The 57516-nt window shown below is 71.1% G+C and carries 50 protein-coding genes (2 of these 50 cut by a window edge); 31 read left to right on the forward strand and 19 right to left on the reverse strand.

All coding sequences use genetic code 11. The features are described 5' to 3' along the window. On the reverse strand, positions 1–1385 hold the 5' portion of the coding sequence (locus AB0I28_RS11895) for a DASS family sodium-coupled anion symporter (RefSeq protein WP_357492291.1). 214 nt of this gene lie to the left of the window's left edge; the window shows 1385 of its 1599 coding nt (coding positions 1–1385); the start codon lies at positions 1383–1385; its stop codon lies off the left edge, out of view. Positions 1386–1563: 178 nt separating this feature from the next. On the opposite strand from AB0I28_RS11895, the gene AB0I28_RS11900 reads away from it, so the two are divergent. The 3 genes from AB0I28_RS11900 to AB0I28_RS11910 all read left to right on the forward strand — a co-directional run bounded on the left by AB0I28_RS11900 (position 1564) and on the right by AB0I28_RS11910 (position 5165). Further along, positions 1564–2457, forward strand: coding sequence for a LysR family transcriptional regulator (locus tag AB0I28_RS11900; RefSeq protein ID WP_357492293.1), 894 nt, complete (start codon positions 1564–1566; stop codon positions 2455–2457). A gap of 68 nt (positions 2458–2525) precedes the next feature. Then, complete coding sequence (locus tag AB0I28_RS11905; RefSeq protein WP_357492295.1) at positions 2526–3584, forward strand: tartrate dehydrogenase; 1059 nt, start codon at positions 2526–2528, stop codon at positions 3582–3584. A gap of 342 nt (positions 3585–3926) precedes the next feature. Further along, positions 3927–5165 carry a VOC family protein gene (locus tag AB0I28_RS11910; protein ID WP_357492297.1) on the forward strand — a complete coding sequence of 413 codons (1239 nt, stop codon included), beginning with the start codon at positions 3927–3929 and terminating at the stop codon, positions 5163–5165. A 125-nt stretch (positions 5166–5290) separates the two neighbouring features. Here AB0I28_RS11910 and AB0I28_RS11915 read toward each other — a convergent pair whose 3' ends face one another. The 4 genes from AB0I28_RS11915 to AB0I28_RS11930 form a co-directional block, all read right to left on the reverse strand. Then, positions 5291–9406 (reverse strand): WGR domain-containing protein, encoded by a 4116-nt coding sequence (locus AB0I28_RS11915; protein WP_357492299.1) that lies wholly within the window; start codon positions 9404–9406, stop codon positions 5291–5293. 90 nt (positions 9407–9496) lie between these two features. Continuing rightward, a complete protein-coding gene (locus tag AB0I28_RS11920) occupies positions 9497–10132 on the reverse strand; it encodes a maleylpyruvate isomerase N-terminal domain-containing protein (RefSeq protein WP_357492301.1) in 636 nt (211 codons plus the stop codon). Between the two features lie 5 nt (positions 10133–10137). Next, complete coding sequence (locus AB0I28_RS11925; RefSeq protein WP_357492303.1) at positions 10138–10845, reverse strand: RraA family protein; 708 nt, start codon at positions 10843–10845, stop codon at positions 10138–10140. A gap of 56 nt (positions 10846–10901) precedes the next feature. Beyond that, positions 10902–11579 carry a cysteine hydrolase gene (locus AB0I28_RS11930; protein ID WP_357492305.1) on the reverse strand — a complete coding sequence of 226 codons (678 nt, stop codon included), beginning with the start codon at positions 11577–11579 and terminating at the stop codon, positions 10902–10904. 281 nt (positions 11580–11860) lie between these two features. Here AB0I28_RS11930 and AB0I28_RS11935 point away from each other — a divergent pair, with 281 nt between their 5' ends. The 11 genes from AB0I28_RS11935 to AB0I28_RS11985 are packed head-to-tail and all read left to right on the forward strand — an operon-like array spanning position 11861 to position 23773. Then, complete coding sequence (locus AB0I28_RS11935) at positions 11861–12925, forward strand: LacI family DNA-binding transcriptional regulator (RefSeq protein WP_357492307.1); 1065 nt, start codon at positions 11861–11863, stop codon at positions 12923–12925. Then, positions 12922–13152: a hypothetical protein gene (locus AB0I28_RS11940; RefSeq protein WP_357492309.1), complete on the forward strand. Its 231-nt coding sequence runs from the start codon at positions 12922–12924 to the stop codon at positions 13150–13152. Before AB0I28_RS11935 ends, AB0I28_RS11940 begins: the two co-directional genes overlap by 4 nt. Next, complete coding sequence (locus AB0I28_RS11945; protein ID WP_357492311.1) at positions 13149–14063, forward strand: sugar ABC transporter permease; 915 nt, start codon at positions 13149–13151, stop codon at positions 14061–14063. The genes AB0I28_RS11940 and AB0I28_RS11945 overlap by 4 nt, the downstream gene beginning before the upstream one ends. After that, a complete protein-coding gene (locus AB0I28_RS11950) occupies positions 14060–14926 on the forward strand; it encodes a carbohydrate ABC transporter permease (protein ID WP_357492313.1) in 867 nt (288 codons plus the stop codon). Before AB0I28_RS11945 ends, AB0I28_RS11950 begins: the two co-directional genes overlap by 4 nt. A gap of 37 nt (positions 14927–14963) precedes the next feature. Further along, the gene (locus AB0I28_RS11955; protein ID WP_357492315.1) at positions 14964–16253 is read left to right on the forward strand and encodes a sugar ABC transporter substrate-binding protein; all 1290 of its coding nucleotides are present in this window, start codon (positions 14964–14966) and stop codon (positions 16251–16253) included. Between the two features lie 58 nt (positions 16254–16311). After that, positions 16312–17469, forward strand: a complete 1158-nt coding sequence (locus tag AB0I28_RS11960; protein ID WP_357492317.1) for an ADP-ribosylglycohydrolase family protein — start codon at positions 16312–16314, stop codon at positions 17467–17469. 11 nt (positions 17470–17480) lie between these two features. Continuing rightward, entirely contained in the window at positions 17481–18827 is a 1347-nt protein-coding gene (locus AB0I28_RS11965; protein WP_357492319.1) for an ADP-ribosylglycohydrolase family protein, read from the forward strand. Positions 18828–18832: 5 nt separating this feature from the next. Further along, positions 18833–19744 carry a ribokinase gene (locus AB0I28_RS11970; RefSeq protein WP_357492321.1) on the forward strand — a complete coding sequence of 304 codons (912 nt, stop codon included), beginning with the start codon at positions 18833–18835 and terminating at the stop codon, positions 19742–19744. Then, positions 19741–21729 carry an SUMF1/EgtB/PvdO family nonheme iron enzyme gene (locus tag AB0I28_RS11975; protein WP_357492323.1) on the forward strand — a complete coding sequence of 663 codons (1989 nt, stop codon included), beginning with the start codon at positions 19741–19743 and terminating at the stop codon, positions 21727–21729. The genes AB0I28_RS11970 and AB0I28_RS11975 overlap by 4 nt, the downstream gene beginning before the upstream one ends. After that, the gene (locus tag AB0I28_RS11980) at positions 21726–22913 is read left to right on the forward strand and encodes a CoA transferase (protein WP_357492325.1); all 1188 of its coding nucleotides are present in this window, start codon (positions 21726–21728) and stop codon (positions 22911–22913) included. Before AB0I28_RS11975 ends, AB0I28_RS11980 begins: the two co-directional genes overlap by 4 nt. Then, positions 22910–23773, forward strand: coding sequence for a CoA ester lyase (locus AB0I28_RS11985; protein ID WP_357492327.1), 864 nt, complete (start codon positions 22910–22912; stop codon positions 23771–23773). Before AB0I28_RS11980 ends, AB0I28_RS11985 begins: the two co-directional genes overlap by 4 nt. 113 nt (positions 23774–23886) lie before the next feature. Here AB0I28_RS11985 and AB0I28_RS11990 read toward each other — a convergent pair whose 3' ends face one another. Further along, complete coding sequence (locus AB0I28_RS11990) at positions 23887–26241, reverse strand: lamin tail domain-containing protein (RefSeq protein ID WP_357492329.1); 2355 nt, start codon at positions 26239–26241, stop codon at positions 23887–23889. A gap of 197 nt (positions 26242–26438) precedes the next feature. On the opposite strand from AB0I28_RS11990, the gene AB0I28_RS11995 reads away from it, so the two are divergent. Further along, positions 26439–26810, forward strand: a complete 372-nt coding sequence (locus AB0I28_RS11995) for a DUF3817 domain-containing protein (RefSeq protein ID WP_357492331.1) — start codon at positions 26439–26441, stop codon at positions 26808–26810. A 7-nt stretch (positions 26811–26817) separates the two neighbouring features. Here AB0I28_RS11995 and AB0I28_RS12000 read toward each other — a convergent pair whose 3' ends face one another. The 3 genes from AB0I28_RS12000 to AB0I28_RS12010 all read right to left on the reverse strand — a co-directional run bounded on the left by AB0I28_RS12000 (position 26818) and on the right by AB0I28_RS12010 (position 28863). Beyond that, positions 26818–27336 (reverse strand): hypothetical protein, encoded by a 519-nt coding sequence (locus tag AB0I28_RS12000; RefSeq protein ID WP_357492333.1) that lies wholly within the window; start codon positions 27334–27336, stop codon positions 26818–26820. Positions 27337–27357: 21 nt separating this feature from the next. Next, entirely contained in the window at positions 27358–27774 is a 417-nt protein-coding gene (locus AB0I28_RS12005; protein WP_357492335.1) for a hypothetical protein, read from the reverse strand. Between the two features lie 114 nt (positions 27775–27888). Beyond that, positions 27889–28863: a winged helix-turn-helix domain-containing protein gene (locus AB0I28_RS12010; RefSeq protein ID WP_357492337.1), complete on the reverse strand. Its 975-nt coding sequence runs from the start codon at positions 28861–28863 to the stop codon at positions 27889–27891. Between the two features lie 59 nt (positions 28864–28922). On the opposite strand from AB0I28_RS12010, the gene AB0I28_RS12015 reads away from it, so the two are divergent. Continuing rightward, positions 28923–29816, forward strand: a complete 894-nt coding sequence (locus tag AB0I28_RS12015; protein WP_357492339.1) for a GNAT family N-acetyltransferase — start codon at positions 28923–28925, stop codon at positions 29814–29816. A gap of 1 nt (position 29817) precedes the next feature. Here the strand turns inward: AB0I28_RS12015 and AB0I28_RS12020 are convergent, their stop codons facing one another. Continuing rightward, the gene (locus tag AB0I28_RS12020) at positions 29818–30855 is read right to left on the reverse strand and encodes a LacI family DNA-binding transcriptional regulator (protein WP_357492341.1); all 1038 of its coding nucleotides are present in this window, start codon (positions 30853–30855) and stop codon (positions 29818–29820) included. 192 nt (positions 30856–31047) lie between these two features. Here AB0I28_RS12020 and AB0I28_RS12025 point away from each other — a divergent pair, with 192 nt between their 5' ends. From AB0I28_RS12025 to AB0I28_RS12055, 7 genes are all read left to right on the forward strand, one after another. Then, a complete protein-coding gene (locus tag AB0I28_RS12025; RefSeq protein WP_357492343.1) occupies positions 31048–33195 on the forward strand; it encodes a discoidin domain-containing protein in 2148 nt (715 codons plus the stop codon). A gap of 8 nt (positions 33196–33203) precedes the next feature. Further along, entirely contained in the window at positions 33204–34100 is an 897-nt protein-coding gene (locus tag AB0I28_RS12030; protein WP_357492345.1) for a DUF1996 domain-containing protein, read from the forward strand. 1409 nt (positions 34101–35509) lie between these two features. After that, positions 35510–37048: an alkaline phosphatase D family protein gene (locus AB0I28_RS12035; RefSeq protein WP_357492347.1), complete on the forward strand. Its 1539-nt coding sequence runs from the start codon at positions 35510–35512 to the stop codon at positions 37046–37048. Next, a complete protein-coding gene (locus AB0I28_RS12040; RefSeq protein ID WP_357492349.1) occupies positions 37045–38598 on the forward strand; it encodes a hypothetical protein in 1554 nt (517 codons plus the stop codon). The genes AB0I28_RS12035 and AB0I28_RS12040 overlap by 4 nt, the downstream gene beginning before the upstream one ends. Before the next feature lie 152 nt (positions 38599–38750). Further along, the gene (locus AB0I28_RS12045) at positions 38751–39011 is read left to right on the forward strand and encodes a hypothetical protein (protein ID WP_357492350.1); all 261 of its coding nucleotides are present in this window, start codon (positions 38751–38753) and stop codon (positions 39009–39011) included. 72 nt (positions 39012–39083) lie between these two features. Beyond that, complete coding sequence (locus AB0I28_RS12050; RefSeq protein WP_357492352.1) at positions 39084–39464, forward strand: EndoU domain-containing protein; 381 nt, start codon at positions 39084–39086, stop codon at positions 39462–39464. Then, a complete protein-coding gene (locus AB0I28_RS12055) occupies positions 39451–39732 on the forward strand; it encodes a MafI family immunity protein (RefSeq protein WP_357492354.1) in 282 nt (93 codons plus the stop codon). The genes AB0I28_RS12050 and AB0I28_RS12055 overlap by 14 nt, the downstream gene beginning before the upstream one ends. 77 nt (positions 39733–39809) lie before the next feature. Here the strand turns inward: AB0I28_RS12055 and AB0I28_RS12060 are convergent, their stop codons facing one another. Both AB0I28_RS12060 and AB0I28_RS12065 read right to left on the reverse strand, forming a co-directional pair. Continuing rightward, positions 39810–42044, reverse strand: a complete 2235-nt coding sequence (locus tag AB0I28_RS12060) for a glycoside hydrolase family 9 protein (RefSeq protein ID WP_357492356.1) — start codon at positions 42042–42044, stop codon at positions 39810–39812. A 99-nt stretch (positions 42045–42143) separates the two neighbouring features. Continuing rightward, a complete protein-coding gene (locus AB0I28_RS12065; RefSeq protein ID WP_357492358.1) occupies positions 42144–42815 on the reverse strand; it encodes an NIPSNAP family protein in 672 nt (223 codons plus the stop codon). Between the two features lie 181 nt (positions 42816–42996). On the opposite strand from AB0I28_RS12065, the gene AB0I28_RS12070 reads away from it, so the two are divergent. The 4 genes from AB0I28_RS12070 (at position 42997) to AB0I28_RS12085 (ending at position 45891) form a co-directional block, all read left to right on the forward strand. Then, positions 42997–43866 (forward strand): peptidoglycan-binding protein, encoded by an 870-nt coding sequence (locus AB0I28_RS12070; RefSeq protein ID WP_357492360.1) that lies wholly within the window; start codon positions 42997–42999, stop codon positions 43864–43866. A 135-nt stretch (positions 43867–44001) separates the two neighbouring features. Next, on the forward strand, positions 44002–44229 hold the full coding sequence (locus AB0I28_RS12075) for a hypothetical protein (RefSeq protein WP_357492362.1): 228 nt from the start codon (positions 44002–44004) through the stop codon (positions 44227–44229). A 2-nt stretch (positions 44230–44231) separates the two neighbouring features. Next, positions 44232–44702: a Clp protease N-terminal domain-containing protein gene (locus AB0I28_RS12080; RefSeq protein WP_357492364.1), complete on the forward strand. Its 471-nt coding sequence runs from the start codon at positions 44232–44234 to the stop codon at positions 44700–44702. Between the two features lie 73 nt (positions 44703–44775). Then, positions 44776–45891 carry a serine hydrolase domain-containing protein gene (locus AB0I28_RS12085; RefSeq protein ID WP_357492366.1) on the forward strand — a complete coding sequence of 372 codons (1116 nt, stop codon included), beginning with the start codon at positions 44776–44778 and terminating at the stop codon, positions 45889–45891. A gap of 217 nt (positions 45892–46108) precedes the next feature. On the opposite strand, the gene AB0I28_RS12090 is transcribed toward AB0I28_RS12085, so the two are convergent. Continuing rightward, positions 46109–47176 carry a hypothetical protein gene (locus AB0I28_RS12090; protein ID WP_357492368.1) on the reverse strand — a complete coding sequence of 356 codons (1068 nt, stop codon included), beginning with the start codon at positions 47174–47176 and terminating at the stop codon, positions 46109–46111. A 641-nt stretch (positions 47177–47817) separates the two neighbouring features. Here AB0I28_RS12090 and AB0I28_RS12095 point away from each other — a divergent pair. The 4 genes from AB0I28_RS12095 (at position 47818) to AB0I28_RS12110 (ending at position 50389) form a co-directional block, all read left to right on the forward strand. Next, on the forward strand, positions 47818–48654 hold the full coding sequence (locus tag AB0I28_RS12095) for a PhzF family phenazine biosynthesis isomerase (RefSeq protein ID WP_357492370.1): 837 nt from the start codon (positions 47818–47820) through the stop codon (positions 48652–48654). A gap of 54 nt (positions 48655–48708) precedes the next feature. After that, positions 48709–49236, forward strand: a complete 528-nt coding sequence (locus AB0I28_RS12100) for a hypothetical protein (RefSeq protein WP_357492372.1) — start codon at positions 48709–48711, stop codon at positions 49234–49236. Positions 49237–49337: 101 nt separating this feature from the next. Further along, the gene (locus AB0I28_RS12105) at positions 49338–50183 is read left to right on the forward strand and encodes a polysaccharide deacetylase family protein (protein ID WP_357492374.1); all 846 of its coding nucleotides are present in this window, start codon (positions 49338–49340) and stop codon (positions 50181–50183) included. Between the two features lie 17 nt (positions 50184–50200). Further along, the gene (locus AB0I28_RS12110) at positions 50201–50389 is read left to right on the forward strand and encodes a hypothetical protein (RefSeq protein ID WP_357492376.1); all 189 of its coding nucleotides are present in this window, start codon (positions 50201–50203) and stop codon (positions 50387–50389) included. A 45-nt stretch (positions 50390–50434) separates the two neighbouring features. On the opposite strand, the gene AB0I28_RS12115 is transcribed toward AB0I28_RS12110, so the two are convergent. From AB0I28_RS12115 to AB0I28_RS12140, 6 genes are all read right to left on the reverse strand, one after another. Beyond that, positions 50435–51679 carry an RICIN domain-containing protein gene (locus tag AB0I28_RS12115; protein ID WP_357492378.1) on the reverse strand — a complete coding sequence of 415 codons (1245 nt, stop codon included), beginning with the start codon at positions 51677–51679 and terminating at the stop codon, positions 50435–50437. Between the two features lie 138 nt (positions 51680–51817). Further along, complete coding sequence (locus AB0I28_RS12120; RefSeq protein WP_357492380.1) at positions 51818–52645, reverse strand: alpha/beta fold hydrolase; 828 nt, start codon at positions 52643–52645, stop codon at positions 51818–51820. A gap of 71 nt (positions 52646–52716) precedes the next feature. Continuing rightward, complete coding sequence (locus tag AB0I28_RS12125) at positions 52717–53088, reverse strand: hypothetical protein (RefSeq protein ID WP_357492382.1); 372 nt, start codon at positions 53086–53088, stop codon at positions 52717–52719. A 78-nt stretch (positions 53089–53166) separates the two neighbouring features. Further along, complete coding sequence (locus AB0I28_RS12130; protein WP_357492384.1) at positions 53167–54300, reverse strand: serine hydrolase domain-containing protein; 1134 nt, start codon at positions 54298–54300, stop codon at positions 53167–53169. Between the two features lie 199 nt (positions 54301–54499). After that, positions 54500–56647 (reverse strand): trehalase family glycosidase, encoded by a 2148-nt coding sequence (locus tag AB0I28_RS12135; protein WP_357492386.1) that lies wholly within the window; start codon positions 56645–56647, stop codon positions 54500–54502. Next, positions 56644–57516, reverse strand: the final stretch of a protein-coding gene (locus AB0I28_RS12140; RefSeq protein ID WP_357492388.1) for a beta-galactosidase. It continues 1152 nt past the right edge of the window; 873 of the gene's 2025 nt are visible here — the last part of the coding sequence; its start codon lies beyond the right edge, outside the window; its stop codon occupies positions 56644–56646. The genes AB0I28_RS12135 and AB0I28_RS12140 overlap by 4 nt, the downstream gene beginning before the upstream one ends.

Raw genomic sequence — 57516 nt, forward strand, 5'->3', positions numbered from 1 at the left:
ACCCCGGCGGCCATCGCGATCGGGATGATGATCGGCACGACAACGGCCGCGGCGGCGGTGTTGCTCGTCGTCTCCGAGACCAGGATCGCCAGGGCCACCGCGAAGGCGGTGATGGTGAAGACGCTCGACAGGCCGAGCGCGTTCGACGCGCTCGCCCCGATCGTCTCGGCCAGGCCGGTCGACTCCAGTAGTGACCCGAAGATGATGCCGGTCCCGAACAGCACGATCGTGCCCCAGTCGATCCGCGCGGCGTCGCTCCAGCGCAGCGTGAACTCCCGCTTGCCCCACTGGGTCGGCAGCAGGAACAGCAGCGAGGCGCCCAGCACCGCGACGACGCCCTCGTTGAGCCGGCCGCTGACGATGTCGTAGAGCGCCGACTCCGTCCCGGCGAACAGGGCGATGATGCCGGGGAAGATCCACAGGACCACGGTGACGCCGAAGGCGAGCAGCGTGTTCTTCTCCGCCCGCGACATCGGCCCCAGCTCGGCGCGCTCGGCGGCCACGTACTCCTCGACACCCTCGATCCGGCGGATCTCGGGCTTGTTGAGCAGCAGCAGCACCACCGCGAGGATCACGAACATGATGGCGCACAGGGGAAGCGCGGTGGCCATCCACTGCGCGAACGAGATGCGCTCGCCGGTCGCCTCCTCGATCAGGCCGCGTCCGATCAGGTTCGGCGGGCTCCCGACCGGCGTGAGCAGCCCGCCGACGCTGGCGCCGTAGGCGAGCATGAGCACCAGGGCCGCGCCGACCCGCAGCCGCAGCGGATCGAAGTTCTGCGCGACCATCCCGCGCTTCTGGAGCATCTTGGCGATCACCGCGAGCAGCCCCAGCGCGGTCGGCAGCAGCATGGCGACCGTGGCGGTGTTCGACACGAAGGCCGACAGCAGGCAGGTGATCACGCCGAAGGCGATGATGACCCGGACGGTGGACTTCCCGATGCCCGGCAGCGACAGGATGAAGAACGCGAAGCGCCGGGCCACACCGTGCTTGAGCATCGCCTGGGCCAGGATGAACGCGCCGATGAAGGTGAAGACCGTCGAGGACCCGAAGGGCTTCAGCGCGTCGGTCGCCGGGGCGACGCCGAACACGACGATCGCGCCGACGCCGATGAGTCCGCCGATGGGGATGGGGACCGGCTCGGTGACCCACATGACGACGACACCGAGCAGGATCGCGGCGAGCGCGTGCTGGCGCGGTGCCAGGTCGAAGGGGATCAGGGCGAAGGCGACGGCGAGCAGCGGCGCGAGCCACAGCCCGGTCGTCCGCCTCGCCTTCTCGAAACGCTCCTCGCCCGGCGAGAGCACCTGCTCGCCGAGACTGCGATAGGTGGCGTGGCCCAGCAGGGCCTTGTCCACGTCGGTGCGCTGCTCCTCGGCGGCCATGACGTCACTCCTTTGTGGACAGCGGCGATGGTGACCCATGCCATAGGCGGCACGTTGGTCCATTCAAGACCCCGGCCGACATTCCGGTCCAATGCGGTTTGACTACCAAACCGCTAGGCTGCGCCTATCGATGGCGCGGGCCGCCGCGCCGGGAACGCCGAGCCCGGGGTTGGCGACCATGGACGTACGGCAGCTCGAATACTTCCTCGCGGTGGTCGACAACGGCGGCTTCAACCGTGCCGCCCGCGCCCTGTTCCTCGCGCAGCCCTCGCTCTCGCAGGCGATCCGCACCCTCGAACGCGACCTCGGCGGGCGCCTCTTCCACCGCATCGGCCGCAGCGTCGTGCTCACCGAGGCAGGGGAGGCCCTTGTCGAACCCGCGCGGCAGGCCGTGCGAGCGCTGGCCGTGGCGCGCGCGAGCGTCGAAGCGGTGCGAGGGCTGCGGTCCGGCGAGGTCGCGGTGGCCTCCATGCCGTCACCGGCCGTGGAACCGCTCAGCACGATGATCCTCGCCTACTCCGACCGCTACCCCGGTGTGCACGTGTCGATCCGCGCCGCGCCGGTGGCCCGCTCGGTGCTCGCCGCCGTCCGCACCGGCGCCACCGAGTTGGGACTGCTCTCGGCGTGGCGACTGCCCGCCGTCGCCGACCTGCTGCTTCATCCGCTGGGGCGGCAGCGTTTCGTGCTCGTCGCACCGCCCGACGGGTCACTGGCCGCCGACGGGCCGCTGCCGCGCACGGCGCTGGAGGGCCGGCGGCTCATCGTCGGCGAGGAGGGCACCGGCATCCGGCGACTCGCCGAGGAGATCCGCGCCGAGGTGCCGGGCGTGACGATCGCCGTCGAGTCGGAGCACCGGGAGGCGGTACTGCCCTTGGTACTCAAGGGAATCGGCGTCGGCATCCTGGCCGAGGCCTGGCGCCCGCTGGCCGAGCGGGCCGGGGCGGTCGTGCTCGACCTGGACCCGCCCGCGTGGCTCGACCTGGCGATGGTGAGTCGCGACGGCCCGCTGACCCCGGCGGCGGCGGAGTTCCTGGCGATCGGGCTCGAAACGTCCGGCGAACGGCATCGATAGGCACCGCCTATCAATCCCATCACGGTCTCGTCTTGGACCCGGCGGGGCCCGGTTGCTTGAATCGGCCCATGAGCAGCCACCGCATCGCCGTCATCCCGGGCGACGGCATCGGGCGCGAAGTCGTCCCCGCCGCCCGCGCGGTCCTCGACGCCGTCACCGCGCGCCACGCCGTGTCCTTCGAGTACGAGGAGTTCGACTGGTCGTGCGGCGGCTATCTGCGCGACGGGACGATGATGCCGCCCGACGGGATCGAGCGCCTGCGTTCCTTCGACGCGATCTTCCTCGGCGCCGTCGGCGATCCGCGCGTCCCCGACCACGTGTCGCTGTGGGGCCTGCTCATCCCGATCCGGCGGGCCTTCCGGCAGTACGTGAACCTGCGGCCCGCGCGGCTGTTCCCCGGCGTGGACGGCCCACTGCGGGCAGGCTCGGCCATCGACCTGGTGGTCGTGCGGGAGAACGTCGAGGGCGAGTACAGCGAGATCGGCGGGCGCCTGTCGCGCGGCTTCCCCGACGAGATGGCCGTGCAGGAGGCGGTGTTCACCCGCCCCGGCGTGACCCGGATCGTCGACTACGCCCTGGAACTGGCCGCCGGTCGCAGCGGGCGGCTGACCTCGGCGACCAAGTCCAACGGGATCGTGCACACCATGCCGTTCTGGGACGAGATCGTCTCCGAGCGGGCCGCCGCGCACTCCACTGTGGAGGTCACCCGCGAGCACATCGACGCCCTGTGCGCCAAGGTGGTGCTCGACCCCGGACGCTTCGACGTGATCGTCGGCTCGAACCTCTTCGGCGACATCCTCAGCGACCTCACCGCGGCGGTCACCGGCAGCATCGGCATGGCGCCCTCGGCGAACCTCAACCCCGAGCGCGACTTCCCCTCGATGTTCGAGCCGGTGCACGGCTCGGCTCCCGACATCGCCGGCCGGGGCGTGGCCAACCCCGTCGGCGCGATCTGGTCGGCGGCGATGATGCTCGACCACCTCGGTCATCGCGAGGCGGGGGCCGAGGTCGTCGACGCCATCGCCGCGACGCTCGCCGACGGCTCGGTACGCACCCCTGACCTCGGCGGGACCGCCACGACCGGGGAGTTCACGGGCGCCGTCGTCGCGGCACTCGGACAGCGGTGATCACGGCAGCAGGATGCCCGTGGTCGGCGAGTGCCCGGCCTCCAGCCGGCGCGAGGGCCGCCGCAGGCGAAGGATCCGGGAGAGACGCACCGCCGGCCGAGCGGCCAACTCGGCGCGTTGCCGTCGGCAAGCCCTGTGAGAGCATCAACACGCACGACCCCTCCTCAACGGTCCACGTTTCAACCACCTGGATCAACGGGTAAGTGCCGCCACCATCCACACAGGACCTCATGGACGGCCTCCGGGTTCTCCTGCTCCCGTCCGGAGGGCAAGAGCCACTACGTTTCGACCGCCACAGTCGTGCGGCCGGGCACCGAAAGGGATCTGATGGACCGAGCCACAGTGACGGAGTTCCAGCAAGCGGACGGTGTCCGGGACTGGCGCGTCCTGGACGCCGGCGCGAGCGCCTGGTTCGAAGCGCCGTCGATGACCGCAGGTGCGGCACTCGTCCGCCGCATCGCCGAACTGAGTGCCGCCACCGGTCTGCCGGACGTGGACCTGCGACCCGGCGGGGTGCGCGTGCGGATCGGCCCGGCGGGGGATCTCACCCGGGGCGACGTCGAGCTTGCGCGTTCGATCTCGGCGGCGGCCCACGAGCTGGGCTTGACCGCGGACCCGGCCGTGCTCCAAGTCGTGCGGCTCGTGATCGATACCGCGGATGAGCAGTCGCTGGTGTCGTTCTGGCAGAACGTTCTCGGCTACGAGCCCGTCGGTCCCGACGGGCTCGGGGATCCGTCGCGACGAGATCCCGTGCTGTCGTTTCACCGGAGCGGGCCCCGGCCGCTGCGCGATCGGATCCACGTCGATGTGGTTCGCGCGCCGATCGCGGTGGAGGCGGCCAGGGCCGCAGTCGGACAAGAGCCGTTCGGTGCGTACGGGGTCGCGCTCGCCGACGCCGACGGGAACGAGGTCGACGTGGTTCCCGGTGACAGGCTCTCGAAGGGGCCGGAGACCGCGGACTGGCAGGTGCTGTTCGGCGCGATGACGTACTACTCCCTCGATTCGCCTGTGCAGGCGGGCGCGTTTGCGTCGGCTGTCGCCGGTCTGGCCGACGACGCGGGGCTGCCGTTGATGGTGGACCTGCGGCCCGATGGCGTCACGATCGACGGCGGGAAGGACCAGTGGGAGGACGGGGAGGGCTCCGCCACGAGCCGGTTCCTGGACCTGGCCGCTCGGGTCCAGACCGCGGCGCGCGACCTGGGGCTCTCAGCGGACCTCGCACGCGGGCGTTTCGTCCAGTTCGGCATCGACGCGGTCGACGTTCCCGCGGTGCGGGCCTTCTGGGCGTCGGTACTCGGTTACGAGTACGACCCACGGGCGTTCGTGACCGACGTCTACGATCCGCGTCGGCTCAGTCCGGTCCTGTTCTTCCAGCAGATGGACGCATCGGACACAGACCGGCGACAGCATCGCAACCGCATCCATGTCGACCTCTTCGTCCCGCACGACCAGGCCCAAACCCGCATCGACGCGGCCGTGGCCGCTGGAGGACGGATCGTCACCGAGAACGCTCGGGATCGTCGGACCCTCGTCGACCCGGAAGGCAACGAAGTGGACATCATTGCGTTCCACCAGGCGTAGGTGCGCCGCTGCCGCCGGCCGGGCGGCGGTTGGCGTCAGGGCACGCCCATCAAGCCATGTGGCCGTGGGCCGAGGTCGAGCGCGCATGAGCGCCCCCGCCCGGACGGGCGGGGGCGCTCACCAGCTCAGATCTCCTGATAGCCCGCCGCGGTCTTGGCGGCCACCAGGCTCGCCGCCTTCTTGGCGCCCTTGACCGGATCCATCCGCTTGGTACTGACCTTGCCCGGCGTGCCCGGGCGCCCGTAGCGGGTCGCCAGGACGCCGTTGCCGGCGTCCCAGTACAGCTCCCAGAACTTGTCGTCCTTGCCCGGTTCCGACCACTCGAAGTAGCGCGGTGCCACCGCCGGGTCGACCCGATGGTCGCAGTACAGCTGCGACACGAGAGGTGTGGCGTCCTTGACGGTGGTGGTGAAGGAGCCGAGGATGCCGGTGGCGAACATCCAGGACAGTGAGCGCTCCCACCACAGGTCTCGTTCGCGTTCGTCGGCGTGCGCGAAGACGCGTGCGTCGTCGGTCTGGCGGTCGGCGGCCAGCAGGGTCACCACTCGCCCGCCGAGGGTTTCCACCAGCACGTCGAGCCGCCGGTACAGCGTCTGCGGCGATCGCGACGGCATCGGGGACTGCGCCAGGTATCGCGCGCCGACGGCGTCGGCGGCAGGGCGGCGGGCGAGCATCTCGGCGGGGGACAGGATCCGCCGGCCGCGTCCGCCGGTCGACCAGCTCGCGTGCCCGATCCGGCGCCAGAAGTCGCGCAGCACCTCGGGCACCGGCGTGTCCCGGGTCGCCTCGAATCGCGCGATCTCCTCGTCGCCGACACCGTCGCCCAACTCGACGCTCAGGCCGGCCAGTCCCGGCACCTGGGCGCAGAACCCCTGCGCGCGCAGGTGCTCGTCGAACTCGGCGAGGGCGGTGACGTGCCAGACGGAGTCACGGCTGTCGTCCCGCGCGCGGTCGTCGAGCCACTCGGCGACCGTCATGTCCTCACGCCGGCGCCGCCTTCCGGTCCATTCGACACAGGCGAGCCGGCCCCCCGCGGCGAGTAGTTCCAACTCTCGCCGCTGATTGGCCGCGACGGCCGTCTCAGTGTCGCCGAACTCCTCACCTTCGTACTCGATCATCCCGGCGTGGACGAACAGCCTGGCGTTCTCGGCGTCCGCCGCGTGGAAGCTCCGCATGACGCAGCCCTTTCCGGGCACGTACCAGGGACCGGTCTCGACGAGCTTGCCCGCGGCGAGCGTCGCACGCATCCGCGCGAAGGCGTCGGGAGCGCCCTCGCCGAAGTGCAGGACGTAGGTGGTGAAGCGGCCGTTGTCGGCCCCGTGGCTGTAGGCGATCCGGTCGCCGTAGCGGACGAGTTCGGTGAACTCACCGGCGGTCGCGGTCCAGAACATGGCGCGCTCGGACAGCTCGGTGATCCCGGTGAGAGCGGACGGCCCGGGCATCTTGTCCTGGACGGTGAACGTGAACGGTGTCGCGACGGCCTCGTAGCCGTCGAAGGCGTGCGCGCCTTCGTCGGTGTCGACGAACCAGACCTCACCGGTCGTCCGGTCATGAAGCAGTCGAGTGTGGACGGTCGCGCCGGTGAGGGTCCCGAGGTCGGCGTCCTTGAGCCTGGTCAGCGGCTTGCCTTTCTTCCGGGCGGCGCGGGCCTTCTCGACCAGCGCCGTGCGCGCCTGGTCGGCCACGCCGCTGAGTGCGGCTTCGAGTTCGGCTCGCGCGGCCGTGTCGGCGAAGGGGTCGGTCCACGACCGGCCCCCCGGCGGGCAGGCCTCCTGCTCGATCGCCTCCGCCAGACTCCACACCACGCGCACGACATCGAAGTGGTGAGCGCCGAGCGCGCCGCGAGCGGCCATGACCAGCGCGTACTTGAAGCAGGAGGCGCTCGCCGGGTCGGCCGGCACGTCCCAGCCGCCGATCTCATCGGCCAGATCGGCCAGCGGGGCGGTCTTCTCGACGTGCCGGTCGAGGGTGTACGCGTACAGCCCGGCGGCAATGTGGTCGCGGTCGCGGCGCAGGCGCTGCATGATCTCGGCGTGCACACCCGCGTTCCAGATCTCGCTGAGGGCGTTGGCGGCCCGCCAGAACGAGCGCCGCTCGGTGAAGATCCGGCCGATCAGCGCGGCGCGCGTCGCGGGCGTGTCGAGGTTGCGCAGCACCGAGTACAGGTCGGCGACGACGTCTTCGAGATTGTCGTCCTCGGTCTGCCCGTGGTCGAACACGCGCCCGCTCTTGGGCTCCGAGTCGGCGTAGCGGGCGCCGTAGTCGTCGAGCGCGGCGATCGCGAAGTCGGCGACCGCCGGGTGGTCGAAGCGGTAGAGCTGGTGCCCGGCGCTGTTGCGGGCGTGGATGTCGGGATGCCCGAGCTTGGTGGCGATCATCGCCCGGATCGCCCGTTCCGCCTGCTCGGGGCTCAGCCGTGGGATGACGCACCGCTCGCGTTCGAAGGGATAGAAGAGCCTGTCCCAGATCTTGACGAGTCCGCTGCCACTGCCGAACTCTTCGGCGGCTCTCATCAGCGGGTCGAAGATCCGCTCGTCGTGGGCGAAAGGAGCCAGCGCCAGCAGCGCGGCCTCCTTCATGTCGCCGACCTTCATGGCGGCCGCGAAGTCGCCTGCCGCTGCCTCGGGCGCTTCGAGGACCAGCCGCAGCAGGATCGGCACGAGCGGATGCTCCGCCGAGGTGATCTTGCCGCCCAGCTCGCCGATGACGTGCTTCTGCTCGGCGGCCGGGAGCAGAGCGAGTCCGGCGGCGGCGAGCTCGGCGTCGGCGACCTCGCCGTCGAGCACCGTGCGGGCAGCCCAGGACGCCGCGCCGGCCAGTCCCTCGTCCATGTCGGCGCGCATGAGGACGCGGCGGGCGACGACGCGGGCGAGCGCCGGATCGCCGATGCCGGTCAGGATCCGCTCGGTGTCCTCGGGGGCGTCGGCGATGGACCTGAGCACTCGCGAGGAGGCTTCGGCGTCGATCTCGGCGCGGGTCAGTTCGTCCGCCGACATCAGCGGCGGCTCGGCGCCGCGCTCGCGCAGGTCGCGGACGGCGGCCAGGACGAGCCGCTGGTGGGAGTCCTTGGTGAGCAGCCACCGCACGGTCTCGGTGAGCGCGGCCAGGTCACCGGTGACGGGCCGCGCCCAGTCGAGGGCCCAGTTGGCGAAGGTCCAGGGCTCGGGGGTGGTGGGGAGGGCGGCGACGAGTTCGTCGGCGGCCGGGCTGTGGCCGATGGCAGGGTCGCGGGAGTCGAGCAGGGCGCGAAGGGCGGTGCGCGTCAGGCCAGCATCCATGCGCGCGACGGCTTCGGCCACGGCGGTGGTGTCGAGCGAGCCGTCGTCGAGGGCGTCGGCGACGGCGGCGGTGTACCCGAGCGGGCGGGTACGAGGGCTCATCTCGGCGGCGAGCAGAGCGGCAGGTCCTTCACCGAGGTCCTCACGACGGAGGTAGGCGACGAGCATGGAGCGCCGGGCACGGAAGCCGGGCACGGCCGGCACGTCGCCGGACACGGCCAGCGCGGCAAAGGTATCCACAAAGGACGATAGGAGTTCGGATCCGCCGGCGGCGGTGCCTGCGGCCAAGACGCGCTCGCGGTCGGTGTCCATGCCGAGGATCGCGGTGTGCAGCAGCCAGTAGATCGTCAGGTGCGGGTCGTCGGCGAGTGTGCCGATCTCGGCGTCCAGGGCCGCACCGGCACTCGCGGGCGACGGCCAGGCGTCGAGGTGGTGCCCGGCGGCGCTTCCGGCGAGGTCGGTGTCGTCCTGGATCGGGTGGCCGTCGTGCGTCAGCGGTTGCGCCAGTAGCCATACCAGCCACTGGTAGCGGGCGGCGAGGTCGACACTGGATACCGCCCGGTCGTGTGGCGGCGGTGCCCCCGCGGAGTAGGCGGCGAGGAGTTCGTACTCGTCGGTGTACTCCTCCGCGGCTTCGGCGGCCTCCTTGTCGCGCCGGAAGGACCCCCAGTCGGCGAGGGAGGCCAGCCGGAGGTGGATGTCGCGAGTCTCGTGGTCCTGCCGCCAGACCGCTCCACCCCCGCGCAGGTCCAGCAGGGTGTAGTTGTCGCCCTCGTCGTCGAGGACGACGAATCCGGCCAGCGTCTTGTCGATCGCGCCGAAGTAGGCGAAGTTCGCGCGCAGGTGCGCTTCGACGAGGTCGCCGTCCTCCTGCCGGGTGAGGCCTTCGTGGACGCCGGCGGCGATGTCGGGCGGCATCGGCATGCCGTAGAAGCGATCGGGGGACCCGGGGCTGGAGGGCATGGTCGTCCTACTCCCAATGGAAGGGCTGGGGCGCAGAGGATCGCGCGGGGGTCGACCGGACCCTATCGAGCCTGTATGACAGCGCTTTTCTCAGAACGCGTTGATCTTCTTCGGGGCCCTTTCGGCGCGGCTCAGGGCGCGCATGACCGCGACGGCACCGTGTCTGCGGGCGGAGAGCCGCGTGAGCAGACCCAGCACGGTGTCCACGATGGACTCCCCGAAACGCGGGGTCGGCAGGCCGACGCTGACGGCGAGGTCGTCGGCGTGGACGGCGAGCTCCATCAGGCGGGTGACCAGCAGGTCGTCGAGGGTCAGCGACCACGGCCCCCAGAACGGAATGCGCACCGGCCGCTCGGTGGACTCCGTCGGCAGGGTGGCGGCGAGTCCGGTGATGGCCGCGTCGACGCGGTCGGCCAGCGCCTTGGGGCCGTCGGCGGCCGCTTCGTCGCCGCCGGCGCGGATGCGGACGTTGATGTCGGCGTCGAGGTCGGCGCCGATCCACTCGACCCGCGAGTAGTGGTCGAGCAGCCCGATGGCGGGCTCGGGCGGCAGCGGTGCCTCAAGGATCGCGGGGAGCGCGAGGATCTGGAAGGCGAGGTGCCCGGCAAGGCCGCCGACGCTGAACTCGCGCAGGGCGCTGGGCTCGGCCCACTCGGCGGCGACCCTCGGGTTGCGCAGGAGCCGCGCGCAGACGCGGGCGGCCGACAGGAAGTCTTCGCTGTGCATGGTCGTCACTCCTCGATCGCTCCGCCGATGGCCCGCAGGTGTTCGCGGAAGGTCAGGGCGGGGTTGGCGGTGCGGTGCTGGAGGAAGCGCGCGAAGAGCAGCTGCTCGCGCAGGCTCTTTCCGTCGCGGATCCGTTCGGCCTGGCGGTGCTCGGTGTCGCGGATCTTCTCGGCGAGGGTGAGCAGGTCGCCGACCTGCTCGGCGGGGGTGAACAGCACGCCGTCCTCGTCGCCGAAGACGACGTCGCCCTTCCCGACGGTCCACTCGCCGACGGTCGCCGAGGACAGCGCGTCGTCCGGGCGCCCGGTCACCGACAGGGGACCCGAGGGGGTCGAGCCGAGGCTGAAGACGGGCAGGCCGATGGCGATGATGTCGGCGGTGTCGCGGTGCAGACCCCAGGCGACCACGCCGGACAGCCCGGCGGAGGCCACCTCGGCGACCACGAGGTCCCCGACGCAGCTCTCGTCGAGGCGCCCGCCGTTGTCGACGACGAGCACGTCGCCGGGTTCGGCGCCTTCGAGGGCTTCGAGGAAGACGTCGACGCTGCCGACGTGGCGGCTGGGCAGGACCCGGCCGGCGAGCCGCATGCCCGGCGCGACCGCGTGGGTGCCCGCCGGAGCGCAGCGGACGGGGACGGAGGCGCGGACGCAGGCGTCGGCGACGTGGGCGGTGGTGAGCGCGGCGAAGCGGTGGGAGAGGTCGGTCGGCGGCATACGGGCTCCTCGGTATCGCGATCGCTTCCGTCTGTGACGGTAGAGGAGGAGTCCGGTCACCGCGAGTGTAAGGCCGCTTCGATCAGTCCCAGAACCTCGGCGGCGGTGCGCACGTCGCCGAAGGAGCGGTAGACGGTGCGCAGGGTGGCGCTGTGGGCGGCGTCGTCGATGCCGGCCATGCCGTCGGCGATCATGATGACCCGGTTGCCGAGCGTCGCGGCGTCGCGGGCCGTGGACTCGCAGCAGACGCCGGTGACGGTGCCGGTGATCAGGACCGTGTCGATCCCGCGCTCCCCCAGCTGCCCGGGCAGGTCGCTGCGGCCGGGGAAGAAGGCGCTGGAGGCCGACTTCTCGGCCCACACGTCGCCGTCGCGCGCGTCGAGCGCGTGCCACAGCCGCTCTCGCAGGGTGCCCTCACCGCCGGAGGCCGCGAACATCGCCGCCACCTCCGCTCCGTAGAAGCCGATCTCCCACTCCGTCGGCGGATGGACCTGCGGCAGGACCCACGCGACGGTGCCGCCGGCGTCGCGCAGGGTCGTGGCCAGGTCGTTGATCGCCGGGACCGCCGCCCGGCACCGCGCCGACTCCTCGACGAAGAAGCCGACCATGTCGACCACCACGAGGGCGGTCGCGCGGGGGTCGAGGGTCTCGTAGGCGAAGCGGCGTCCGCGGCGGGATTCCTGGCGGTCGTACTCGCGCTGGGGAATCTGCCACTCGTGGGGTGGGGAGGTCATCGGGGGAGTGTGGCAGGGGACGTGGGAACACTCGGAGCGGCACGGCGGTCAACCTTCGCCGGCACTTCGCGAGGCTGCCGCACACCACAACCGCAGGCGTACCGGCGCGCCTTCAAGCCCCGTCCATAGGTGAGGGCCCGGCCTACCTGGGCCGATGGCCGCCCGCCTCGGCCCGCTTGCACCGTTCCCGAACTCGAACCGTTCCACCCCTTGACGTTTCCCTGAACGCCGGGCAACACTGTGCGGAAACGTTTACAGTCCCGAAACAGACGAGGTGTGGTGTGAGCCGGAAACGTTTACAGCGCACTGACAGTGGTGGACCCCCGACCGTCCGCACGGTCGCCGCCATGGCCGGTGTCTCGATCGCCTCGGCGTCACGTGTCCTCAACGGCCACGGCGCCAGCGCCGAGACCGAGCGCCGGGTGCGCGAGGCCGCGGCCTCCGTGGGGTACGTCCCGAACGCGGTCGCTCGCTCACTCCAGGCGCAGCGCACCGACATGCTCGCCCTCGCCGTGGAGGACATCGGAAACCCTGTGTACGTCGCGATGATGCGCGCGATCGAAGAGGTCGCCGCGGACGCCGGCTACCGGCTCCAGGTGCACGCCACCGGTGCCGACGTCGCCGGTGAGGTCGAGCTCCTCGACGGCCTCGCCCGCCGCTACGTCGACGGCCTGGTCATCAGCCCGATCCGCATCACCGACGCCCACCTCACCGCGCTCGGACGCGCCCCCACACCCGTCGTCGTGGTCGGCTCGCTGCCCGACGACATGCCCGCGACCAAGAAGCCCATCGACAACGTCCGCGCCGACTCCCACACCGGTGTCGGCCTGGCCATCCGCCACCTCGTCGAGAGCGGTCGCCGCCGGATCGGCTTCGTCAACGGCCCCCTCGACACCGTCCCCGGCGCCGCGCGCCGCGCCGGCTACCTCGACGCCCTCGAAGCCGAGGGCCTCCCCTTCGACCCCGTCCTCGTCGAACCCGCCGACTTCCACTACGCCGCCGGCCGGGCGGCCACCCGACGGCTGCTCGACCGCGCCGAACCCGACGCGATCCTGTGCGCCAACGACCTCATCGCCGTCGGCGCCCTGCACGCGGTGCTGTCGGCCGGCAAGCGCGTCGGCGAGGACGTGGCGCTGGTCGGCATGGACGACACCGACCTGGCCGAGATGGCGTTCCCGCAACTGTCCAGCGTCTCGCTGGGCTCGGCCGAACGCGGCCGCCTGGCCGCCGAACTGCTCCTCGCCCGCCTCGCCGAGCCCACCCGCCCGGCGCAGCGCGTGACCGTCGCACCGACCCTCGTCGTCCGCGCGTCCAGCGGCCGCACGGCGATCCAGGAGATCCCATGAGCTTCGTCGTCGAAGAAGGCCCCGAGCGCCCCGTGTCGGCCTGCGCCTGCCACGCCCTGGGCGGCAACGCGTGCCTGCACGCGGCGGCGCCCCCCGGAGACGCCGTCCCCGTCCGCGTCCTCACCGGTCAGCGCCCGTCGCGGGGCTGGGCCGGCACCCGCCGTCCGCGCGGCGGCGGACCCACCGCACTGTTTCACTCCCCTCCGATGGATCAGGCCCCGCAATGACAACGCTCAACGAAGAGCTCCCACTGGCGAGAAAGAAGCGCCTCGACAACAAGTACGCGTACTTCCTCGTGCTCCCCGCCCTCGCGCCGGTGCTCATCCTGTCGGTGGTGCCCCTGCTCAACGGCATCTACCTGGGCTTCACCGACGCCCGCGCCGGGCTCAACCAGGAAACCAACTTCACCGGCCTGGAGAACTACACCGAACTGCTGTCCAACGACCTGTTCTGGTCCTCCTTCAAGATCGGCCTGATCTGGGCCTTCAGCGTCACGATCCTGCAGTTCCTGGCCGCCCTCGGCCTGGCCCTGCTGCTCAACCTGAACCTGCGGCTGCGCTGGCTGACCCGCACGCTCGCCCTGGTGCCGTGGGCGATGCCGCCGGTCATCGTCGGCATCATGTGGCAGCTCGTCTACCACCCCGACGCCGGGCTGGTGAACGAGGCTCTCTACCGCGTGGGCCTGGGCGATCTGTCGACGAACTGGCTCGGCGACTTCAGCACCGCGCTGCCGGCCGTCATCGTCGTCGGCGTGTGGGCCGGAATGCCGCAGACGACGGTGGTCCTGCTCGCCGGCCTCCAGGGTGTCCCGGCCGAACTCAACGAGGCCGCGTCCGTCGACGGCGCCGGCACCTGGCGCCGCTTCTGGAGCATCACGCTCCCGCAGCTGCGGCCGGTGATCGTGGCGATCACCTCGCTGGACTTCATCTGGAACTTCAACTCCTTCGGCCTGGTCTACGTCCTGACCACCGGCGGCCCCGGCGGCAAGACGATGCTGCCGATGCTCTTCGCCTACGAGGAGGCCTTCAAGTACGGCCACTTCGGGACGGCCGCGGCGATGGGCAACGCGATGGTGCTGATCATCGTCGTCCTCCTGTTCTTCTACCTGCGCCGCCGTATGCGGGAGGTCAACGCGTGAGCCGCCTTCGTTCGCCCAAGAGGAAGCGTTCCCCGAAGAGGAAGGCGGCCAGGTTCCTCCAGTACCTGGCGCTGGTGGGCTACCTCGCCTTCCTGTCCTTCCCGCTGCTGTGGATGCTCTCGACGTCGTTCAAGACGCCGCGCGAGGTCGTCGAGCTGCACCCGAGCCTCATCCCGCGCGACCCGACCCTCGACAACTACACGACCGCGTTCACCCAGCAGCACCTCGCGCGCGCGGCCTGGAACAGCCTCCAGGTCTCGGTCGGCGCGGCGGTCCTGACGGTGGTCATCGCGCTGCCGGCCGCATACGCGCTGGCCCGCGTGCGCAGCAAGGTCAACACCGTGGCGACCGCCTGGATCCTGCTGTCCCAGCTGTTCCCGTTCATCCTGCTGGTCATCCCGCTGTTCATCATCCTCAAGGGCGCGGGCCTGACCAACAGCCTCTTCGGCCTCGTCCTGGTCTACGTGACCTGGTCGCTGCCCTTCGCGCTGTGGATGCTCCAGGGCTTCGTGCGCGGCATCCCGCGCGAACTCGAGGAGGCCGCCGCGATGGACGGCGCCTCGAAGTTCCAGACCCTGGTGCGCATCGTCGCGCCGCTGCTGGCGCCCGGCGTCGTCGCGGTGACCCTGTTCGCCTTCATCAGCTCCTGGAACGAGTTCTTCTTCGCCCTGGTGCTGCTCAAACGTCCCGAGCTGGCCACGCTCCCGCTGGAACTGGCGAAGTTCGTGGGCATCGAGGGCATCGCTCGGCTCGGACCGCTGGCGGCCGGATCGCTCATGGCCACCATCCCGAGCCTGATCTTCTTCGCCTTCCTGCAACGGCGCCTCACCTCCGGCGGCCTCGCCGGTGCCGTCAAAGGCTGACCCACCACCCCCGAAAGTGACATCCAAGGAGTTCGCAATGAAGCGCCTCACCCCCCGCAGAGTCGCGGCGGTGGCCCTGGCCGCCACCATGGCGGTCGGTTCGCTGACCGCTTGCGGCAGCGGCGAAGACTCGGCCGACGGCCCCGTCAAGCTGCGGTTCTTGAGCCTCGCCTGGCAGGAAGCCTCGGTCGCGGCCAACCAGAAGCTCGTCAACGACTGGAACGCCGCCCACAGCGACATCCAGATCGAGTACGTACAGGGCAGCTGGGACTCCGTCCACGACCAGCTCCTCACCTCCTTCGAGGGCGGCGACGCGCCCGACATCATCCACTACGAGGCGGCCCTGTCCGGGCAGTTCGCGCAGATGAACTACCTCGCCGACCTCAAGGACCTGGTGCCGGCCGAGCTGAAGGGCGAGATCGGCCAGAACGTCTGGGACACCGTCACCACCCCCGAGGGCGCCGTCTTCGGCGTTCCCTTCCTGCTCGAGTCGCAGGTCGTCATCGCCAACAAGACGCTCCTCGACGAGGCCGGCATCCCCGTGCCGACCACGGACGCGCCCTGGACCTGGGACGAGTTCGCGGCCAACGCCAAGAAGCTGACCGAGGGCGACACCTTCGGCACCGCCTGGCCGCTCAAGCAGCCGGTCAACCGGGTGCTCAACCTCGGCCTCAACTACGACGGCAAGTACTTCCAGAACGCCGACGGCAAGAACTCCGTCGTCTGGGGCGCCGCTGAGCAAGAGGTCCCGCGCCGCATCCACGACATGGTCTACACCGACAAGTCGGCCGCGCCCGACGCCCTCGGCATGGGCGGCACCGACCCGCTGCCGGGCTTCTTCGGCGGCAAGTACGCCATGCTCCCCGGCTCGATCTACCTGCGCCAGCAGATGGTCGAGCAGGCCCCCGAAGGCTTCGAGTGGGTCACCCTCCCGCCGCTTAAGGGCCTGAGCCAGAACCAGGCGGCCAACCCGCAGACCCTGTCGATCTCCGCCCAGTCGGAGCACCAGGAGGAGGCCATGCGGTTCATGGCCGACTTCCTCAACCCCACCAACCAGGCCGAACTGGCCAAGGGCGACTGGCTGATCCCGACCGGCAAGAAGGCCGGCGAGGAACTGGTCGCCTCGACCGGCGGTAAGGACGGCTGGGACGTCGCGGTCGCCAGCGCCAACTCGCTGGTCCTGGCGCCCTTCCAGACCGTCCCGGAGTTCTCCGAGTGGAAGTCCAAGATCGCCACCCCGGCCTTCCAGGAGTACTTCGCCGACACGATCACCCTCGACGAACTCGGCAAGAGACTCGTCGAAGGTGGCGAGGGCATCATCCGATGACCCCCGCACCAACCCGTTCCGTGAGTCAGCCCACCGTCCCCTTTGGAGGGAACGCATCGTGACCACTGCCGTACTGGTGGACAGGTCGACCGGCTGCCTCGTCGGCGCCGCCGTGGGCGATGCCCTCGGCGGCGCCACCGAAGGCGCCCTCCCCGAACAGATCAAGGCCCGCTTCGGCGGATGGGTCGACGGCGTCGTCGGCCCCTTCCACGAGGACTGGCGGACGGCGAGGCCCACCGCGCCGTACCACAAGGGCGACGGTCACATCACCGACGACACCTTGATGACCCACGCGCTGATCCGCGTGTACGCGCACCGCCGCGACCACCTCGACGCCTTCGACATCGCCGACCACCTGGTCCCCGACCTCATCGGCCACCGCGTCTACATCCCCGACATGGAACGCGAGGCGGTCACCCTGCACCGGCTCGCCCTCGCCGAGCGCCACCTCGTCGCCCGCCTGTTCCACGCACACGCCGACCCCCGTGAGGCCGGCGTCGGGAACATCGTCAACTGCGGTGCGGCGATGTACATGGCGCCGGTCGGGATCGTCAACGCCGGCAACCCCGCCGGGGCTTACGTCGAGGCGATCGAGATCGCCGGCGCGCACCAGGCCAGCTACGGGCGCGAGGCCGCCGGCGTGTTCGCCGCCGCCGTCGCCGAGGCCATGACACCCGGCGCCGACGCCGAGTCCGTCGTCGCCGCGGCCCTCTCGGTCGCCAAGGACGGCACCCGCGCGGCCATCGAGGCCGTCCGCGACGCCGTGCGCGGCAAGAACGACTGCCTCGCCTCCATCGACGACCTGCGCCGGGCCATCGCGCCCTTCGACACCGTCGGCGAGGAGTACCGCAACCCCGGCCTCGGCGCCCGCCGCCCCAGCCGGCTGCACACCATCGAGGAACTTCCCGCCGCACTCGGGATGCTCCTGATCGCCGACGGCGACTACGCCAAGGCCGTCCTCGGATCGGTCAACTACGGCCGCGACGCCGACTCGACCGCGACGATGGCCGGCGCCATCGCCGGCGCCCTGGGCGGTGCCAAGGCCGTTCCCGGCGACTGGTCCGACAAGGTCGCCGCCGCCAGCCGGGTCGACCTCGTCGCACCCGCGGTCACGCTCGCCGAGGTCGCCGGGGAGATCTTCGCCGCCGACGAGCGCCGCTGGCGTGAGCGCGCGGGCCGTTTCGCGGCGCTGGCCGACACGGTGGGGGAGCGTTGAGGATCACCTGGGTGCAGCCCGAGGACCTGGTACCGCACGAACTGATCGCGGCCAGGCTCGAAGGCAGACCGGTCGACGACATCGAGCGGCGCTGGCTCGACGCGGGTGGCGCGGGCGCGCCGCCCGCCAAGGGCGCCTCACCCGAGCAGGCGGGCGAGGACCTGCGGGCCCTCGCCCACCGGCTGCTCGACGAGCTCGACGCGCTGCCGGGCCCCGACCCGGCGGCCGAGCCCGCCGACCTCGACGGGGTCCGGGCGCACTGGCCCGCCACGTGGGGCCTGCCCGGTGTGCCGGACACCGAGGCGCTGCGCGAGCGGCTCCACGGTGCCTGGCTCGGCCGCGCGGCCGGCTGCGTGCTCGGCAAACCCGTCGAGGGGCTGCCGCGCGAGGGGATCGCCGAGATCCTCCACTCGACCGGCACCTGGCCGCTGAGCGGGTACTTCACCGCGCGTGGACTCGCCGACGACGTCGCCGCCCGGCGCCCGTGGAACCGTCGCAGCAAAGCGACCAGCCTCGTCGAGAACATCGACGGGATGCCCGAGGACGACGACCTCAACTACCCGCTGATGGCCCTGCTGCTCCTCGAACAGCACGGCGCCGATCTGACGAGCGAGCACGTCGCCGCCTCCTGGCTCGACCTGCTCCCCGCCGGGCGGACCTTCACCGCCGAACGGGTCGCCTACCGCAACCTGCTCCTCGGTCTCGTCCCGCCGGTGACCGCGACCCGCCACAACCCCTTCCGGGAATGGATCGGCGCGCAGATCCGCACCGACCTATACGGCTGGGCGCACCCCGGCGACGTGGCCCTCGCCGCCGAACTCGCCCACCGCGACGCCGTCGTCAGCCACGTCCGCAACGGTGTCTACGGCGCCATGTTCGCCGCGGCCATGGGCGCGGCGGCCGTCGTCGCGTCCCGTGTGGACGAGGTACTCGATGCCGGGATCGCCGTCCTGCCACCGGAGAGCCGCATCGCCGGCGCCGTACGGGAGGCGCGCGAGCTGGCCGCGTCGGAGAAGGACTGGGAGCGCGTCCTCGACGTGCTTCACGAGCGGCACGGTCACCTGCACTGGGTGCACGTCGTCAACAACGCCGCCTTGGCCACCGCCGCGCTGGTGCACGGCGAGGGCGATTTCGCGCGCACCATCACCGCGGTGGTCACCGGTGGCTGGGACACCGACTCCAACGGAGCCACCGTCGGCGGGATCATCGGCGCGCTCACCGGCGCCTCCGCGCTGCCCCGCGAGTGGACCCGACCCCTGCGCAACCGGCTGGCGACCTCGATCCCCGGCCTTGACGGGATCGGCTTCGACACGCTCGCCGCACGGACGCTCGCGCTGGTACCGGGCAGGGCAGAGTGAGGCGCATGAGCCTTGAAGTGACCGTGGTCGGCAGCGTCAACATGGACCTCGTCGCCACCACCCCGACCCTGCCCGCTCCCGGCGAGACGGTGCTGGGACACGGCTTCAGCACCGTTCCGGGCGGCAAGGGGGCCAACCAGGCCGTCGCCGCCGCGCGGGCCGGGGGCCGCACGGCCTTCATCGGCGCGGTCGGCTCCGACGGGTTCGGCACCGAGCTGCGCTCGGCCCTCGAACTCTCCGGCGTCGACATCGACGGCCTGCGAACGGTTCCCGGTCCGTCCGGAGTGGCGCTGATCGCCGTCGACGACGCCGGTGAGAACAGCATCGTGGTCGCGCCGGGCGCCAACGGCGAACTGCGGAACCTGACCGTCGAGGACCGCGGCCGCATCGCCGCCGCCTCCGTCCTGGTGTGTCAGCTGGAGGTTCCGCTGCTCGCGGTGCTGGAGGCCGCGCGGGCGGCACGCGAGGCCGGAACCCGCGTGGTGCTCAACGCCGCGCCCGCCCGCGAACTGCCGGCGGAGCTCCTGTCCCTTGTGGACCTCCTGGTGGTCAACGAGGGAGAGGCCCGCACGCTGGCCGACACCGAGGCCACCGACCCCGGATCACTGATCGACGCGCTCGTGCGGGTGGTTCCGCACGTCGTGCTCACCTTGGGCGGAGCCGGGTCGGTGTACGGCGACCGCGGCGGTCGTCGTGAGACCGTCGCCGCGCCTAAGGTGACGGTGGTGGACACCACCGCCGCCGGTGACTCCTTCACCGGCGCGCTCGCGGTCGCCTGGGCGGAAGGCCGCGACCTGCCCGAGGCCTGTCGCTGGGCCAGTGCCGCCGGAGGCGTGACCGTCCAGCGGCCCGGCGCCACGAGCGCCCTGCCCGGCCGAGCCGAGATCGACGACTTGTACGAGGTGACCTACCCGTGAGTTTCAACCCCTACGTCCCGAGGCCGATCGACAAGCCCGCGGACGTGCCCCTCGACGGCGCCGACCTGCGCGTACTCGACGACGCGAAGATCTTCGCCGCGCCGGACGATCCGGCCGAGTGGCCGGCCTGGCGGGCGGCGCTGAGCCGGTGGCGGACCGACGCCGTCGAGCGCATCGCCTATGACGACGAGCTCTACGCGCGGCCCGAGTTCGACTGGGTGGCCACCAACTACGTCGTGTGCCTGGCGTGGCTGTGGGACGAGCTGCTCTACGACCACGCGACCGGGCGCTTCACCCCCGAGCGGTTCCTGGAGGTCGCCCAGCGCGACTTCGGCGGCTTCGACGGCGTCGTGCTGTGGCACGCCTATCCCGTCATCGGCCTCGACGACCGCAACCAGTTCGACTTCTACCGGCAGGTGCCCGAGCTGCCCGGTCTGGTCGCGGCCTTCCAGGCACGCGGTGTGCGGGTCTTCGTCGACTACAACCCCTGGGATGTGGGCACCCGGCGCGAAGCGGTCGACGACATCGCCGCGGTCGCCCAGATCGTGGAGTGGCTGGGCGTCGACGGTGTCTTCCTCGACACGATGAAGGAGGGCGGCACGGTCCTGCGCGAGGCCCTCGACGCCGTTCGGCCCGGAGTCGCGCTGGAGGGCGAGTCGCGGTTGCCGCTGGAGCGGGTCTGCGACCACCCGATGTCGTGGGCGCAGTGGTTCGCCGACAGCGAGGTCCCGGGCGTGCTGCGGTCGCGCTGGTTCGAGCCCCGCCACATGCCGCACCACACCCGCCGCTGGCATCGCGACCACTCCGGCGAGCTGCACTCGGCGTGGCTCAACGGCGCCGGGATGCTGGTCTGGGAGAGCGTCTTCGGTTCCTGGGTCGGCTGGAACGACCGGGACAAGGGCCTGCTGCGCGCCATGCGCCGCGTCTGGAACGGTTACGCCGCGTGGCTTCGCGACGGCGGCTGGACGCCGCTGGCCGACCATCCCGGTGAGGGGGTCTCGGTGTACGCGTCGCGCTGGGATCACCTCGACACGCCACTGTGGACGGTCGCCAATCCCGGCCCGGCCCACGACGGACCCTGGCTGGTCACCGACGAGCGCCCCGGCCACCGCTGGTTCGAGTTGACCACCGGGACCGAGCTGACGCCGAAGACCCTCGACGACGGGCGCATCGCCGTCGGCGGCCCGATCGCCGAGGGCGGTGTCGCCGCCGTGCTGGCCAGCCCGGTGCCGGTGATCCTGCCCGTCCACGAGCCCGGACCGCTCGACACGACCTACCCCCGACGCTCGGCGGTCCGCACGCCGGCGCCCCAGGCCGCACGCGATTCCGTCCCCAATGGAATGTCCGTTGTGGATGGAGGTCCGCGCGAACTGACGGTCCGCTACCGTCTGCGCGAGACCGGCCTCTACGGCGAGGTCCCCTACGTCGACGAGTGGAAGCCGCTTCCCCCGCGCCTGCACAACACCCACAGCCTCATCCGCCCGGTGACGCTGACGCGTTACGCGATCTCGGCCCGCGAGGTGACCAACGCCGAGTTCGCCGAGTTCATCGCCGACTCCGGCCATCGCCCCGCCCGTGCCGAACGCCTCCTCGACCACTGGTCCGACGGCCGCCCGCCCGCCGGAAGGGAACACGACCCGGTCACCCACGTCGATCTCGACGACGCCCGCGCCTACGCGGCCTGGGCCGGCCTGCGCCTGCCCACCGAGGACGAATGGCAGGCCGCCGCCGAGGACGGGCTCCTCGACCAGCACGGTCCGCGCGTGTGGAACTGGACCGAGAGCGAGCACACCGACGGCCGCACTCGCTTCACCATCCTCAAAGGCGGAAGCGACTACGCCGCCGGCGGCTCCGACTGGTACCTCGACGGAGGTCCGCAGCCACCCGAGGTGAGCGTGAAGTTCCTGGTCCCCGGCGCCGGGCTGGCCCGCTCGTCCTCGATCGGCTTCCGCTGCGCCGCCGACCTCTCCGGGGAGGAGAAGTGATCGGCGCGCTCGACGGCGTCCGCGTCATCGAGCTGGCCACCCTCTTCGCCGGGCCGATGGCCGGGGCGACGCTCGCCGACTTCGGCGCCGACGTCGTCAAGGTCGAGCACCCCCGCAAGCCCGATCCCTCTCGCGGCCACGGCCCGAGCAAGGACGGGGTCGGCCTGTGGTGGAAGGTGCTGGGACGCAACAAGCGCGCCATCACCCTCGATCTGTCCACACCGGACGGACGCGACGTGCTGCTGCGCATGGCGGCCGAGGCCGACGTCATCATCGAGAACTTCCGTCCCGGCACCCTGGAACGCTGGGGGCTGGGCTACGAGGAGCTGTCGAAGGCCAACCCCGGGCTGATCCTCACCCGGGTCACCGGTTTCGGCCAGTTCGGGCCCTACTCCGCGCGTCCCGGCTTCGGGACGCTCGCCGAGGCGATGAGCGGGTTCGCCGCCGCCACCGGCGAACCGGGCGGCCCGCCGACCCTTCCTCCGTTCGGGCTCGCCGACGGGATCGCCGCGCTGTCGACGGCGCTGGCCACCTCGCTGGCCCTCAACACCAGGAACGCCACCGGGCGCGGGCAGGTCGTCGACCTGGCGATCATCGAGCCGATCATGGCGCTGCTCGGGCCGCAGATCACCTGGTACACGCAGCTGGGCTACGTCCAGCCTCGCACCGGGAACCGGTCGAGCAACAACGCGCCGCGCAACACCTACCAGACCGCCGACGGCCGCTGGCTCGCCGTGTCGACGAGCGCGCAGAGCATCGCCGAGCGCGTCGTCAAGCTCGTCGGGCGGCCCGACTTCGTCGACGAGGAGTGGTTCGCCACCGGCAGCGGCCGGGCCGCGCACGCCGACGAACTCGACGAGGCCGTCTCGGCGTGGGTCGCCGAGCGCCCGGCGAGCGAGGTCGTCGCGGCCTTCGAGGACGCGCAGGCCGCGGTGGCGCCGGTGTACGAGATCCCCGACATCATCGCCGATCCGCAGTTCCAGGCACTCGGCACCGTCCACAGTGTTCCCGACCCCGAACTCGGCGAGGTCGCCATGCAGAACGTGCTGTTCCGCATGTCGGGCACGCCCGGCGAGATCCGCTTCGCCGGCCGCCCGCACGGCGCCGACACCGACGAGGTCCTCGGCGAGCTGGGCCTGTCGGGCGAGGAGATCGCCGGGCTGCGGGAGAGGGGCGCGATATGAGCGAGCCGCTGACCCTGCTGTACGTCCCGGGGGACCGGCCCGACCGCTTCGACAAGGCCCTCGCGTCGGGAGCCGACGCGGTGATCCTCGACTTGGAGGACGCCGTCGCGGCGCCCAACAAGGCCGCCGCCCGCGAGGCCGCCGCTGCCTATCTCGCCAAGCCGCGCGCGGTGCCGATCCAGGTGCGCGTGAACGACCTGACCGGCCCCGACGTCGGGGCCGACCTCGCCGCCGTCGCCAACGCGCGCGGCCTGACGGGACTGCGCCTCCCGAAGGTCCAGTCGGGCGGGCAGGTTTGCGAGCTGGCGGCCCGCGTCGCGGAGCTGACCGTCCGCGAGCCCGAGCTGCACTGCCTCATCGAGTCGGCGTCCGGCGTCGAGGCGGCCCACGAGATCGCCACCGCCCATCCCTGGGTGCGATCCATCGGCCTCGGCGAGGCCGACCTGTCGGCGGACCTGAACGTCGCCGATGAGGCGGGACTGGTCTACGCCCGCAGCCGGATCGTCGTGGCGGCGAGGGCGGCGGGACTCGCGCCGCCGGCGATGTCGGCGTTCACGAATGTGTCCGACATGGACGGTCTGGCGGTTTCCTGTGTGCGCGGCCGCGCCCTTGGCTTCCTCGGCCGCACCGCGATCCACCCCAAACAGCTGGCGGTCATCGCGGAGGCCTTTCGGCCGGCCGATCCCGAGGTCGAGAAGGCGCGCGTGCTGCTGTCGGCGATGGCCGGCGCCGACGCTCGGGGGTCCGGAACGGTGGTACTGGCCGACGGCCGCTTCGCCGACCGCGCGATGATCGCCGCCGCCGAGCGGACGGTGGCGCTGGCGGAGAGGTTCGGTGCGGTGCCGCGTCCCCGAGTCTAGGAACACCGGTTTTCCACAGGTGGCTTCCACGCTGCGGGATGAGCGGACCAGCGGCAGAGTGATCGCCCATGTGCGAAGCGGGCGCCCGCCGTCCCGGCGAGCGCCCGCCCACGCTAGATCTTCAACCGCACGACCTGCGGATCATGGTCGCTCAGCTGCCCCGCGAACTCCGCGTTGGTGTGCACCACGTCGTACGCATACCCCGCGCTCACCAGCGACGGCGAGATCAGGATGTGGTCGAGGACCTGCGAGTTGCCCTCGAAGACGTAGGTGTACCGCTCGGCCTCCGGCAGCGCCGCCGGGAGGTCCTTCATGCCGACCGCGGTCAACTTGGCGACAGTGGCCGAGAAATCGAAGTCGTTGAGATCCCCCGCCACCACGACCCGCGCGTTCGTGTCGATCGCGCGGACCTGCGCGATGAAGTTGGCGACGAGCTGCGCCTGCTGGTTGCGCTGGGTCTCACTGCTGCGCTTCGGCGGCTGGACGCGACCGAACAGCGGGTCGTCGCCGCCCTTGGAGTTGAAGTGGTTGGCGATGACGAACAAGGGCTTGCCGTTCACGGTGAACTTCCCGACCAGCGGCTTGCGGCTGGCGTTGAAGGCCGCGTTCGACGGGCTGATCCGGCCCGGGTTGACGTTCAGCGCGACCGGGTCGGCGGCGTTCCCGCTCGCCGAAGCGGCGACGGCCGTCGCCGCTGCGCCCGGGGTCCCGCCGGTGAACTGCACCTTGTCGGTGCGGAACAGGAAACCGACGCGGATGTTCCCGCCCGGCTCGCCGCCGTCGGCGTTGTTCACCGGGTCGACACTGCGCCAGTCGTAGGCCGGACCACCGGCGGCCGTGATCGCCGCGATGAGCTTGGCGAAGGTCTGGCCGGCGGTGACCACACCGGTGTCGGAGGCACCGTTGTCGTCCTGGATCTCCTCGACGGCGATGATGCCGGGCGCGGCGAGGCTGGTGACGATCTGCCGCGCGAGCCCGTCGAACTTGCTCTGCGGATCGGTCGGGTCGAGGTTCTCGACGTTGAACGCCGCGACCGAGACCTCACCGGTGCCCGCCGCCGCCGTGGTCTCGGCGGTGAGCCCGCCCGCGACGCGCGTGAGCGCCCCGGTCAGCTCCAGCTTGAAGTTGCCGAAGGCGTAATCGAGCACGCCGACGGCCGGGCCGGAGAAGTGGTCGCCGACGTTGACGCCGGCCGGCGTCGAAGCGGCCAGGACCGCGTCGTCGAGGATGACCCGCTCGGGGTTGAAGTCGGCCGAGCGGATCGCGATGCCCTTGCGGGTCGTGCGCACCGAGGCGCCGGCGCCGTCGTCGGCGAGGACGGGGATCTCGCCGAAGGACGTGCTCGGGCCGGTGGCCACGGGGTTGTTCACCTGCACCCGCATGCCCTCAAGCGACTCGTAGAAGTCGATGCCGTCGGTGGCCGCGTCGAAGGTGCCGGAGACTTCGACGTCGCCGCTGGCGTCATCATCGATCACGGCGGCCGGTGGGACGCGCCCGCCGGTGCCCACGACCGTCGCGGCCGGAAGCGCCCGCGTACCGAGCTTGGTGACCGTCGGTGCGGTCAGCTCGGTGGTGGCCAGGTTCGTCGTCGCCGTCCCGCCGGGGCGGAACTCGGTGACGGTGGCCTTCACCGCGACCTCGTCGCCGACGGTCACCGACGGAGCCGACGAGGTGTAGACGAGCACGCCCTCCGAGGTCTCCGGATCGCCGTCGGCGCAGGGGTCCTGGAACCAGAAGCCGGTCGACGACACGGCGGTGACGACACCGCGCACGTCGTTGACGGCCGAGCCGGCCATCGGTGACTTGTGCGCCGCGCCCTGGATCTGCCGGATCCGTGTCGACGGGTAGGCGCAGGTACCTCCGCCGCCGCCACTGCCCGAGGTGTTCTGCGGACTCGGCGCGCCGGCGGCGAAGTCGGCGCCGTTGTCGTCACCGTCGGCGGCGACGTTCGTGCGCGCCACCGAGGTCGTGTTCGAACCCGCGGGGGCGGCCGAGCCCTCATAGTCGTTGGCGCCGCCGAAGCCGACGAAGTCGCGTACGCCCGCGGCCGTGTCGCAGTTCGAGCCGCAGCCCAGCGCCGCCGTCGAGGTCACCAGCGCGACCTTCCCGGTCGTCGCCGACAGGTTCAGGCTCCCCGACGCGTCGGCGGCCGGCAGCGCCGACCCGGCACCGCTCGTGCCGCCCGCGAGGCGCACCAGGTAGCGTCCGCCGGCGGCGATCGACCCGCTCAGCGCGGCCGCCGACCAGCTCGTCCCCGAGGCCGACGCGTACTGCACCGACCAGCCCGCCAGGCTCACCGGCGAACCGCCCCGGTTGTGCAGCTCGACGTAGTCGTTGGCGAAGGGGGCGCCGCTGTTGCCGCCACCTCCGTAGACCTCGGCGATCACCACGTCGGGCGTCGCCGCCGCCGCGCTCCCCGGCAGCGCCAGCAGCGCCGCACCGAGGGTCGCGGTTAAGAAAGTCGCCATGCGGCGACCGGAATTGCGCATGTTCTCCTCCAGATCGGATGGACTGCGGGCATCCTAGCGACGCCGGCCTACCGGTGGGTAACATCCCGGTCCCGGCGACGGAATGACCCACCTCATGCCCGCACCGCGCGCCTCGGGCGCACCGAACACCGTTCGGTACCCTCACCCGACGGTCCGGACACCACGAAAGGCGCCCGATGAGCACGAACGCAACGCCGCCCGCCCGCGAGCCACTGGTGCGCTGGTTCACCGTGATCGCCGTCGTCGAGGCCGTCACCTGGGCCGGACTGCTGACCGGCATGTACTTCAAGTACATCCCCGAGTCCACCACCGAGATCGGCGTGAAGATCTTCGGGCCGATCCACGGCGCCGCCTTCGTGGCCTACGGCGTCATCACGCTGCTCACCGCGCTCAAACTGCGCTGGCGACTGTTCTCCTGGACGACCTTCTTCGCGCTCGCCGCCTCGATTCCCCCGTTCTTCACCGTGCTGTTCGAGCTGTGGGCGCGCCGGACCGGACGTCTGACGGTGCGCGCCGAGCCCGCCGAAAGGGAGCGGGTCGGGGTCTGAACGGCCCTCAGAACAGGCTCGCGCCGCGTGAGGCCGGGAAGCTGAAGTAGACCAGGAACAACGCCAGCGCGATCCCGAGCACGACTCCGAAGACCCGGCCTCGCCACGGGCGAAACAGCAGGTAGCAGATCTCGGCCGCGCAGATCAGCGAGAACCCGAGCCAGTACTGGACGTAGCCGTCGCCGCCCTCGCGGCGCATCTGCTCGGTGATCAGCTCGCTGTTGTCGATCAGCGAGTCGGCGACCGCCAGCAGCCCCGCGCCGAGCAGGAACGGCACGCAGACCGTCACCGAGGCCGCCACCAGGATGCCGAAGGAGCCCAGGTCGTCCCGGAATCGTCGCGCCGAGGCGAATTCGGCGGAGTCGGCGGCCAGGATGGAGACGTGGCGGTCGCCGGAACCCGGTGCCGACGGCTCGGCCGCCGCGGGCTCGGTCCGGTTGCGCGCCTTCTGGTACAGGTGGGCCAGCATCGCGAAGATGAAGCTCGCGAGCAGGTTGATCGCGAGGTCCCGCAGGGTCTGGAGCATTGAGGCCGCCTTCGGTCCAGGTCAGCCGCGCGCGACCGTCGCGCCGGGGTCGTGCCGCCGGAAGGCGTCCAGGATCTTGTCGACCACCTTGTTCGCGTGGCGGCCCTCGGCGAACCCGTACGGGGCCAGCACGGCGACCTCGCGGTGCGCCTGCCGGTCCCACACGTACATGTGCACCGACGTCATGCTCGTGGTCATGCCGAACTGCTTGGGGACCCGCACACCCAGGGTGAAGTCGGGCTCGTCGGCGCCGTCGAGGCGCGGGAAAGCCGAGTGGTCCTGGGGAGTGAAGAACCCCGTGTCGTTGCCGGCGGCCTGCTCCCGCATCCCGCCCACCAGCGTTCCGAAGCCTCGCGTGCGGGCGGCGCCGTCCCGGAAGGCCGCCGCGCACTGCTTGAGCGACAGGCCGGTCCGGACGGAAACGTCGACTTGGCCCATGAGGGCACCTCGATCCGGTCGGGGAGCGGCCCGCGCGAGGGGCCGACGGAGTCTCAACCATCGCTCGCCCTCGCGGCCTTCCCATGCCCGTGAGGGCATCCCTTCGGGTAGGCGTCAGGCGCCCAGGACCTTCAGCAACCTCTCTCCCCTCTCCGTCAGTGCGTACACGACGCTCCGCCCCGCCCTCGCCCCCGCGATCACGCCACTCTCGCGCAGCACCGCCACGTGTGCGCTCACCGTCCCCAGCGACAGTTCCAGCGACCTCGCGAGCTGGCTGCTCGTCGCGGGCCTGGTCAGCTCGCGCATGATACGCGCGCGGCCGGCGCCGAGGAGGCCGGAGAGGGGGTCGGGGCCGCAATGGTCGACCTCGGCGGCGGGGCCACGCGCGGGGTAGACCAGCGCGAAATGCGGGGGCCGCTCGCAGGTCCACGAACCGCTGTCGGCGGTGTGCGGCACGAAGATCAGCCCTTCCCCGGAGATGTGCCGATCGGGCCAGGCCTGGTCGCTGAAGCGAATGGCGTCCTCGCCGATCCAGGTCGACCGCCGGGTCATGCCCTCGACGGCCTGCCGCCACCCGAAGGCGGCGAGGATCCCGGCCCGGTGCATCACGTCGCGTTCGAGGATGGCCCGGCGGCGCGGCCAGTCGGGCGCGACGAAACGCGTCCACCCGTCCTCGACGATGCCGGCGACACGCGGGGCGAGGCCGTCGGCGTCGAGCCAGGCGGTGGTCTGCGGGCCGTGGGCGGCGGCGAGCGCGTCGGCGACGGTGGCGCGGACGGTGGTGTCGTCGTGCGCGGCGACGGCGGCGAGTTCGTCGGCGAGGCGTGTGCGCATGCCGCCGGTGGGCGGGGGTGTGACGGTGTCGGGCAGCCATTTCGTCGCCGAGATCAGCGACAGGAGGCCCGCCGCGACGTCGTCGGCGGCGATCCAGTCGAGGTATGCGGGACGGTTGCGGGCGTGCCAGTCCGCCAGCCACGGCGGGGGAGTGGGCCGGTGCAGCGCCATGAGGGCGCTGAGGGTCTCGGCGAGCGGTGAGATCGCGAAGCGGGAGCGGGAGAGGGCGGCGGGGCCGAGCCGGAGAAGAGTCATGGTTGCGCCTTTCGGCGTAAGGATAGCTTTCGGCGGACGGGCCGGGCACACTTCGCCGCATGATCACCCTCGACGGCTACACATCTCGCCCCGCCGGCTCCGCCGACGTCCCCGCCATTCACGCGCTGGTCGTCGACTGCGAGCGCGTGCTGCACGGCCGGGCCGAGACGGACGCGGAGGCGATCGCCGCCGACCTCGCCCGCCCGGGCCTCGACCCGGCGCTCGACACCATGCTCGTCTTCGCCGACGACGGGTCCTTGGCCGCCCGTGCGTGGGTCGACCGCAGGTCCGAAGTGGACGTCCACCCCGGACACCGGGGCCGGGGGATCGGGAGCTCCCTGCTCGCATGGGTGGAGGCGGGGGCGCGGCGTTCGGGCACCGCGCGAGTGGCGCAGACCGTCCCGGACGCCGACCACGCGGCCGTCGCCCTGATGCGCGCGGCCGGCTTCGAGCCGGTGGTCACCGCCTGGTTGCTGGAGATCGCCCTGCCCGCCGAGGCCGCGCCACCGCCGCCCGACGGCGTCACGATCCGCATGTTCCGCACCGGGGACGAACACGACGCCCACCGGGTCAGTGAGGACGCCTTCGACGAGTGGCAGGAACGCCGCAAGGGCTACGAGGAGTGGGCCGCGCTCACCGTAGGGCGCTCGACCTTCGCCCCCGACACCTCGCCGGTCGCCTTCGCCGGCGGCGAGATGGTCGGCGCGGTGCTGTCCCTCGACGAGCCCGACTCGCCCGACGGCTACATCGAACGGGTCGCCGTCCGCCGCGACCACCGGGGCCGCGGCATCGCCAGATCCCTGCTGCGGCAGGCGTTCGCCGGATTCGCGGAGCGAGGACGCGGCACCTGCACCCTCTGGACGCACTCCGACACCGGCGCGCTGTCGCTCTACGAGCGCGTGGGGATGTCGGTCCGGCGCGGCTCGACGGTCTACCGGAAGGAACTGCCCTGACTCAGCCGCTCTCGCGGACGACGAGCTCGGGCTCGAAGATCACCGAGGTCACCTCGCGGCCGGGGTCGGCGATGCGGTCGAGGAGCATCCGCGCCATCTCGGCGGCCATGTCCTCCACCGGCTGCCGGACCGTCGTCAGTTCCGGCAGCTCCTCGACGGCGGCGCTGCTGTCGTCGAAGCCCACCACGGCGACCTGATCGGGCACCGGGCGGCCGCTGTCGCGCAGCGCGTGGATCGCGCCCTGCGCCATCAGGTCGTTGAGGGCGAACACGCCGTCGATGTCGGGATGGGCGGCCAGCAGGCGCTTCATGGCCTGCTCGCCGCTGTCTCGGGTGAAGTTGCCCTCCGCGCACGGCACGTAGGGCCGGCCGTGGCGGGCGAGCGCGTCGCGGAAGCCGTAGAGGCGTTCCTGTGAGGCGTTCACCGCGCGGGGACCGGAGATGGTGGCGATCATGCGGCAGCCGCGGCGCAACAGGTGCTCGGCGGCCAGTCCGCCGCCGTCGCGGTGGGCCAGATCGACGTAGCTGATGGGGATCGGGTCGGCCGGGCGGGCGAAGAGCACCGACGGAACGCCCGCCTCGATGAGGCGGGCGGGAAGTGAGTCGTCGGAGTGCGTCGACACCAGAAGGGCGCCGTCGGCGTTGCCCCGGCGGAGGTATTCGACGACCTCGTCGCGGGCCGGCTCGGACTCGGCGAGCATCAGGACGGGGTGCATGCCCTGGGGGCGAAGGAATCCGATGACTCCGCCGGCGACTCGGCCGAAGAACGGGTCGCCCAGTATCGAGCCCGGTCCGCCGTCGCCGGCGCCGGAGATGACCAGGGCGAGTGCGTCGGCGCGGCGGGTCACCAGGGAGCGGGCCGCGCGGTTGGGGACGTATCCGATGGCGGCGATGGCGTCTTGCACCTGGGCGGCCAGCGCCGGGTCGACGTTGCGGACACCGTTGATGACCCGGGAGACGGTCGCGCGGGAGACACCCGCGACGTCCGCGACCTGTTCCAAGGTGGGTGATCGCCGTTCGGTCTGGCCCTCCACGTCCATGGCTGTCTTTATAGCACGCCGGAGAGCGCTCTCCGTAGTCCTGCGAATCCGGTGCGCTCGGTCTGTCCGAAAGGGACGGTTGGTCCCGCGATCCGTTGCGTCTTCGGTCAATCCTTGACATTTCTGTGATCGAACTGGAACACTCGGATCCACATTGGAGAGCGCTCTCCCAGTCATCCGACAGGAGATCCGATGAACGCCAGGTCCCCCGGCATCCCGGCGCGCCTCACCGCCGTCCTAGGTGCCGTCCTGCTACTGCTCGGCTGCTTAACCGCCGTCGCCGACCGGGTGTCGGCCGCGCCCTCCCTGCTGTCCCAGGGGAAGCCCGCGACCGCCTCGTCCACCGAGAACACCGACTACACCCCCGCCCGGGCCGCCTTCGACGGCGACACCGGCACCCGCTGGGCGAGCGCCTTCGCCGACCCGCAGTGGATCCAGGTCGACCTCGGCGCCACGGCGTCGGTCGAGCGGATCACGCTCAACTGGGAGGGCGCCTACGCACGGGCCTTCCAGCTCCAGGTCTCGGCCGACGGAGCACAGTGGACCACCGTTTACAGCACCGCCGCCGGCACCGGCGGCGCACAGTCCTTCAACGTCTCCGGAACCGGCCGCCACGTGCGCATGTACGGCACCGCCCGCGCCACCGGCTACGGCTACTCCCTCTGGGAGTTCCAGGTCTTCGGCACCACCGGCGGCCAGCCCCCCGGCCCCGGCCCGGTCAAGGTCGTCGGCAGCCAGGGCAACTGGCAGCTCACCGTCGGCGGACAGCCTTACACGATCAAGGGCCTCACCTGGGGGCCGTCGGTCGCCGACGCGGGGCGCTACATGCCCGACCTGAAGTCCATGGGCGTCAACACGATCCGCACCTGGGGCACCGACGCGAGCAGCCGTCCGCTCTTCGACACCGCCCAGGCCAACGGCATCCGCGTCATCGCCGGCTTCTGGCTCCAGCCGGGCGGCGGACCCGGCAGCGGCGGCTGCGTCAACTACGTGACCGACACCGCCTACAAGACCACCATGCTCGGCGAGATCCGCAACTGGGTCACGACCTACAAGGACCACCAGGGCGTGCTGATGTGGAACGTCGGCAACGAGTCGGTCCTCGGCCTCCAGAACTGCTACTCCGGAGCCGAACTGGAGAACCAGCGCAACGCCTACACGACCTTCGTCAACGAGGCCGCCAAGGCGATCCACGCCATCGACGTCAACCACCCCGTCACCTCGACCGACGCCTGGGTCGGCGCCTGGCCGTACTACAAGGCGAACTCGCCCGACCTGGACCTGTACGCGGTCAACGCCTACAACGCCGTCTGCGGCGTACGGCAGGCCTGGATCGACGGCGGCTACACCAAGCCGTACATCGTCACCGAGGCCGGCCCGGCCGGTGAGTGGGAGGTTCCCGACGATGCCAACGGGGTCCCGAACGAGCCGACCGACGTCCAGAAGCGCGACGGGTACACCAGCGCCTGGAACTGCATCACCGGCCACACCGGTGTGTCCCTGGGCGCGACGATGTTCCACTACGGCCTCGAAGAGGACTTCGGCGGTGTCTGGTTCAACCTGCTTCCCTCCGGCCAGAAGCGCCTGTCCTACTACGCCGTAAAGCAGCTCTACAGTGGACAGGGTTCGGCCAACACCCCGCCGGTCATCACGAACCTCAACGTCGCCGGGGCCGGAGCGGTCGCCGGCGGTTCGCAGTTCCGGATGACCGCGAACGTCAGTGATCCCAACGGTGACGCCGTCACCTATGCGGTGAAGCTGAACTCGAAGTACATCAACGACGCGGGCGGTTTCATCGACGCGCCCTTCGTCCGCAACGCCGACGGCAGCTTCTCGGTCACCGCCCCGCAGATGCTCGGCGTCTGGAAGGTCTACCTCTACGCCCGCGACGGTCAGGGCAACATCGGCATCGAGACGCGCTCGATCCGTGTCGTGCCACCGCCGGTCAGCGGGACCAACCTCGCCCGGGGCAGACCCGCCACCGCCTCGTCGTACCAGACCTGGGGCGACTACAACCCCGGCAAGGCCGTCGACGGCGACCTCACCACCCGCTGGGCGAGCGACTGGGCGGATCCGCAGTGGATCCAGGTGGATCTCGGCGCGCCCACCGCGTTCCGGCACGTCCAGCTCGTCTGGGAGACCTCCTTCGCCAGGTCGTACCAGATCCAGGTGTCCAACGACGGCGTCGGCTGGACCACCGTCCACAGCACCACCGCCGGAGACGGCGGTGCCGACGACGTGGACATCAATGCCACCGCCCGGTACGTGCGCGTCACCGGGACCCAGCGCGGGACCGAATGGGGCTACTCCCTGTTCGAGTTCGGCGTTTACGGGAACTAGGAGGAGTCATGCCGAAGACAAGAACCCGCGTCCTGTCGGCCGTGTTACTGCTGGCCGCGTTACTGGCCGTGCCGGCCACGGCCGAGGCCGACCCGCTGGTCACGCACCACGAGTTCCAGGCCAACTGCACCATCACCCACACTGCAAGCGACGACCCGATCGTCCACCCCGGGCACCCGGGCATGTCGCACAACCACACCTTCATGGGCAACCGCACCACCAACGGCTCCAGCACCACCGAGTCGCTGCTGGCGGGGACGACCAGCTGCAAGGTGCCGGCGGACAAGTCCGCCTACTGGGTGCCGACGCTGACCAACGGCGCCACGCCGATCCTGTCGACCTGGCACCAGACGCTGTACTACAAGTCGGGGATCCTCGACTACGGTGCCGTGCAGCCCTTCCCGCTCGGGATCCGTTTCGTGGTCGGCAGTCCCACCACGACGATCGACCAGTTCCGCACGGCGCCCGGCGCCGTCGAGGGCTGGGAGTGCGGCGAGAGCTTCCACAACTGGGACTTCCCGACGTGGTGTCCGGCGGGGACCCAGCTCAACATTCGATACCAGGCCCCCAGCTGCTGGGATGGAGTGCACCTCGACTCCACCGACCACAAGAGCCACATGGCCTACCCGGTCAACGGCGCCTGCACGGCGAGCCACCCCGTTCCCGTGCCGATGCTGGAGTACAAGATCGCCTTCCCGACCGACGGGAACATGTCGGCGGTGCAGCTGGCCTCAGGGAGAGGATTCAGCTGGCACTACGACTTCTTCAACGCCTGGGAGCCGGCGACCCAGGCAGCGCTGGTCGACCACTGCATCAACGGTGGACTGCAGTGCGACGCCCGCGGGTTCGACCTGTACAAGCCCGACCGGGGCGCCGCGCTGAACGAGGACTACGAGCTGCCGTAGGCGGCGGGAGGGTCTGGGCCGAGATTGCGGCTGAGGCCGAGAGAGGGCTTGAGCTGAGGTCGAGGCCAAGGCCGTGAGGCTGTGAGGGGACGCCGGGCGCGCTCGTTGGGTGCGCCCGGCGTCTCACGCGGGGTTGGCTCGACGTCTCGCGGGGTCGTTCGGCGAAGCGCCGATGATCCGGCCGCTGGTGTCCGGCAGGACGAATGCCGGCCGCAGGTGCGCCACGTCCAGCACGAGAGTCTCGGACACCGCCGCCGACCCGGTCGGCTCCCACGTGCGGCCGGCCGGACCGACACGGAAGGCGAGACCGCGACCGCCGCGTCCCACGCGTGGCCCGCACCTCTCCGAGGAGCGCCGCTCCCGGGCCCGTGGAGGCGCTCGTTCGGCGCGCCCGGTTCGCACACGAGAGGTCGTGTTCGAGCGGACGTGTGGCGTCCGAAGCCCGCGTCGAATGAGCGCGCCGGCCGGGCGGGTGTGGATGAACCCATTGGCATGCCCGGTGTCTCGCGTGCGAGGCGAGTGTCCGATCGGGCGGGGGAGCCCGGTGTCGAGGCGGGCGTCTGGCGCGCGCCGGCGGCAGCCCTCGCCAGCCGCCATCCCACCGCTGCCGCCGGAGAGAACGCACGCGTCGGCGTGTTCCTGCCCCGGCACCTTTTGGCGTGCCCGGCCTCTTCCTGCGCGGCGGACGTCCGAGCGGGCGGGGGAGCCCGTTCGTCGAACCCGGCGTTTGACGCGCGCCGGTGCCAGCCGCCAGCCGCCACCGATCCCGCCGGCGAGAGGCCCCCGCGTGTTCCTGCGCCGGCGCCCGTCGCTCGCTCAGCTGCAAGGCGTCGTGTCCGGAGGAGCGCGTGGCATGGTGACTCCCGGGGCAAGCCTCGAACGCAGCTCCCGGTGCCAGCCGCATCAGCCGAACCCGCGCCTTGGCGCGTTCTGAGCGTCCGAGGGGCCGGCCTGGCGAGCTGCGAGCCTCCGCACGTGTTCGGCGGGCAACGATCCGCCTGCGTCGCAACGTGTCCGGGCGGGCAGAGCCTCCACCCGCGTCTACGTTGGCCGCATCCCAGCAGCCGCGCCAGTGACCCCGCAAGCCCGCCCTGCCCCACGCCAGCCATCCCCACGCGCCGCCCCTCCCACCCCCCTCCGTGTCGCCCACGTCGCCCACGCCCAACCGCATACCCAACCGTCCACACCAGACCCCACCCCGCACCCTCGACCCACCCCAAAGCGGACATCGCCCCCTCCCCAACCTTCCTGCCAGCCCGTAAATAACGAAATCGTTTGTTTAATCGTCATCAGCCCCTAGCCCTCGGGATCTTCTCGCGATAGCTTGAGCGCGATCTTCTTGGCGACCGAGTCCCGGCGCGGCCCGCGCCCTTCTCGTCTCGGCCGCACACCCCCTGGAGGCATCACATATGAATAGAACGCGGCGCAACATCCTGCTGGGCACGGCCGCGGCGGGAACTGCTGCGATCGTGCTCCCGCAGGCGCTTGCGTGGGCCGGCAACAACAAGCTCCGCTACCCCTTCACCCTCGGCGTCGCCTCGGGCGAGCCCACTCCGGACGGCGTGGTCCTGTGGACCCGCCTCGCGCCGAAGCCCTTCGAGGCCGACGCGGGGATGCCCAGCCGGGACGTGGAGGTCGAGTGGGAGATCGCCGCCGACGAGCACTTCCGCCGGGTCGTGCGCCGCGGCAAGGGCGTGGCCTGGCAGGTGTACGGCCATGCGGTGCACGTGGAACTGGGCGGCCTCGCCCCGCACACGTGGTACTGGTACCGGTTCAAAGTGGACGGTCACGTCTCGCCGGTCGGCCGGACCCGCACCGCGCCGGCGCCGGGCACGTCACCGGAGTTCCGCTTCGGTTTCGCCTCCTGCGCCAGCTACGAGTACGGCTACTACACCGCCTACGAGCGCATGGCCGAGGAGGACTTCGACCTGATCGTCTTCCTCGGCGACTACATCTACGAGTACGGCGTCGAGACCAACCACGTCCGCCAGAACTACGCCCCGCCGTACCCGTGCATGTCGGTGGAGGACTACCGGATGCGCTTCGCCCAGCAGAAGGTCGAGCCGGAGGTCCAGCAGGTCCACGCCGCCGCGCCCTGGCTGCCGACCTGGGACGACCACGAGCTGCTCAACGACTACTCCGGCATGTACAGCCCCTACGCCTGGACCGACGAGGAGTTCGCGCTGCGGCGCCGCAACGCCTACCGCGCCTACTACGAGAACATGCCGCTGCGGAAGTCGACGCTCCCGCACGGCATCGACATGCGCATCTACCGCTCCCTCGACTACGGCGACCTGGCCCGCTTCGTCGTCCTCGACACCCGCCAGTACCGCGACCCGCAGGCCTGCCGGGGCGGCATCAAGACCTGCCCCGAGGCGAGCGACCCGGCCCGCAAGTTCCTCGGCAACGACCAGGAGCAGTGGGTCTACGGGCAACTCGACTCCTCGCCGGCGCGCTGGAACGTCATCGCCCAGCAGGTCTTCCTCTCCGCCATCGACGAGAGCGCCGGCACCGCCCAGTCGTTCTCGATGGACTCCTGGAGCGGCTACTCGGCCTCCCGCGACCGCCTGCTCAGCCACATCCAGGCGACCGGCACCAGCAACCCGATCGTGCTGACCGGTGACGTGCACGCCCACTACGTATCCGACATCAAGGCGAACTTCAACGACCCCGCCTCGGCCTCCATCGGCGCGGAGTTCGTGGTCACCTCGATCACCTCGGAGACCGACGGCGCCGACGCCCGCCCGACCTGGCCGGTCCTCCAGGCGGAGAACCCGCACCTGAAGTACCACAGCTTCCGGCGCGGATACGGCGCGACGACGGTCGGCAAGGACACCCTGACCACGGAGATGAAGATCCTGCCCTACGTGTCGACGAAGGGCGCCCCGGTCTCGACCGACGCGACCTTCGTCGTCGAGAACGGTGTCGGAGGGGTGGTGCGGGCGTGAAGGTCAAGCAGTACATCGCGGCGGCCGCCACCGCGGCGACAGTCCTGGTCGGCAGCGCGGCCTCCTCTCCCGGCCACCCGCCCGACGGCGTGGCGCCCGAACCGGTCACGAACCTGGCGGCCGAGGGCGTCGGCGGGCTCAACCGCATCCAGCTCACCTGGGACGAGGCGGTCGACAACGTCGCCCCCGACATCTACAAGGTCTACGGCTCAACGGATCCGCGCTTCAAGCCGGGCCGGCGGACGCTGCTGGGCGAGTCGGCGCTGACGAGCCTGCGCGTCGACGGTCTCGGCACGCATCAGACCTGGTACTTCAAGGTCGTCGCGCTCGACGGGTGGGGCAACGCGTCCGACCCGAGCGGACGCGTCACCGCCACGACCGGCGACACCCTCCGCTACGAGGCCGAGGATCTGGCGCCGGTGCGGTCGAACACCGGCGTCGTCACGCCGAACCCGATGCGCGGCTACAGCGGCACCTGGTCGGACCACGGGCAGGTGTTCGTGCAGGCCCGGACGGCCGCGGACTTCGCCGACCTCGCGCTCGACCTTCCCGCCGCAGGAACCTACGAGGTGCACACCGCGTTCACGAAGGCGCCCGACTACGGCCAGGCGACGCTCGCCGTCGACGGCCACGTCCTCGGTTCGCCTTTCGACGCCTACATTCCCAGCGGCGTCGCGAACAGCGGGGACGTCACGCTCGGCGGCGTGCCCATGGCCGAGGGCGGACATGTTGTCACGCTGGCGCCGGCGGGGAAGAACAGCGCGGCGAAGGGTTTCCAGATCGGTGTCGACTACGTCGATCTCAAGCTGACCGGCACCCTGCCCAGGGACCGTACCGCGCCGGGGCCGATCGCCGACCCGGTGGCCGTCTCCGTCGAGGGAAGTTCGACGCTGCGGGTGACGTGGCAGCCGGCCACCGATGACGTGCTGGTCACCGGTTACGAGGTGTTCGGCTCGACCACGCCGGGCTTCACGCCGTCGAAGGAGAACCTGCTCGACACCGTTCCGGGCGCCCGCTTCGACCACGCCGGGCTTCCCCTGCGCGAGACCTGGCACTACCAGGTCCGGGCCGTCGACGGCGCCGGACGCGAGGGCCCGCTCAGTGGCGAGTTCGCCGGCGTCTCCGGTGACTCGCTCACGGTCGAGGGCGAGACCATGAAACAGATCGCCACGACGGCGAGTTTCGCGATCCAGAACAACTGCTGCTCGCAGGCCTTCTCCGGCGGCAAGCAGCTGCGGTTCATCGCCGGGAAGGCCGGCGACACCGCCGAACTGGAGTTCACCGTCGACATGGCCGGGCAGTACTCGGTGTCGACCACCTCGCTCTACGCCCGCGACTACGGGATCGTGCAGTTCGCGATCGACGGCGTCCCGCTCGGAGCACCGGTCGACCTGTACTCCGCGCCCTACAAGCTGGAACCGGTGGCGCTCGGGCCGGTCCAGCTCGCGACCGGCGCGCACCGCCTGACGATGACGATCGTCGGCCGCAACCCGGCCAGCCCGGGATTCCAGGTGGCGCTGGACAAGCTCACTCTGACGCTGACCTCGTAAGCGGACGCGGGGAGGCCACGAAGGCCTCCCCGCGTTCATGCGCAGGGTGATCATTCACGCACTCACGGATCGGATCAGTGACAGAATCCCCCACGCCGTGTGTCGATCCCGTTAGGCTGGCCTGCCTGAGTCCTTAGAGGACGGAGAGCGGCATGTCGCGGATCGAAGAGGTCATCAGCGCGCTCCAGCAGGTCGTCGACCGGGTCGGGGAAGCGCAGCAGGCGACGGCGCTGGCCCTATCGGCGACAGGGGAGGCCCTGACGGGCGCCCAGGAACTCGGCGCCGCGAACACGGTCTCCGGCCTCGACGCCGTCCGCGCGCTGATCGAGTCGCTGCAAGGCCAGGCCGACGGGCTCAAGGACGCCGCCGAGGACGCCATCTCCCGGACGCACGCCGTCGCGGGTGGCAGTTGAAGAGCCCGCGCCCCGGGCGCCGACGGCCCGCGGTTCGCTTACCCCGCCCGCCACGGGCACTGGGCCAATGCGGTGGGGCATCTCGGCGGACAGCCGCCGACGAGGCCCGGGCACGTCCTGGACCCGGGCACGCGCGTCCATATCCTCTACGGCCACGGCGACGGCAGCGGTGGGCATCGATCCGGCGCCGGTGTCCCCGCCAAGACCGAGTTCCCCAAGGACTGGACGGATGAGGACATTGTCCGCTTGGTCAAAGATGTCGGCCGAAATCCTGGCAGTCCCCCGCGTCAGCGCACAAATGGCACTTGGCAGTGCAAAGGTGTCCGAGAAGACGTCGAGATCACCGTTTATCTCAGAACCGACGGCAGCGTTGCCACGGCTTATCCCCGCCGGGGAGATCCCGGTGTCGTGAAGAATCCGCCGGAAGGACGCGAGGCACATGGACGTGCGTGAAATCACGAGGGCGCTTGAGGCCCTCCTCGACTCCCTGTCCGGACGGGTCGACGCCGCCGAGATCGACATGTCCCGCGACGACCTCGACGCCGGCGAGTGGCGCCTGGCCTTCGAGGCCCTCCTCGCCGCGCTGGCCGCCGAGCGGGTCGCGGTGACCGAGGCCGAACGCGCCGATCTGCTCCGCCTCGCTGCCGACCTCGACATCGATCCGGCGCCCGTCGGCGAACTCCCGGAGCGGCCGGCCGCGCAGGAGGATCCGGCCCTGTAACGCGAGGCCGTACGCCCCGCAGGACGCGAAACGGCGGGCGCCCGTGTCGCCACGGGCGCCCGCCGGCCGGGGGAGGGTCAGCAGTCCCCGCGTGCGGCGATGAAAGCCGAGATCCACGCCAGAGGCGCGTTCCAGTTGACGGTGAGCTCGTTGGTCGACCACGACTCGATGTCATCGATGTAGCAGAACTGCGGGGCGCAGCCGGTGAGCAGGCGCTGCGCGAGCGGGTCCTGGATGCTGGAGTTGGGCCCGCCGGCGAGGGTGCCGGGGGGCGGGTTCGGCAGTGCCGGGTCGAGCTGGTCGGCGTACCAGCGGCTGTGCTGGTTCTCCGCCGCCACATCGCCGTATCCGGTCACATAGGACACGTTGAGCGCGTTGCGGCCCAGGATGTAGTCCATGCCCTCCAGCACGCCCGCGAGGTACTTCTTCGAGCCGCTGAGCTCGTGCGCGGTGGCCAGCACGATGAGGTTGTTGACGACCTGGTGGTTGGAGCCCCAGTCGTAGGAGTTCCCGGCGGGGGCGTAGGGGATGCCGTAGGGGTGGGCGTCGAGCGTGGCGAGGTAGCCGTCGGCGGCGCGCAGAACCGAGCGCCTGACCTCCGACCGGCCCGGCAGCGTGCTCGGCAGGGTCGCCAGGTCGATGCGGCCGAGCTGGGCGGTGTTGCCCCAGTCGAAGCCGCGGTCGCGCCAGATGTCGCCGGTGTGGTGCGGCGAGGCGAGCACGAAGTCGCGGTAGGTCCGGTCACCGGTGGTCAGGTACAACTCGGCGGCCGCCCAGTAGAACTCGTCGCTGACCTCGGCGTCGTTGTAGGCGCCGCCTCCGGTGGCGTCATTGGGATCGGCGTACATCTCGGGGTTGGCCAGCGCCGCCTGCCAGGCCGCGCGTGCGGCGGCGAGGTTCTCGGCGGCGAAGGCGCGGTCGAAGCGCTTGAAGATCCGCGCGGCCTGCGCGGCGGTGGCCGCGAGGTTGAGGGTGGCGGCCGTCGACGGCGGGTGCAGTTCGCGTTTCTGCGGGTCGAGGTGCGGCATGAGCGGCAGGCCGGTCCAGGCCGCGTCGTGGATCTTGTGGTGGGCCATGCCCGCCAGCGGCTCCCCGGCCGGGACGCGCATGCTCAGCAGGAACTCCTGCTCCCAGCGCGCCTCGTCGAGGATGTCGGGGACGCCGTTGCCGCTCTCGGGGATGGCCAGGGTCGCGTCGCGGCCGGCGAGGCCGCGCTCGTACTCGCTCATGAGCTGGTGCACGGAGATGCCGCCGTTGACGACGTACTTGCCGTGGTCGCCGGCGTCGTACCAGCCGCCGGAGACGTCGAGGCTGTAGTCGCATACGCCCGGCTGGCAGGGCACGAGGGTGTCACCGGTGTTGGGCGCGACGCCCACGTGCCCGGCGGGACGGGCGTATCCGGGCCGCAGTTCCTCACTGATGGCGATGCCGCTGCGCTGCGGGTAATAGAAGCGCAGGGCGTCGACGGCGAGCCGGTCGTAGATGCGCGCGTCGATGTCGAAGGGCCGGCTGGTCTCGCCGTCGGCGACGACCGTGAGGCCGCTCGCGGCGCGGCGCAGGCCGTCGAAGGCGAGCGAGTGGACGTTCTGGCCGGAGCTGGCGTCGAGTCCGCGCGGGACGGTCGTGCCGCGGGTGAGGACCCGGCCGCCGGAGTCGACGACGGTGAAGGGGAGCGGTTCGGTGGCCTCGGTGACCAAGGTGGCGTTCTTCGGGCCGTCGGGGAGGTAGCCGACCTGGTTGACGCGGACGCGGGGTCCGGTGTCGGGCTCGTATACGGGCGGTTCGGCGCCGCCGGTGAGGGTGACGTCGTCGAGGCAGAAGCGCCACGGGTCGACGCTGCCGCCGAGCTGGAAGGCGACCTGCGCCGAGGGCAGGTCGACCGGTGAGGTGAAGGTATAGGCGAAGGCGGCGCCGCCGGGTGCGAGCTCGGGCGCGGCCGAGAGGTACTGGGTGTAGGGCGCGACGGGGAGCTGGACGAGTGCCCGCGCGACCTTCGAGGGGTCGCCCGCGGCGAAGAAACCGAAGTCGTAGGACTCGCCGGTCTGGAGCGGCACGCCGTCGTAGCCGACGATGACGTCCCAGGGGTTCACCGTGCCGCCGGGGATGTCGGCGCACAGCTGTCCGCCGCTGGAGTCGAGGGTGATGTTCGCGGTGCCCCACCAGGGCGCGTGGCCGTTGCCGAAGGTGCCGTTGGAGATCAGTTCGGGCCCTTCGGCCTGTGCGGGGGATGTGGCGATCGCCGTGGTGGCTAAGGCGACGGCCGCGGCGATGGCGAGCGCGCCGGCGCGGCGCCGGCTGTTTGCGTTGTCCACCGGGGGTCCTCTCGGTTGTGTGGGAGCGCTCCCACTCCGTTGCGCCGATATTGACAGCGCGTTGCCCCCGTGTCAACGCACCGCCCTCGGCTCGCCGTCTCAGCGCATCAGCGACCTCCCCGTCGGGGCGAGGCGAAGCCGCTCGATCCGCTTCGAGGCCGAGCTCAGGACCGTCCATTCGGGACTGTCGGTGTAGCGCGAGTCCTGCGACTCCGCCGCCAGCCACGCGAACACGTGCTCCCCGGTGCGGACCGGCAGCGCGGTGAAGTCGTTGGCCGCGTACTCGGTCTCCAGGTAGGCCAGGAGGCGGGCGCCCGTGGCGGCCAGGACGGGCAGAGCCGCCTCGAAGCGTGCGCGGAAGTCCTCGTCGACGGGCTCGGTCAGGTGGTGAACGGTGGCGACGACGACCGTCCCCGGCGGCGGTGCTCCTGCCGGGGCTCGCTCGCCCCGCGCCGCGATGCCGGAGCCGGGCCGGACGGGGCGAAGGAGCAGGACGTCGTCGCTGTCGACCATGGTGGCGTTCGCGGCGTCCCGGTTGGCCTTCCAAGCGGGGCCGCCGTAGAACGCCGTGAGTGCTTCCCGTCGCGTCGCCATGTCGGCGAACCCGCGCAGCCATACGAAGCGGTCGGGATCGTCCAGATCGCGGAACTGGCCCAGAATGTGGGCACCGGCCGCCTCCTGCGGTTCGACCAGTTCGCCGTCGAAGATGTCGATGAGGTCGTCGCGTCTGGCGGGGCGCAGCGTGTAGGTGCGCAGTTCGTAGACGGTCATGGTTCCTCCCGATGCGATGTCCGGCGGGGAACGCTACGGGCGGTGGCTGACACCTGGTGTCAGGTATTCCGAAACCTTTCGGCGAAAGTCTGGACAGTTGATCGCGCGAGGGCCAATATGAGCATTTCACTGATTCGTGCGCCTTTCGCAGGAGCACGACCCGCCAGAATGGAGTGACGCGATGGAATTACCTTCCGGCACCGACAATCACCGAACGCGACGGTGGCTTCTCACCCGTGGTGCCGCCACCGCGGCGGCGGTCGCGGTGGGCTCGGTCTGGGCCGCGCCGTCGGCGGGTGCCGCGCTGGCGACGGTCGACATGGAGCTGGTGCTCGTCGCCGCGCTCGTCGACCCGCCGAAGGCCGACACCGGACTCACTCCGGGCTGCGGACCGCATGTGCTGCCGGTGGAGCAGGCGCTCGACGCCAAGAACTACCTCGCGGCCTCCGCAGTCGACGGCCACTATGGCACGTCGACGATCACGGCGTACGCCGCTTACCAGCAGTCGCTGGGGTACACGGGCATCGACGCCAACGGGCTCCCCGGCGCGACCTCGCTGACGAGCCTCGGCGCCAACCGCTACACGGTGATCCACCCCGTCCGGGCCGGTTCGCGGACCGAGAGCTACGGCGGTAAGCGGGTCAACGCGCGCACCAAGAGCATGCTCGCCAACGCCGACGGCAAGGTGTCGTTCTCGATCACCCTCACCCAGGGCTCGTACACGTCGTCCAACCCCGACTCGGCCGGGACGCACGACGGTGGCGGCGTGGTGGACATCGGGGTGAGTTCCCTGTCGACGACGCAGCGCTGGCAGCTGGTCAAGGCGCTGCGGCAGGTCGGCTTCGCGGCCTGGCTGCGCACGCCCGACCAGGGCTTCGCCTACCACATCCACGCCGTGGCGGTCGCCGACCCGGACCTGTCGAAGCAGGCCCAGGCGCAGGTGCACGACTACTACTTCGGCAAGAACGGGCTGGCCAGTCACGCCGCCGACAACACCCCCTCAAGCTACCGGGTGCCCTTCACCTGGTGGGAGAAGTACTCGCGGGGTTAGACCGACCCTGCGCACCGGCCATCGGCACTGGCCGACCGCGCGACACTCCACCGCCCTGCCGCAGTCGCCTGCGGCAGGGCGTTCTGCTGAGCAACTCAGGTTGACTATCGTCGTTTAGTCAACTAGAGTTGCTTCATGTCCGACGACGCTCCCGCAGTACAGGACACCGCCGACGCCCTCGCGGCCGTCGCGGCGCTCCGTCGCCTCGCCGACCACCTGGAGGACACCGCCGTCGAACGCGCCATGCGCGAAGGCTGGAGCTGGCCACAGGTCGCCGACGCGCTCGGCGTCACCCGCCAGGCCGTCCACAAGAAACACGCCCGGCGGCTCATCGCCGAAGGCGTCGAACTCAGGAGGCGCTGACGATGAGCCCCATCGACGAATACCTGCACGCGATCATCGACCGCGCCGGCCAGGAGGCGCATGACGACGGCTCCTCGGCCGTCGAGGCCCACCACCTCCTTCTCGCCGTCGCCGCACAACCCGAGCCCGTCGTCGGCCCCCTCCTCCACGACGCCGGACTCGACCGGCAGGCCGTCCACGACGCCCTGCGCCGCGAGTACGAGCACAGCCTCAGCACCGTCGGCGTGAACCTGGCGTCCTTCGACCTCGCGCCGCCGACCCGCACGCCCAAGCGCTCACTGAAGATCGGCGCCACCGCCAAAGGCGTCCTCGAACGCGGCTTCGCCACCGCCCGCAAGAAGGACCTGCGACCGGCCCACCTCCTCCTGGCCATCCTGCGGATCCAGAACGGCACCGTGCCCCGCGCGCTCGCCATCGCCGGCGTCGACACCACCGCACTCGTCGAGCGCGTGAGCCGGACGGTCGGCGCCTAGGACTTTCCTCCCACCCGGTTCCGTCATGGCACGACCAGGCCCTTTTCGCGTCCGCCCACACCGAGGAGCACCGATGAGACCCTTCTTCCGCGCCGGCGCCGGCCGGCACGCCGCGACCCTGCCCCGCACCGCGGCCGTCCCCGGCCACGACGCCGTCCAGCACGTCCTCGACAGGGCCGTCACCGAAGGCGGACTGCCCGGCGTACTCGCCGAGATCCGCGACGGGAACGCATGCTGGTCGGGCACCGCCGGCGTCGCCGACACCGCCACCGGCGAGCCGCGCGGACACGCCGACCGCTTCCGGATCGGCAGCATCACCAAGACCTTCGTCGCCGTCGTCGTGCTCCAGCTCGCCGCGGAGCACCGGCTCAGCCTCGACGACACCGTCGAGACCTGGCTGCCCGGACTGGTCACCGGCGGCGGCCACGACGGCTGGCGCGTCACCGTCCGGCGCCTGCTCGACCACACCAGCGGGATCTACAGCTACACCAACGATCCCGCCGCGCTCAGCGAGCACGAGAGCTACACGCCCAGGATGCTCGTCGAGGCCGCCATGGCGCACCCCGCGTCCTTCGCGCCCGGCACCGACTGGGAGTACAGCAACACCAACTACGTCCTCGCCGGGATGATCGCCGAGAAGGCCTCCGGCCGGGCGCTCGCCGACGAGATCGACGCCCGCATCGCCGGCCCACTCGGCCTGTCGGGGACCTACCTCCCGCGCGGGGACGACGAGACCATCGACGGGCCCCACGCCCGGCACTACACGACGCTGCACGATCCGTCGCCCGGCGCGCGGGTCCACGACATCACGGAGATGAACACGACGCCGTACTGGGCGGCGGGGGCGATGGTCTCGACCGTCGGTGACCTCAACCGCTTCTTCGCGGCGCTGCTGTCCGGCGAGCTGGGCAGGGCCGAGATGTTCACCACGACCCCGACGAAGAACTGGATCGCCGACACCGCCTACGGGCTCGGGGTGACCTCACTGCGGCTCGGTGACGGGACGCGGCTGTGGGGGATGGGCGGCGCGATCTTCGGTTCGTGGACTTACTCGTACGGGACGCGGGACGGAAGGCGCGTGCTGACGGTGAACAGCAACGGGGACTGGGCGCGCGGAGAGTGGAGCGACCCCATCGGGGCGTTCACGGAAGTGCTGGAGGCGGGGTTCGGGGGAGGGGCGGGGGGTTAGGGGCGGGCGGGATGCCGCCGGTGGCGGGCGCGCGTTCCGGTCGTGCCGGCGTCTTTCGTGCGGCGAGGTATCCGTTCCAGGACTCGGTGTACGACCATGACTTCTCGCCCGCGCGGTGCTTCTCGCGAAAATGGCGCGCGACCCACACGATGTTGAGGCGTCGACGGGTGAGGGCCCGAAAGCGCACCACCCGCTGCCCCGGGTGGCGCGCGTTGTCCTACACCCTCGACGAGAAGCTGCTCGTGAACGCGGAGTTGATCGGGTTACCCGCGGTGTCGAAGCAGTTCACCTCGACGATGATGTCCGTACCCGCCGACCACCACGGTCTGTGCAGCCCGCAGAAGCTGTCGCCGTTGGTGTAGAAGGCGGTGGCCTGCGAGTTGCCCGGCGCGCTGGTCGCGAGCTGGTAGTACTTGATCGTCCACACCGGTGGGCCGCCGCCCATTCCGTTGGACCCGGTGACCGAGTTGTAGTTGGTCGTCGCCGGACCGACGCCGGGCGCGTTGTGGATGTACCCGAAGCGGCTCGGCGGGAAAGCCGGCCCGTACAGCGACCGCTTGAACTGGTAGGTGGCCGTGAACGCCGTATCGGTCATCACGCCCAGATGGTTGCGGCACATGATGCGGAACGACTGCCCCGCTGGCCCCGAGCTCCAGCTGGCGACCTGACATCGCGCGGGCATGCCCGCCTTGACCGCGGTCACCTGAATACCGCCGTCGCGGGGACCGGGCGTCCCCAGGCCGTTGAAGGTGATCGAGTACAGACCCGCACCGGCGTGGAAGCACGTGTTACCGGCGCCGACGGAGTTGTACGTGGAGGCCACACCGCACGTCGCGGTGTTGAACATGTACCCGTACAGCCCACCGCCGACGGGCCCTGAACTCGCCGAGAACTGCACCGAGAAGCCGGGAACGGGGTCGAGCACACCGGTGGTGCGGTAGCAGGCGACCCACACGAGCTCGTTGGGCGGCACCGCGGTGTCCATCCCCCACCGCTCGGCCTGACAGAAGCGCCCGTTGGGGGCACTGAGGGCGTCGTGCACGGCGGTGACGTGCACCGCGCCGCCCGAGATCCCCTGCCCGGGGAACTTCACCAGCCAGCGGCCGGGGACGACGGGTGAGACGGTGGTACCGGCGGGAACCGCCTGGGAGACGACTCCTCCCGACCACAGGGCGAAGCCGACGCGGTCGGGGACCGCGGCCTGTGCGGGTTGATTGGCTAAGACCAGGCCGGCGCCGGCCAATAGGGTCACGGCGATCCGCGACATCCAGCGTTTGACGCTCATTGCGCCTCCTTCTCGGAAGGTTTGCGTAAAGCCCACCCAGGTTATCGGCGAACCGGTCGCGCACGTGTCGGATCGTGGCCTGACTTTCCGTTCGGCGACGCGTATCATGGCTGCTTGGCTGCCTTTTCGGGCAAAAAGCGAGCGTGCCGTGCGAGTCGGTGGACTCGGCAATTCTCCGGTCGCCATGAAACCGTTGGCGTGCGCGGCGAAATGATTGCCATTGGCGCACCGGGAATCGATCCCCTGTGGACCATGTAAAGCCGGTGAGCAGCTCCGGGAGGGCGCGGCGGCGAGCTGGCGTCGACCCCCGCTGTCGCGCGCAGGCGATCCCGCGCCGGAAAAGAGCAGTGATCTGCACAGTCCGAAAGGGACGTTCCGGTGCCCGATCGGGAATGTGGCGGGATCCCGTCGAGGTGAGTTCAGTGAATTGCGTGAATGCGCGTGATCCATTCTCCCGGCGGTCGGCTCATCCGTGCGGAGAGACCTTTCCGGGGTGACGCCGTACACCGGACCTCGATTCCATGTGCCCGGTCGCGCGGATCCCATACGTTCGGGTGAGCAGGATGCCCGGAAGTGCCTTCCTGTGGGCACGCCGGGGAAAAGGGCATGAAGTCAACACGCAGCGTAGTTACGGTCTGCTGATGGAGATCCTGCGTTATTCGGCGTTCAGTCTCGACCCGGCCGGCGGCAATCCCGCCGGCGTCGTCCTGGACGCCTCGGGTGCCGACGCCGCCCGCATGCTCGCCGTCGCGGCCGAGCTCGGCTACTCCGAGACCGCGTTCGTGACCCCGAGATCCGACGGAAGCCTCGGCGTCCGCTACTTCAGCCCGCTGGCCGAGGTCCCCTTCTGCGGCCACGCGACCATCGCCACCGCCGTCGCCTACGCCCAGCGCCACGGCGTAGGGAACCTGTTGCTGCGCACCCGCATCGGGGATGTGCCGGTGGCCACCGGCCGGGGCGGCGACGGTGCCATCTCGGCGACACTGACCAGCGTCGCGCCCACCTCGGTCGTGATCGCCCGCCGCGACCTCGCCGAACTGCTGCGGCTCTTGCGCTGGCCGGAGTCCGACCTCGACGCGGCCCTTCCGCCGCGTTCGGCCTATGCGGGGAACTGGCACCCGGTGATCGCCGCCGGGAGCCGTGCCAGGCTGTCCGACCTCGACTACGACATGCCCGCCCTCGCCGCGCTCATGGCCCGCAAGGAGTGGACCACGATCCATCTCGTCTGGCGCGAGTCGCCGACCGTTTTCCACGTCCGCAACGCCTTCCCGCCAGGGGGAGTGGTCGAGGACCCGGCGACGGGCGCGGCCGCGGCGGCCTTCGGCGGCTACCTCCGTGAACTCGGCCTGCTCGACCTTCCGGCGACGGTCACCGTGCACCAAGGCCACGACATGGGCCGTCCCGGCACCATCACGGTGACCGTTCCGGCCGAGCCGGGCAGCGGCATCAGGGTGTCGGGCTCGGCGGTCCGCCTGTAGGCCGGCGGGGGTCCGGGGCCGGGTAGTCTTCGGGCCCCCGCTGGAAGGATCTTGATGCGCCGCCTTTTCCCGGTCGTGCCCGCGACCGTCCTCGCCGCGGCGTTCGCCCTCGGCGGCTGCGGTCTCGGCCAGGACTGCGACCCTGAACCCCCCGGCGTGGCCGGGGTGAGCGTTGGCGTGACACGCGGCGAGGGCAACGATGAACACCTGGTCGCGGAGGTCACCGACTGGCGCCTGGCGCCCCACCCGCAGGTTCCCGACGAGGGCGACCGGGTCTTCTTCCACCTCAGCCTCACCCCGGTGAGCGGGTACTACGTCGTCGACGAACGCATCGAACTGCAGGTCTGCGGCATCGACGCGCAGCGCGTCGTGCTGTCCTGCACGGACGTGACCGTCGAGGTCGCCGGCGACGGGTCGGCGACCGTCGCCGAGGGCGACCTCTCGTCGACGAACGCCGCCGCGACCGACCAGGTCGTCGTGCTGTCCAACCGCATCGACGGCAGCGGCCACAGCTGCGCCGACCCGAAGGACTTCGACGGTTACACCCCGCCGCGCTTCCTCAGCCCGGGTGAACGGGTGTGACCCGCCGCGGGCACCGCGAACGCGGCCTCGGCCGAGTGACCGTCGTCACCACTGGACACTTAGGACGGAACGGCGGTCCGGCGCAGCGGCAGGATCTGGGGATGCGTCGACGTCGAACCCTCGGAATCCTCGCGGCCCTCCCGGTCGCCGTGCTGGCCGGCTGCGCGAGCGAGGGGGCCTCGGGTGACGGCGCCCCCGCCACTCCCGGCGCCCGCCCCACTGAGGCCGCCCCCTCCGAAGCGCCCGCGCTGCCCGGCGCCGGCGACCCCTCGAAACCGGCCCGCGTGGTCAACAACGGTCCACGGGACGGCGACGCGGTCGCCCTGACCTTCGACGCCGACCTCACCGAGTACATGCGCGGCCAACTCGAGTCGGGCGAGGTCAAGACCTTCCACAACGAGGAGCTGCTCTCCTACCTTGAGGACGAGAAGATCCCGGCGACCTTCTTCATGACCGGGATGTGGGCCGAGGAGTACGCCGACGAGGCCCGGCGGATCGCCGGGAACCCGCTGTTCGAGCTGGCCAACCACACCTTCGAGCACCAGGCCTTCACCGCCGACTGCTACGGGCTCGCCTTCGAGGACGATCCCGAGCGGATGCGCGCCGACGTCGAGCGCACCTTCGAGACACTCGAAGCCCTCGGCGGCAACCAGACCCGCTACTTCCGCTTCCCCGGCCTTTGCCACGACAAGGCCGCGCTCAAGGCCCTCGGCCCGCTCGGGCTGACCGTCGTCGACGGCGACGTGGTCAGCGGTGACCCCTTCGCCGAGGCGTCCCAGCCGATCGTCGACGCGGTGCTGAACCGCGCCGAACCGGGTTCGGTGGTGGTCATGCACATCGGCGGTCCGAACGCGCCGCGGACCCACCTCGCGCTGCCGGGGATCGTCGAAGGGCTGCGCGAGCGCGGCATGACCTTCGCGAAACTGTCGGAGGTCCTCGGCGAGTGATGAGGAAGGCTGCCGGAATGACGATCTCCGCGAAGGCCGACCTGCCGGCGGGCCTGCGCGCACTCCGACACGGTGACATCGTCCGCGAGCTCGCCGGCGGGACCGTCGGCCGCCGAAGCGACGGCCTCAACGTTCCCGCGCGCGACGAGCGCCGGTGGGCGGTCCACCGGGACCGCCTCGAAGAGACCGCGCGGCGCTTCGCCTGAGAGTGGGGCACCGCCCGCCCGCGAAGGCGGGCGGTGCAGCGTGCGTCAGTTGCGGTACCACTTCTGGTTGGCGGTGCCGCCGCACGTCCATATCTGCAGCGCGGTGCCGTCGGCGGAGTTGTTCCCGGTCACGTCGAGACACTTGTTCGCCTGTGGATTGACCAGGTCGTTGGCCCCGGACAGGGTCCACTTCTGGGCCCCGGAACCGTTGCAGGTCCACAGTTGCACCTTCGTGCCGTCGGCGGTCGAGCCGCCGCTGACGTCGAGGCACTTGCCGAGGGCCCGCACCGACCCGTCGGCGGCGAAGGTCCAGTTCTGCGCGCCGGTCCCGTTGCAGGTCCACAGCTGCACCTTCGTGCCGTCGGCGGTGCCGGAGGAGGCCACGTCGACGCACTTGCCCGCCAGGCCGCGAATCCGGCCGGCGGTGCCGCCGGCGTCGGGAGCGTTGACGCGAACGTAGTCCACGACGAGCTGCTGCGGGAAGACCGTGCTGCCGTCGGGCGAACCCGGCCAGTTCCCGCCGACCGCCAGGTTCAGGATCATGAAGAACGGGTGGTCGAAGACCCACTGGTTGCCGCCGATGTCGGCCGGGGTCTTGCGGGAGAACTGGATTCCGTCGACGTACCAGGTGATGGCGCCGGGCGCCCAGTCGACGGTGAAGGTGTGGAAGGCGTCGGCGAACTGCTGACCGCCGGGGAGGGTGTAGCCGCCGCCCACACCGGCACCGCCGGAGTAGCCGGGGCCGTGCAGGGTGCCGTGGACGGTGCTCGGCTCGAAGCCGACGTTCTCCATGATGTCGATCTCGCCGCTCTGCGGCCAGCCGACCGAGCCGATGTTGTCGCCGAGCATCCAGAACGCCGGCCAGATGCCCTGTCCGCGAGGCAGCTTCATGCGGGCCTCGAAGCGGCCGTAGGTCTGCGTGAAGGTCTGCGCGGTCAGCAGGCGCGCCGAGGTGTACTGGCAGGTGCCGTACCAGCAGCCGTAGTTGCCGGGGTTGTTGCGGCGGGCGGTGATCACCAGGTTGCCGGCGCCGTCGTGGGAGGCGTTGTCGGTGCGGTTGGTGTAGTACTCCAGCTCGTTGTTGCCCCAGCCGCCGCCACCGATGTCGTAGCGCCATTTGGCGGAGTCGGGCGCGGTGCCGGCCGCGCCGTTGAACTCGTCGGCGAAGACGAGCGGACCGGCGTTGACGGTCACGTCGGCGCTCGCGGGTTCGGGCCGGTCCATCGCCGCCGCGGCGACGATGAGCGGTAAGGCCGCGATGAGGGCGATGATCGTGCGTAAGAGCTTCATGGATCCTCCTGCTCACGGTGGGGAGCCGTGTCGGGACGGCTCCCGCGTTCACTTACTTTCTGGTCAGTAAGTTTTCCGTTGGCGCACCGTATCGCCCATATGGGGCGAAGTCAATACGTGGGGTGAGGGAGCGCGCCCTTATGTTGCGCTCGGACGCTTCTGGAGCGCGGTGAAGGCGAGGAGCGGCGCGGCCGTCCGGTCGGGGTCCTCCAGCATCGGCGAGTGCCCGAGACCGGGCAGCATCTCCACTCGCGCGCCCGCGCCGAGGTAATCGGCGGCCGACGAGGACCGCCAGCGCCGGTCGTCCTCGCCGAAGATGACCAGCAGCGGCTTGCCTACGGCCTTGAGCCGGTCCGGCAGCCCTTGCCGCGCCAGGTATCCGCGCGCGCCGCGCATGGACATCGCGAAGGAGTGGTAGGTCATCCTCCGCACGTCGTCGACGAGCACCTGCGGGGCCTCGTAACCCGGGCGGCTGAACGCCGAGACCATGGCGAGACGTACGTGGTCGTCGGTCATGTGCGGCCACTGCTCGGGCGCGATCGGGACCGGCGGAGCGGTCAGCGCCTCCAGGTGCGGCCCGCTGTTGATGAGGACGAGCGCGGCCACGAGGTCGGGCCGCGACTCGGCGAGCGCGGTGGCGCAGGCGCCGCCGGAGGAGTGACCGACCACGATCGCGTGCGCGACGCCGAGCAGGCGCATGGCCTCGCCGACCCGGCGCGCCTGGTCGGCGAGCTCGTAGCTTCGGTTCTCGGGCTTGGCCGAGCGGCCGTGGCCGAGCAGGTCGATGCGGATGACGCGATGGGATTTCGCCAGGATCTCCGTGAGCGGTCCCCAGGAGTTGGTCGAGGAGGCGGATCCGTGGATGAGCAGGAGCGTGGGGGCGTCGGAGGGCCCGTCGAGGCACACGTGGACGTCGCCGTCATCGAGCGGCAGGGTCACGTGCTCGGTGGTCTCGGGAAAGGTCATGTGTCCACTCTCGCCGCCGGAGGGGCCGTGGTGCGCCCAGAGTCGGCGACGAGTGGGGACAGCTCGCGCGTTCAGGAACCGCGGCGCTCCACGAACACCGTCTCTGGTGCTCTGCCGTGCCGCTCCCGGTAGGCCGACACGATCTCATCCGTGACGTCCTCGCCGGCGTTGAGGCGGACGAGCAAGGGAACCAGCCAGTGCAGCTCCGCCGCGTCGAACTCCTCCGCGAAGTTCGGGTTCAAGCCGGTCTGCGTTTCGTCGAGGACGGTGTAGAGGTGGACCATCCCGCCCGCGTTGGCGGCATGCGGGCCGATCGAGAACCCGACGATGGAGTTCGCGCCGTCCGGATGCACCCGCACTTCGACGGGGTGCGGCCAGGACCCCGACGCGGTGCGTGCGACCACGAGGAAACGGCGGCGGGGCGCGGGTTTCTTCTTGGCCATGCGGTCATTGAACCAACGGCGGAACCGCTTCGGCGTGCGGCCCTGCGCCGACGCCTTCGCGCGGTGGGCCCGGTCCGCTCAGCGCAGCGTGTCGTAGACCGCGCCGATCAGCGCTTCGGCGCGCGGATCGCCGCCCGGCGCACCGAGCATGATCCTGGTCGTGGCGTAGGCGAACGCGACGCGGTGCTCCGGGTCGGCGAACGCGGTCGTGCCCCCGGCGCCCTCGTGGCCGAAGGTCGCCGAGCCGGTCGGGGAGTCCTCGGGTGAGGGCACCATGAAACCGCGCCCGAACCGCTGCTCGACCGGCATCGCGTCGGTGGACAGGACACGGTCGGGTCCGCTGGTGTCCGGCCGCAGAATGTCGGCGACCGTGCCGGGCTCGAACTCGTCCAGCAGCCAGGCGTACATGCGCGAAAGCCCTCTCGCGCTGCCGACACCGCCCGCCGCGCCCAGCTCCGCCGCCCGGTAGCGCCGGTCGGCGGCGGCTTCGACGATGTCGTCGGGCAGCGCGCCGTTCAGGGTCGTCGCCGGCATCAGGAGCGGCCCGATGTACTGGGACATGTCGAACTGCTCGGGATCGAAGCCCGGCGGGGGTTCCGCCTCCAGCGCGGACAGGGGCGCCAGGCGGGGCTCCTCGCCGGCCGGGAAGCCGATCCAGAAGTCGGCCTCGGCGGGCCCGGCGACCTCCTCGGCGAAGAACCGGCCGAGACCGCGCCCGTCGACCCGGCGGACCAGCTCGCCGACCAGCCAGCCGAACGTCTGCGCGTGATAGCCGTACGCCGAGCCGGGCACCCACACCGGCTCCCGCTCCGCCAGCGCCGCGACGATCCGGTCCCAGTCGCCGAGGTCGTCCATGGTCAGACCGGGTTCGGGCGCGAGCACACCGGCCTTGTGCGACAGCACCCAGCGAACGAGGGTCTCCTCCTTGCCGTCGGCGCCGTATTCCGGCCAGTACCGCGTGACCGGGGCGTCCAGGTCGAGCAGGCCGCGCTGGACGAGAAGGTTCGCGCACGCGGCGGTGGCGCCCTTCGTCGCCGAGAAGACGACCTCGACGGCGTCGTCGGGCAGCCCGGCGCGCAGGTCGGCGACCAGCCGGCCGTCGAGGTGGACGCAGCACTGGCCGACGTCGCCGTGCTCGGAGACGTTGCTCGCGAACGCGTCGGCGACGCGCTCGAAACCGTCCGCGACGAAGCCCTCGACCCGCCCTGCCATCACAAACCCCTGACGTCGAAGCCACCGGGAAGCACGTAACGAAGGTTAGTGCTTCACGGCCTCGGCCGACGCGCTTCGGACCGGCGACGGCCGGGATGTCGTCGTCTCTGGTGGCGAAACGCGTCGGCGGTCGGAGGTCGTCCAAGACCTCCCCCGGTGCCGCCGGGCCGCGTCCCCCGGCCCGGCGGCACCCGCGTGGTCACTCGCCGCGCGCGAGGAGCAGCACCATCGACGCCGACCAACTGAAGTTCGGCGCGTTGAGACGCGCCCCCGTCAGCGGGTTGTAGTTCTCGTGGATCGGCCGGTCGGTGAGCATTCCGTCTGCGTTGGCGAGCAGGCGGGCGGCCAGCGCGTCGGCGTCGGCGCCGTACCCGTACCGCTTGAGCCCCGCGATGGCGAAGTACGCCTGGTCCAGCCACACCGGACCCCGCCAGTAGGCGACCGGGTCGAAGTCCGGGTTGTCCTTCGACACCGTCGGCATCGGCACCGTCGTCGCGAACCTCTCCGGATCGACCAAGGCCTCCCGAACGGCACTCGCCTGCACGCCGGTCGCCACGCCCGTCCACAGTGGAATCGCGCCCTCGATGCCCTTGCCCCGCTCCACGAGCGGACGCTTGGTGGCGATGTCGCGGTCGTAGAAGAACCCCGTCGCGGGGTCGTGCATGTGCTCGCGGACGTGGGCGGCGATCGCCTCGGCCGCCGACTCGTACCCGCGGGCCGCGCGCTCGTGCCCCAGCGTTCGCGCGATCCGCGCCAGGAAGTGCTTCTCGGCGAACAGGTAGGAGTTCAGGTCCACCGACTCCTGGCTGATCGAGTACCCGAGCAGTTCACCGTCGGCACCGGAGTTGCGCAGCACGGTCACGCCCGCCTCGACGTCGAACCGGGGAGCGTTGTCCATCCCGCTCTCCCACGCGGCGGCCTCGATGACCGCCTCGTCGGTGTCGTTGGCCGGATCCACCGTCGCGCCGTACTCGGCGATCCCGTCGCCGTCGTGGTCACGGGCGACGTACCACCAGTCGTGGTAGGCGGCCAGCTTCGGGTACAGCCGCTTCAGGAACTCCCGGTCGCGGCCCTGCCGGTATACCTCCCACACCGCCCACGCCGCCAGTGGCGGCTTGGTGTTGCGCTCGTTCCAGTTGCCGCCTCCGTCGGAGAGGTCGTTGTAGAACACCGCGTCGGGGATCATCCCGTCGGCGCGCTGGTGGTCGAACAGCGCCTGGATCACCGACGCGGCCAGTTTCGGGTCGAAGCGGGCCGTGGCCACCGCCTGCTTCCACGAATCCCACGACCACAGGCCCCCGGCGAACCAGATGTAGGAGATCGACGGTGTGATCCCGTCGGTCCGCAGGCGCCCGGCGGGGCTGCGCCAGTTGGTGACCAGCGTCGAGACGGCCTTGACCGCCGTGCGGCGCCGGTCGGCCGGCACGCCGGTCAGCGCCCGGCGCAGGTAACCGCGCCAGCGCTCGTCGCCGCGGCCGGTGAAGCGCTCGGGGCGGTCGAGCACCTCCGCGCTGACACGCCCGGCCCGCCGGCGGTCGGCGTCGACGAAGGTGAAGGCCTCCGTCCACACGACCTCCCGCTCACGCCCCGGTTGCAGCCTCAGCGGCTTCGACGCGGTGGTCGTGTAGGCATCACCGTCCACAGTGGTCTCGACGTCCTCCCCGTGCCGGACCTCGAAGCGCATCCTCTCGGTGGAGAAGAAGCTCCACATCGAGCGGACCACGCCGAAGCCGACGGCGACACCGGAGCCGGTCGCCTCCAGCCTCGGCGCGTCGCGCACCGGCTCCTCGGCGTGCCGCAGCAGGGAACCGGTCCACGACACGGCCAGCCGGCGGGCCTTCCGTCCGTGGTTGCGCACGTTCGCGCGCACGAACGCGACACGGTCGGAGGCGTAGCGCAGTTCGAGTTCGACCCCGACACCGTCGACCTTGTACGACTGCGTCAGCACACCCGGGTAGGAACGCAGCACCGGCGCCGGATCCGCCGCCAGGTCGATCACGCGCCCGGTGTCGGCGTCGGTGAGGACCAGCCGGGTGAAGGCCGTCCCGAGCCACCACGGGTACTCCTCGGCGATGTACAGCGGACCGGCGAACCCGCCCCGGTCACGCGCCTCGGCGGGCTGGGCGTAGGCGTGCCAGGCACCGAGGTCGGCGAAGACCGAGATCGGGTTGTTCGACGGCGGGCGCGCCGCCGACGGCGTACCGCGCAGGTCGAGCACGTCGGCGAAGTCGCCGGGACGGTGGGCGTGGGCGTTGTCGATGACGGGCTCCGATGCGGTCGCGGCGGTGCTCACCATCGTGCCAAGGGGAGCGGCGACGAACAGGGGAAGCAGGTGGCGTCGTCTCATCTCGGGATCTCCAAGGGACTGGAAGGGGCGGTGGGGGCGAGGCAGCGAACACCGCCGGGACCGAGCACGACCCGCTCGGCGAACGCTTCGCCGCTGAGCAGGTCGACGGTCGGTCCGCCGGGCACGGCGAGTTCCGCGGGGCGGTCGGTGTGGTTGAGGACGAAGAGGAACCCGCCCCGGCGGCACAGTTCGACGCCGGGCGGCGCCGCTCCGACAGGCGTGACCCCGGCCTCGCGCAGCGCGCGGCCGAGCACGGCGGCGAGCGCATCGGGGTCGGGGAGGGTGGAGAGGTACCAGGCGGTACCGGCGCCGAAGCGGTTGCGGGTGATCGCGGGCCGTCCGGCCAGTTCGGTGGTGGTGTAGGAGGCGATCGTCTCGGCGGCGTCCGGCAGCAGCCAGTCGCGCCAGATCGTGCCGCCGTGTCCGCCTCCGTCGAGGTCGAGGCCGACGCGCTCGCCTTGGGGCAGTGGCCAGAACTCGTCGACGGTGAGGCCGAGCAGGTCGCGGAACGCGCCCGGGTAGGCGCCGTCGTGCAGGTGGTCGTGTTCGTCGACGAGGCCGCTGAAGAAGCCGGTCACGAAAGTACCGCCGCCGTTTACATAGGACGTGATGGACGCGGCGGTGGCGTCCGTCGTCAGGTACAGGTTCGGGGCGAGTACGGCGCGGTAGTCGCGCAGGTCGGCGTCGCGCGGGACGAAGTCGACGGCGATGTTGGCCGCCCACAGCGTCGCGTACCAGGCGCGGATCAGCTCGCGGAGCCGGACCAGGTTGGAGGGGTGCTGTTCCTGGTCGAACTCGGCGGCCCACCAGGAGTCCCAGTCGAGCAGGATCGCGACCTGGGCTTCGGTCCGGGAGCCGGCCACCGGTGC

Source organism: Phytomonospora sp. NPDC050363, from assembly GCF_040655735.1.
Taxonomy (GTDB): Bacteria; Actinomycetota; Actinomycetes; order Mycobacteriales; family Micromonosporaceae; genus Phytomonospora.

Coding starts and splice junctions, on each gene's coding strand:
- AB0I28_RS11900 (WP_357492293.1), top strand. CDS start 1,564: ATGGACGTACGGCAGCTCGAATACTTCCTCGCGGTGGTCGACAACGGC.
- AB0I28_RS11905 (WP_357492295.1), top strand. CDS start 2,526: ATGAGCAGCCACCGCATCGCCGTCATCCCGGGCGACGGCATCGGGCGC.
- AB0I28_RS11915 (WP_357492299.1), bottom strand. CDS start 9,406: ATGCCCTCCAGCCCCGGGTCCCCCGATCGCTTCTACGGCATGCCGATG.
- AB0I28_RS11920 (WP_357492301.1), bottom strand. CDS start 10,132: ATGCACAGCGAAGACTTCCTGTCGGCCGCCCGCGTCTGCGCGCGGCTC.
- AB0I28_RS11925 (WP_357492303.1), bottom strand. CDS start 10,845: ATGCCGCCGACCGACCTCTCCCACCGCTTCGCCGCGCTCACCACCGCC.
- AB0I28_RS11930 (WP_357492305.1), bottom strand. CDS start 11,579: ATGACCTCCCCACCCCACGAGTGGCAGATTCCCCAGCGCGAGTACGAC.
- AB0I28_RS11940 (WP_357492309.1), top strand. CDS start 12,922: ATGAGCTTCGTCGTCGAAGAAGGCCCCGAGCGCCCCGTGTCGGCCTGC.
- AB0I28_RS11945 (WP_357492311.1), top strand. CDS start 13,149: ATGACAACGCTCAACGAAGAGCTCCCACTGGCGAGAAAGAAGCGCCTC.
- AB0I28_RS11955 (WP_357492315.1), top strand. CDS start 14,964: ATGAAGCGCCTCACCCCCCGCAGAGTCGCGGCGGTGGCCCTGGCCGCC.
- AB0I28_RS11970 (WP_357492321.1), top strand. CDS start 18,833: ATGAGCCTTGAAGTGACCGTGGTCGGCAGCGTCAACATGGACCTCGTC.
- AB0I28_RS11985 (WP_357492327.1), top strand. CDS start 22,910: ATGAGCGAGCCGCTGACCCTGCTGTACGTCCCGGGGGACCGGCCCGAC.
- AB0I28_RS11990 (WP_357492329.1), bottom strand. CDS start 26,241: ATGGCGACTTTCTTAACCGCGACCCTCGGTGCGGCGCTGCTGGCGCTG.
- AB0I28_RS11995 (WP_357492331.1), top strand. CDS start 26,439: ATGAGCACGAACGCAACGCCGCCCGCCCGCGAGCCACTGGTGCGCTGG.
- AB0I28_RS12000 (WP_357492333.1), bottom strand. CDS start 27,336: ATGCTCCAGACCCTGCGGGACCTCGCGATCAACCTGCTCGCGAGCTTC.
- AB0I28_RS12005 (WP_357492335.1), bottom strand. CDS start 27,774: ATGGGCCAAGTCGACGTTTCCGTCCGGACCGGCCTGTCGCTCAAGCAG.
- AB0I28_RS12010 (WP_357492337.1), bottom strand. CDS start 28,863: ATGACTCTTCTCCGGCTCGGCCCCGCCGCCCTCTCCCGCTCCCGCTTC.
- AB0I28_RS12015 (WP_357492339.1), top strand. CDS start 28,923: ATGATCACCCTCGACGGCTACACATCTCGCCCCGCCGGCTCCGCCGAC.
- AB0I28_RS12020 (WP_357492341.1), bottom strand. CDS start 30,855: ATGGACGTGGAGGGCCAGACCGAACGGCGATCACCCACCTTGGAACAG.
- AB0I28_RS12025 (WP_357492343.1), top strand. CDS start 31,048: ATGAACGCCAGGTCCCCCGGCATCCCGGCGCGCCTCACCGCCGTCCTA.
- AB0I28_RS12030 (WP_357492345.1), top strand. CDS start 33,204: ATGCCGAAGACAAGAACCCGCGTCCTGTCGGCCGTGTTACTGCTGGCC.
- AB0I28_RS12035 (WP_357492347.1), top strand. CDS start 35,510: ATGAATAGAACGCGGCGCAACATCCTGCTGGGCACGGCCGCGGCGGGA.
- AB0I28_RS12045 (WP_357492350.1), top strand. CDS start 38,751: ATGTCGCGGATCGAAGAGGTCATCAGCGCGCTCCAGCAGGTCGTCGAC.
- AB0I28_RS12055 (WP_357492354.1), top strand. CDS start 39,451: ATGGACGTGCGTGAAATCACGAGGGCGCTTGAGGCCCTCCTCGACTCC.
- AB0I28_RS12065 (WP_357492358.1), bottom strand. CDS start 42,815: ATGACCGTCTACGAACTGCGCACCTACACGCTGCGCCCCGCCAGACGC.
- AB0I28_RS12070 (WP_357492360.1), top strand. CDS start 42,997: ATGGAATTACCTTCCGGCACCGACAATCACCGAACGCGACGGTGGCTT.
- AB0I28_RS12075 (WP_357492362.1), top strand. CDS start 44,002: ATGTCCGACGACGCTCCCGCAGTACAGGACACCGCCGACGCCCTCGCG.
- AB0I28_RS12080 (WP_357492364.1), top strand. CDS start 44,232: ATGAGCCCCATCGACGAATACCTGCACGCGATCATCGACCGCGCCGGC.
- AB0I28_RS12085 (WP_357492366.1), top strand. CDS start 44,776: ATGAGACCCTTCTTCCGCGCCGGCGCCGGCCGGCACGCCGCGACCCTG.
- AB0I28_RS12090 (WP_357492368.1), bottom strand. CDS start 47,176: ATGAGCGTCAAACGCTGGATGTCGCGGATCGCCGTGACCCTATTGGCC.
- AB0I28_RS12095 (WP_357492370.1), top strand. CDS start 47,818: ATGGAGATCCTGCGTTATTCGGCGTTCAGTCTCGACCCGGCCGGCGGC.
- AB0I28_RS12100 (WP_357492372.1), top strand. CDS start 48,709: ATGCGCCGCCTTTTCCCGGTCGTGCCCGCGACCGTCCTCGCCGCGGCG.
- AB0I28_RS12105 (WP_357492374.1), top strand. CDS start 49,338: ATGCGTCGACGTCGAACCCTCGGAATCCTCGCGGCCCTCCCGGTCGCC.
- AB0I28_RS12110 (WP_357492376.1), top strand. CDS start 50,201: ATGACGATCTCCGCGAAGGCCGACCTGCCGGCGGGCCTGCGCGCACTC.
- AB0I28_RS12115 (WP_357492378.1), bottom strand. CDS start 51,679: ATGAAGCTCTTACGCACGATCATCGCCCTCATCGCGGCCTTACCGCTC.
- AB0I28_RS12120 (WP_357492380.1), bottom strand. CDS start 52,645: ATGACCTTTCCCGAGACCACCGAGCACGTGACCCTGCCGCTCGATGAC.
- AB0I28_RS12125 (WP_357492382.1), bottom strand. CDS start 53,088: ATGGCCAAGAAGAAACCCGCGCCCCGCCGCCGTTTCCTCGTGGTCGCA.
- AB0I28_RS12130 (WP_357492384.1), bottom strand. CDS start 54,300: ATGGCAGGGCGGGTCGAGGGCTTCGTCGCGGACGGTTTCGAGCGCGTC.
- AB0I28_RS12135 (WP_357492386.1), bottom strand. CDS start 56,647: ATGAGACGACGCCACCTGCTTCCCCTGTTCGTCGCCGCTCCCCTTGGC.